This is a genomic window from Streptomyces durmitorensis, from assembly GCF_023498005.1.
Lineage (GTDB): Bacteria > Actinomycetota > Actinomycetes > Streptomycetales > Streptomycetaceae > Streptomyces > Streptomyces durmitorensis.
This window is the reverse complement of sequence record NZ_CP097289.1, coordinates 3,419,525-3,474,302: the sequence shown is the minus strand read 5'-3', so window position 1 is coordinate 3,474,302 and position 54,778 is coordinate 3,419,525. Positions and strand designations below refer to the sequence as shown.

53 protein-coding genes and 1 pseudogene (1 of these 54 only partly in view) are annotated in these 54,778 nt (G+C 70.3%); 30 read left to right on the top strand and 24 right to left on the bottom strand.

Features of this window, described 5'->3' with window-relative positions; all coding sequences use genetic code 11:
- Positions 1-91 precede the first annotated feature (91 nt).
- Together M4V62_RS15395 and M4V62_RS15390 are read left to right on the top strand one after the other, a co-directional pair.
- Positions 92-688: a TetR/AcrR family transcriptional regulator gene (locus M4V62_RS15395; protein ID WP_249587832.1), complete on the top strand. Its 597-nt coding sequence runs from the start codon at positions 92-94 to the stop codon at positions 686-688.
- A 346-nt stretch (positions 689-1,034) separates the two neighbouring features.
- Positions 1,035-2,501 (top strand): sensor histidine kinase, encoded by a 1,467-nt coding sequence (locus M4V62_RS15390; RefSeq protein WP_249592843.1) that lies wholly within the window; start codon positions 1,035-1,037, stop codon positions 2,499-2,501.
- Positions 2,502-2,692: 191 nt separating this feature from the next.
- Here the strand turns inward: M4V62_RS15390 and M4V62_RS15385 are convergent, their stop codons facing one another.
- Together M4V62_RS15385 and M4V62_RS15380 are read right to left on the bottom strand one after the other, a co-directional pair.
- Entirely contained in the window at positions 2,693-2,950 is a 258-nt protein-coding gene (locus tag M4V62_RS15385) for a WhiB family transcriptional regulator (protein ID WP_016639615.1), read from the bottom strand.
- A 318-nt stretch (positions 2,951-3,268) separates the two neighbouring features.
- Positions 3,269-4,237, bottom strand: a complete 969-nt coding sequence (locus tag M4V62_RS15380; protein ID WP_249587831.1) for a diacylglycerol/lipid kinase family protein — start codon at positions 4,235-4,237, stop codon at positions 3,269-3,271.
- 92 nt (positions 4,238-4,329) lie between these two features.
- Between M4V62_RS15380 and M4V62_RS15375 the strand changes: the two genes are divergently transcribed.
- Positions 4,330-4,782, top strand: coding sequence for a hypothetical protein (locus M4V62_RS15375; RefSeq protein ID WP_249587830.1), 453 nt, complete (start codon positions 4,330-4,332; stop codon positions 4,780-4,782).
- Between the two features lie 57 nt (positions 4,783-4,839).
- Here M4V62_RS15375 and M4V62_RS15370 read toward each other — a convergent pair whose 3' ends face one another.
- From M4V62_RS15370 to M4V62_RS15360, 3 genes are all read right to left on the bottom strand, one after another.
- Positions 4,840-5,904, bottom strand: coding sequence for an RNA polymerase sigma factor SigF (locus M4V62_RS15370; RefSeq protein WP_249587829.1), 1,065 nt, complete (start codon positions 5,902-5,904; stop codon positions 4,840-4,842).
- A complete protein-coding gene (locus M4V62_RS15365) occupies positions 5,901-6,314 on the bottom strand; it encodes an ATP-binding protein (protein WP_030780840.1) in 414 nt (137 codons plus the stop codon). The genes M4V62_RS15370 and M4V62_RS15365 overlap by 4 nt, the downstream gene beginning before the upstream one ends.
- Positions 6,315-6,561: 247 nt before the next feature.
- Entirely contained in the window at positions 6,562-6,822 is a 261-nt protein-coding gene (locus M4V62_RS15360) for a UBP-type zinc finger domain-containing protein (RefSeq protein WP_249587828.1), read from the bottom strand.
- A gap of 46 nt (positions 6,823-6,868) precedes the next feature.
- On the opposite strand from M4V62_RS15360, the gene M4V62_RS15355 reads away from it, so the two are divergent.
- Complete coding sequence (locus tag M4V62_RS15355) at positions 6,869-8,467, top strand: Na+/H+ antiporter (protein ID WP_249587827.1); 1,599 nt, start codon at positions 6,869-6,871, stop codon at positions 8,465-8,467.
- Here M4V62_RS15355 and M4V62_RS15350 read toward each other — a convergent pair.
- From M4V62_RS15350 to M4V62_RS15340, 3 genes are all read right to left on the bottom strand, one after another.
- Complete coding sequence (locus M4V62_RS15350) at positions 8,446-9,384, bottom strand: 1-aminocyclopropane-1-carboxylate deaminase/D-cysteine desulfhydrase (protein ID WP_249587826.1); 939 nt, start codon at positions 9,382-9,384, stop codon at positions 8,446-8,448. The genes M4V62_RS15355 and M4V62_RS15350 overlap by 22 nt on opposite strands.
- Positions 9,385-9,440: 56 nt before the next feature.
- A complete protein-coding gene (locus M4V62_RS15345; protein WP_249587825.1) occupies positions 9,441-10,031 on the bottom strand; it encodes an N-acetylmuramoyl-L-alanine amidase in 591 nt (196 codons plus the stop codon).
- Between the two features lie 138 nt (positions 10,032-10,169).
- Positions 10,170-10,418: a hypothetical protein gene (locus tag M4V62_RS15340; RefSeq protein WP_249587824.1), complete on the bottom strand. Its 249-nt coding sequence runs from the start codon at positions 10,416-10,418 to the stop codon at positions 10,170-10,172.
- A gap of 243 nt (positions 10,419-10,661) precedes the next feature.
- Here M4V62_RS15340 and M4V62_RS15335 point away from each other — a divergent pair, with 243 nt between their 5' ends.
- From M4V62_RS15335 to M4V62_RS43895, 8 genes and pseudogenes are all read left to right on the top strand, one after another.
- Positions 10,662-12,068, top strand: coding sequence for a family 2B encapsulin nanocompartment shell protein (locus tag M4V62_RS15335; protein WP_249587823.1), 1,407 nt, complete (start codon positions 10,662-10,664; stop codon positions 12,066-12,068).
- A 96-nt stretch (positions 12,069-12,164) separates the two neighbouring features.
- Complete coding sequence (locus M4V62_RS15330) at positions 12,165-13,283, top strand: family 2 encapsulin nanocompartment cargo protein polyprenyl transferase (RefSeq protein WP_249587822.1); 1,119 nt, start codon at positions 12,165-12,167, stop codon at positions 13,281-13,283.
- 258 nt (positions 13,284-13,541) lie between these two features.
- Positions 13,542-14,171 (top strand): GNAT family N-acetyltransferase, encoded by a 630-nt coding sequence (locus M4V62_RS15325; protein ID WP_249587821.1) that lies wholly within the window; start codon positions 13,542-13,544, stop codon positions 14,169-14,171.
- Positions 14,172-14,227: 56 nt separating this feature from the next.
- On the top strand, positions 14,228-14,992 hold the full coding sequence (locus tag M4V62_RS15320) for an ANTAR domain-containing protein (RefSeq protein WP_249587820.1): 765 nt from the start codon (positions 14,228-14,230) through the stop codon (positions 14,990-14,992).
- Positions 14,993-15,431: 439 nt separating this feature from the next.
- The gene (locus tag M4V62_RS15315) at positions 15,432-16,544 is read left to right on the top strand and encodes a DUF1648 domain-containing protein (RefSeq protein ID WP_249587819.1); all 1,113 of its coding nucleotides are present in this window, start codon (positions 15,432-15,434) and stop codon (positions 16,542-16,544) included.
- 4 nt (positions 16,545-16,548) lie between these two features.
- A complete protein-coding gene (locus tag M4V62_RS15310) occupies positions 16,549-16,908 on the top strand; it encodes a GntR family transcriptional regulator (RefSeq protein ID WP_249587818.1) in 360 nt (119 codons plus the stop codon).
- A 5-nt stretch (positions 16,909-16,913) separates the two neighbouring features.
- A pseudogene (locus tag M4V62_RS15305) lies at positions 16,914-17,324 on the top strand (nucleotidyltransferase domain-containing protein); the annotation flags it as partial.
- Between the two features lie 41 nt (positions 17,325-17,365).
- Positions 17,366-18,490, top strand: a complete 1,125-nt coding sequence (locus M4V62_RS43895) for an HAD-IA family hydrolase (protein ID WP_425575227.1) — start codon at positions 17,366-17,368, stop codon at positions 18,488-18,490.
- A gap of 50 nt (positions 18,491-18,540) precedes the next feature.
- Here M4V62_RS43895 and M4V62_RS15290 read toward each other — a convergent pair whose 3' ends face one another.
- Positions 18,541-19,008, bottom strand: a complete 468-nt coding sequence (locus M4V62_RS15290) for a pyridoxamine 5'-phosphate oxidase family protein (protein ID WP_249587817.1) — start codon at positions 19,006-19,008, stop codon at positions 18,541-18,543.
- A 130-nt stretch (positions 19,009-19,138) separates the two neighbouring features.
- On the opposite strand from M4V62_RS15290, the gene M4V62_RS15285 reads away from it, so the two are divergent.
- Positions 19,139-20,056, top strand: coding sequence for a sigma-70 family RNA polymerase sigma factor (locus tag M4V62_RS15285; RefSeq protein WP_249587816.1), 918 nt, complete (start codon positions 19,139-19,141; stop codon positions 20,054-20,056).
- A gap of 91 nt (positions 20,057-20,147) precedes the next feature.
- Here M4V62_RS15285 and M4V62_RS15280 read toward each other — a convergent pair whose 3' ends face one another.
- Complete coding sequence (locus M4V62_RS15280) at positions 20,148-22,175, bottom strand: elongation factor G (RefSeq protein ID WP_249587815.1); 2,028 nt, start codon at positions 22,173-22,175, stop codon at positions 20,148-20,150.
- Between the two features lie 174 nt (positions 22,176-22,349).
- Here M4V62_RS15280 and M4V62_RS15275 point away from each other — a divergent pair, with 174 nt between their 5' ends.
- Complete coding sequence (locus M4V62_RS15275; protein WP_249587814.1) at positions 22,350-23,015, top strand: LysE family translocator; 666 nt, start codon at positions 22,350-22,352, stop codon at positions 23,013-23,015.
- 71 nt (positions 23,016-23,086) lie between these two features.
- A complete protein-coding gene (locus M4V62_RS15270; protein ID WP_249587813.1) occupies positions 23,087-23,380 on the top strand; it encodes a DUF3303 family protein in 294 nt (97 codons plus the stop codon).
- Between the two features lie 84 nt (positions 23,381-23,464).
- Here the strand turns inward: M4V62_RS15270 and sodN are convergent, their stop codons facing one another.
- Positions 23,465-23,860 (bottom strand): superoxide dismutase, Ni, encoded by a 396-nt coding sequence (gene sodN, locus M4V62_RS15265; protein ID WP_160507177.1) that lies wholly within the window; start codon positions 23,858-23,860, stop codon positions 23,465-23,467.
- A gap of 144 nt (positions 23,861-24,004) precedes the next feature.
- On the opposite strand from sodN, the gene sodX reads away from it, so the two are divergent.
- Positions 24,005-24,445, top strand: coding sequence for a nickel-type superoxide dismutase maturation protease (gene sodX / locus M4V62_RS15260; protein ID WP_249587812.1), 441 nt, complete (start codon positions 24,005-24,007; stop codon positions 24,443-24,445).
- Here sodX and M4V62_RS15255 read toward each other — a convergent pair.
- A complete protein-coding gene (locus M4V62_RS15255; RefSeq protein WP_249587811.1) occupies positions 24,349-24,978 on the bottom strand; it encodes a CGNR zinc finger domain-containing protein in 630 nt (209 codons plus the stop codon). The two genes, sodX and M4V62_RS15255, sit on opposite strands and share 97 nt — an antisense overlap.
- Before the next feature lie 104 nt (positions 24,979-25,082).
- Between M4V62_RS15255 and M4V62_RS15250 the strand changes: the two genes are divergently transcribed.
- On the top strand, positions 25,083-25,844 hold the full coding sequence (locus M4V62_RS15250; RefSeq protein WP_249587810.1) for a class I SAM-dependent methyltransferase: 762 nt from the start codon (positions 25,083-25,085) through the stop codon (positions 25,842-25,844).
- 83 nt (positions 25,845-25,927) lie between these two features.
- Here the strand turns inward: M4V62_RS15250 and M4V62_RS15245 are convergent, their stop codons facing one another.
- Genes M4V62_RS15245 through M4V62_RS15235 form a run of 3 tightly spaced genes read right to left on the bottom strand, consistent with a single transcriptional unit; the run spans position 25,928 to position 28,628 of the window.
- Complete coding sequence (locus tag M4V62_RS15245; RefSeq protein ID WP_283779084.1) at positions 25,928-26,692, bottom strand: amino acid ABC transporter ATP-binding protein; 765 nt, start codon at positions 26,690-26,692, stop codon at positions 25,928-25,930.
- Positions 26,692-27,630 carry an amino acid ABC transporter permease gene (locus M4V62_RS15240; RefSeq protein WP_249587809.1) on the bottom strand — a complete coding sequence of 313 codons (939 nt, stop codon included), beginning with the start codon at positions 27,628-27,630 and terminating at the stop codon, positions 26,692-26,694. Before M4V62_RS15240 ends, M4V62_RS15245 begins: the two co-directional genes overlap by 1 nt.
- Before the next feature lie 35 nt (positions 27,631-27,665).
- A complete protein-coding gene (locus tag M4V62_RS15235; RefSeq protein ID WP_249587808.1) occupies positions 27,666-28,628 on the bottom strand; it encodes an ABC transporter substrate-binding protein in 963 nt (320 codons plus the stop codon).
- A 540-nt stretch (positions 28,629-29,168) separates the two neighbouring features.
- On the opposite strand from M4V62_RS15235, the gene M4V62_RS15230 reads away from it, so the two are divergent.
- From M4V62_RS15230 to M4V62_RS15215, 4 genes are all read left to right on the top strand, one after another.
- Positions 29,169-30,383 carry an NAD(P)-dependent malic enzyme gene (locus M4V62_RS15230; RefSeq protein WP_249587807.1) on the top strand — a complete coding sequence of 405 codons (1,215 nt, stop codon included), beginning with the start codon at positions 29,169-29,171 and terminating at the stop codon, positions 30,381-30,383.
- Between the two features lie 193 nt (positions 30,384-30,576).
- A complete protein-coding gene (locus M4V62_RS15225; RefSeq protein WP_249587806.1) occupies positions 30,577-31,539 on the top strand; it encodes a zinc-binding dehydrogenase in 963 nt (320 codons plus the stop codon).
- A gap of 81 nt (positions 31,540-31,620) precedes the next feature.
- On the top strand, positions 31,621-31,830 hold the full coding sequence (locus M4V62_RS15220) for a helix-turn-helix domain-containing protein (protein ID WP_249587805.1): 210 nt from the start codon (positions 31,621-31,623) through the stop codon (positions 31,828-31,830).
- A complete protein-coding gene (locus tag M4V62_RS15215) occupies positions 31,830-32,393 on the top strand; it encodes a Clp protease N-terminal domain-containing protein (RefSeq protein ID WP_249587804.1) in 564 nt (187 codons plus the stop codon). Before M4V62_RS15220 ends, M4V62_RS15215 begins: the two co-directional genes overlap by 1 nt.
- A gap of 82 nt (positions 32,394-32,475) precedes the next feature.
- Here M4V62_RS15215 and M4V62_RS15210 read toward each other — a convergent pair whose 3' ends face one another.
- Together M4V62_RS15210 and M4V62_RS15205 are read right to left on the bottom strand one after the other, a co-directional pair.
- On the bottom strand, positions 32,476-33,558 hold the full coding sequence (locus M4V62_RS15210) for a PadR family transcriptional regulator (protein WP_249587803.1): 1,083 nt from the start codon (positions 33,556-33,558) through the stop codon (positions 32,476-32,478).
- Position 33,559: 1 nt separating this feature from the next.
- Positions 33,560-34,540 (bottom strand): DUF4097 family beta strand repeat-containing protein, encoded by a 981-nt coding sequence (locus M4V62_RS15205; RefSeq protein WP_249587802.1) that lies wholly within the window; start codon positions 34,538-34,540, stop codon positions 33,560-33,562.
- A gap of 171 nt (positions 34,541-34,711) precedes the next feature.
- Between M4V62_RS15205 and M4V62_RS15200 the strand changes: the two genes are divergently transcribed.
- Positions 34,712-35,551: a hypothetical protein gene (locus tag M4V62_RS15200; RefSeq protein ID WP_249587801.1), complete on the top strand. Its 840-nt coding sequence runs from the start codon at positions 34,712-34,714 to the stop codon at positions 35,549-35,551.
- Between the two features lie 274 nt (positions 35,552-35,825).
- Here M4V62_RS15200 and M4V62_RS15195 read toward each other — a convergent pair whose 3' ends face one another.
- Complete coding sequence (locus M4V62_RS15195; protein ID WP_249592840.1) at positions 35,826-36,008, bottom strand: DUF6104 family protein; 183 nt, start codon at positions 36,006-36,008, stop codon at positions 35,826-35,828.
- Between the two features lie 206 nt (positions 36,009-36,214).
- Here M4V62_RS15195 and M4V62_RS15190 point away from each other — a divergent pair, with 206 nt between their 5' ends.
- From M4V62_RS15190 to M4V62_RS15180, 3 genes are read left to right on the top strand one after another with little or no spacing between them, the layout of a single operon-like run.
- Positions 36,215-36,646, top strand: coding sequence for a hypothetical protein (locus M4V62_RS15190; RefSeq protein WP_249587800.1), 432 nt, complete (start codon positions 36,215-36,217; stop codon positions 36,644-36,646).
- Positions 36,643-37,395, top strand: coding sequence for a hypothetical protein (locus tag M4V62_RS15185; RefSeq protein WP_249587799.1), 753 nt, complete (start codon positions 36,643-36,645; stop codon positions 37,393-37,395). The genes M4V62_RS15190 and M4V62_RS15185 overlap by 4 nt, the downstream gene beginning before the upstream one ends.
- A gap of 15 nt (positions 37,396-37,410) precedes the next feature.
- Entirely contained in the window at positions 37,411-38,289 is an 879-nt protein-coding gene (locus M4V62_RS15180; protein WP_249587798.1) for a transporter substrate-binding domain-containing protein, read from the top strand.
- Positions 38,290-38,381: 92 nt separating this feature from the next.
- On the opposite strand, the gene M4V62_RS15175 is transcribed toward M4V62_RS15180, so the two are convergent.
- From M4V62_RS15175 to M4V62_RS15160, 4 genes are all read right to left on the bottom strand, one after another.
- Positions 38,382-42,176, bottom strand: coding sequence for a multifunctional oxoglutarate decarboxylase/oxoglutarate dehydrogenase thiamine pyrophosphate-binding subunit/dihydrolipoyllysine-residue succinyltransferase subunit (locus M4V62_RS15175; RefSeq protein WP_249587797.1), 3,795 nt, complete (start codon positions 42,174-42,176; stop codon positions 38,382-38,384).
- Between the two features lie 259 nt (positions 42,177-42,435).
- Positions 42,436-43,521, bottom strand: a complete 1,086-nt coding sequence (locus tag M4V62_RS15170) for a HAMP domain-containing sensor histidine kinase (protein WP_249587796.1) — start codon at positions 43,519-43,521, stop codon at positions 42,436-42,438.
- Positions 43,522-43,534: 13 nt separating this feature from the next.
- Complete coding sequence (locus M4V62_RS15165; RefSeq protein WP_249587795.1) at positions 43,535-44,275, bottom strand: response regulator transcription factor; 741 nt, start codon at positions 44,273-44,275, stop codon at positions 43,535-43,537.
- A gap of 65 nt (positions 44,276-44,340) precedes the next feature.
- The gene (locus M4V62_RS15160) at positions 44,341-45,045 is read right to left on the bottom strand and encodes a spermidine synthase family protein (protein ID WP_249587794.1); all 705 of its coding nucleotides are present in this window, start codon (positions 45,043-45,045) and stop codon (positions 44,341-44,343) included.
- A 145-nt stretch (positions 45,046-45,190) separates the two neighbouring features.
- Between M4V62_RS15160 and M4V62_RS15155 the strand changes: the two genes are divergently transcribed.
- Complete coding sequence (locus M4V62_RS15155) at positions 45,191-46,018, top strand: rhomboid-like protein (protein WP_249587793.1); 828 nt, start codon at positions 45,191-45,193, stop codon at positions 46,016-46,018.
- Between the two features lie 89 nt (positions 46,019-46,107).
- Positions 46,108-48,522: an endopeptidase La gene (lon, locus tag M4V62_RS15150; protein WP_249587792.1), complete on the top strand. Its 2,415-nt coding sequence runs from the start codon at positions 46,108-46,110 to the stop codon at positions 48,520-48,522.
- A gap of 97 nt (positions 48,523-48,619) precedes the next feature.
- Here the strand turns inward: lon and M4V62_RS15145 are convergent, their stop codons facing one another.
- On the bottom strand, positions 48,620-49,462 hold the full coding sequence (locus tag M4V62_RS15145) for a lysozyme (RefSeq protein ID WP_249587791.1): 843 nt from the start codon (positions 49,460-49,462) through the stop codon (positions 48,620-48,622).
- Between the two features lie 279 nt (positions 49,463-49,741).
- Here M4V62_RS15145 and M4V62_RS15140 point away from each other — a divergent pair, with 279 nt between their 5' ends.
- Positions 49,742-50,266, top strand: a complete 525-nt coding sequence (locus M4V62_RS15140; RefSeq protein ID WP_249587790.1) for a MarR family winged helix-turn-helix transcriptional regulator — start codon at positions 49,742-49,744, stop codon at positions 50,264-50,266.
- Between the two features lie 71 nt (positions 50,267-50,337).
- Here M4V62_RS15140 and M4V62_RS15135 read toward each other — a convergent pair whose 3' ends face one another.
- Complete coding sequence (locus tag M4V62_RS15135; protein WP_249587789.1) at positions 50,338-51,183, bottom strand: protein phosphatase 2C domain-containing protein; 846 nt, start codon at positions 51,181-51,183, stop codon at positions 50,338-50,340.
- A gap of 355 nt (positions 51,184-51,538) precedes the next feature.
- Between M4V62_RS15135 and M4V62_RS15130 the strand changes: the two genes are divergently transcribed.
- Together M4V62_RS15130 and M4V62_RS15125 are read left to right on the top strand one after the other, a co-directional pair.
- Positions 51,539-54,424, top strand: a complete 2,886-nt coding sequence (locus M4V62_RS15130) for a sensor histidine kinase (protein WP_425575226.1) — start codon at positions 51,539-51,541, stop codon at positions 54,422-54,424.
- 8 nt (positions 54,425-54,432) lie between these two features.
- On the top strand, positions 54,433-54,778 hold the 5' portion of the coding sequence (locus M4V62_RS15125) for a roadblock/LC7 domain-containing protein (protein ID WP_249587788.1). It continues 161 nt past the right edge of the window; 346 of the gene's 507 nt are visible here — the first part of the coding sequence; its start codon is at positions 54,433-54,435; its stop codon lies beyond the right edge, outside the window.

Here is a 54,778-nt window from a genome sequence, read left to right as displayed (position 1 = left end):
GAGCCGCCCCCTATTTCTCTAGTGGTCGTTACAGAAAGAACCGTAGCCGACCCCGGGCCGTTTTTCTAGCGCCCGCTATACAATTCACTCCATGGCGACGAAACAGCGCGGGCGTCCCCGCTCCTTCGACCGGGAGACCGCACTGGAGCAGGCCCTGAGCACCTTCTGGGAGCACGGGTACGAGGCGACATCGGTCACGGACCTCACCCGGGCCATGGGCATCGGCGCCCCGAGCATGTACGCGGCCTTCGGTGACAAGCAGTCACTGTTCGAGGAGGTCGTGGTGCTGTACGGGCGGACGCACGGCTCCATCAGCGAGCGCGCCTTCGCGCAGGAGCCGACCGTCCGCGGCGGAGTCGCACGGATGCTGCGCGAGGCGGCGGACAAGTACACGGAAGCCGGGCACCCCCGCGGCTGCCTCGTCATCTACGCCGCGACGAACTGCGCGACGCCGGAGGTCGAATCGGCCCTGCGCGACCGGCGCAACGCCAACATCAGCTCCATCGAGAGCCGCATCAAGGCCGCCACCGCCACGGGCGAGCTCCCCCCGCACACGGACGCCCCCGCCCTGGCCCGCTACACCGGAGCCGTGCTCCAGGGCATGTCCCAGCAGTCCCGCGACGGCGCGAGCCGGCAGGAGCTGGAAGCGGTCGCCGAACTGGCCATGCGGGTCTGGCCCGGGGTATAAGTCCGCAGGGACGGCGGAAGTCCGCCGGGCGACAAGTGAGAGAAAGAGACAACAACAAACATCTGCCGACGCGTAGACACAGGAGAATGGTCTAGTCCACAATGCGTTGGTAAAGCATCCGTCCTTCCCGCACAGGAGGACGGACCGAGGAGCCGGCACTCTCTGCCCTGACCGTGTCGGATCCTCCGATCGACCGTCCGGTACCGCACATTCCGGTGGTCGGTGTTCCTGAAGGGCTGCGGTGCCGTGGGTGGGTTGAGGGTCCCGCCCTGGCGCCGCGGCTCGTCGGGAATCGCCCCGAGCGGACCCGCCGGACCTGCCAGGTACGCTCGCACACGTGCCCTCCATGAACGACCTCGTCCGCCAGCACACCGCTCTCGGTGACTCCGATCTCGAGTGGCTGCATCTGCTGGTCTCGGAGTGGCAGCTGCTCTCCGATCTCTCCTTCGCCGACCTCGTGCTGTGGGTCCCCACGCGCGACGGCACCCGCTATGTCTCCGTGGCGCAGATGCGGCCCAACACCGGCCCCACCTCCTACCAGGACGACATGGTCGGCCACCTCGTCCCGCGCGGACGCCGCCCACTGCTCGACGCCGCCCTGGACGAGGGCCGCATCGTGCGCGAGGGCGACCCCGAGTGGCGCGAAGAGGTGCCGGTGCGGGTCGAGTCCATTCCCGTACGCAGGGAAGGGCGCGTCCTGGGCGTCATCGCCCGCAACACGAACCTGCTCACGGTGCGCACCCCCTCGCGCCTTGAACTGACCTACCTTCAGTCGGCATCCGACCTGGCGCAGATGATCGCCGCCGGGTCCTTCCCCTTCCCCGGCCAGCAGGTCGACATGGACGCGTCCCCGCGCGTGGGCGACGGTCTGCTCCGCCTCGACGCCGACGGCATCGTCCAGTACGCGTCGCCGAACGCCCTCTCCGCGTACCACCGCCTCGGCCTCGCCGCCGACCTGGTCGGTCACCACCTCGGCACGGCGACCGCCGAACTCGCCCCGTCCCGCGGCCCGGTGGACGAGGCGCTCGCCAAGGTCGCCAGCGGCTGGGCGCCCCGTGAGTTCGAGATCGAGGGCGGCGACGGCGTGATCCAGCTCCGCGCGATCCCGCTCAAGCCCAAGGGCCCGCGCATCGGTTCGCTCGTACTGCTGCGCGACGTCACCGAACTGCGCCGTCGCGAGCGGGAGTTGATCACCAAGGACGCGACCATCCGGGAGATCCACCACCGGGTGAAGAACAACCTCCAGACGGTCGCCGCGCTCCTTCGCCTCCAGGCGCGCCGCATCGACTCCGCCACCGGACGCGAGGCGCTCGAAGAGGCCGTACGCCGCGTGGGCTCCATCGCCATCGTGCACGAGACGCTGTCCCAGAACCTTGACGAGCGCGTGGAGTTCGACGAGATCGCCGACCGTGTCCTCGCGATGGTGGCGGAGATCTCACCCGGCAAGGTCACAGGACGGCGCACCGGACGCTTCGGCATCCTGGACGCCGAGGTCGCGACCCCGCTGTCGATGGTCCTCACGGAGGTTCTGCAGAACGCCCTGGAGCACGGCTTCCAGGAAGGCGACACCGGAACGGTCGAGGTCTCCGCCGTTCGCGGCGGCACCAGCAAGGACGCCCGTCTGCTCATCACCGTCCAGGACGACGGCGTCGGCCTGCCCGACGGCTTCGATCCGCACCGCTCCGGAAACCTCGGCCTGCAGATCGTCCGCACCCTGGTCGAGGGCGAGATGGGCGGCACGTTCGACATGGTGCGGGCCCCGGAGCGCGGCACGCAGGTCGTCCTCGACATCCCGGTGCGCGGCGACAAGTAGCGCCGGGGGCAAGGAAGATCGCCTGCCCGAAGCCGCACATGCAAAGCAGTGAGCCCCGGACCGAAGTGGTCCGGGGCTCACTGCTCACGTTGCGTTGCGCATCGGGGGTACTGCGCGGCTGCGGCTCGGGGGCGGGAGATGCGTACTCGCTGTACGCGCCGCCGGGCTCAGGCTCGTAGGGGGCGTGAGCGTCAGGCGCTTGCCTGGCGTGCACGGTTGCGAGCGGCGCGACGCTTCATTGCGCGGCGCTCGTCCTCGCTGAGGCCACCCCAGACGCCGGAGTCCTGGCCGGACTCGAGCGCCCACTGCAGGCACTGCTCCATGACGGGGCAGCGGCGGCAGACGGCCTTGGCTTCCTCGATCTGCAGCAGCGCAGGACCGGTGTTGCCGATGGGGAAGAAGAGCTCGGGGTCTTCCTCGCGGCAAACGGCGTTGTGACGCCAGTCCATGGCTGCTACCTCTCCTTGGTATTACATGCAGGTTGCTTGTGAATGTGAACGCTTTCACGAATCCCTCGACAACGGAAGGGACTTTCGTCACATACGCGACGATGTCCTATGAGTTGAGGAGGGGGTTCTGGCTTTCTGTGGGGCCGATGTTGCGGGCCGTCCCGATCGCCATGTAGAGATTCGCAAACCTCGGCGGCGGATACAACCCCTTCCGGCAAGTTTTTTTTGATTCCTCAGTGTCGACTGGGTCACAGCCGTACTTCTAAGGGGTGGACCCTGGCCTAAACGTTCGAGTGAAAGGACTTTGGGCCCTTCTACTCACACAATCACACGCAGTGCACGGCGTACGCCTGTGAACGTCACGCTCGTGCGCAGCCCCAGGTGGTCACCGTCCATCTGAAGGGGGAGCGGCACCTTCGAATGCAAGGTGAAGTCGGTGAGGTCATGGAGCGTAACCGCGTGCTTGCCGTGGGGTCCGCGATCGGGCGTCGACGTCAGGAGCTGCGTCCCGTACCGGGCCACCGCGGTGGTGGAGAGCTTCTTCAGACCGAGCACGTCCAGGCCCGTGTCGAAGGAGGCCTGCGGGGACGCGTACATCGGGCGATTGCCCAGGTAGGTGTAGGGAGAGGTGTTGCAGACTATGGAGAGCACGAGGTCGGTCACCGGGTCCTCGCCGGCCCGTTCCAGCGTGATCATTCCGTGCCTGCGGTGCGGCTCGTCGAGGAACTGACGGAACACCTGGCGCAAATACAGCGCATGGGTGGACCGCTTCCCGCGCTCCCTCTGTTGTTCGACCCGGCCCACCACTCCGGCGTCGAAGCCGAATCCGGCGGCGAAAGTGAACCAGTGCCCGGGGACGGCTTCGTCCTCCGTGCCGGGGGTGCCCGACAGGTGGCCCAGGCTCACTGTCCGTTCGCTTCCCTCACGCAACGCGTCGAGCAGGGCGCCGGTCGCCTCCACGGCGTCGTTGGGCAGACCGAGCGCGCGCGCGAAGACATTGGTGGAGCCGCCGGGGACGACGGCGAGGCGGGGCAGACGGTCCGGGGCGGGGCCGTCGTGCAGCAGTCCGTTGACGACCTCGTTGACCGTGCCGTCCCCGCCGAGGGCGACGACCAGCTCGATGTCCTTGCTCTGAGCGGCCTGTCTGCCGAGGTCCCGGGCATGGCCGCGGTACTCGGTGGTGACCGCCTCGAGTTTCATCTCGCTCGCCAGCGCGTGGATCAGTACGTCACGCGTGCGCGCGCTGGTGGTGGTTGCCGCTGGGTTGACCACAAGGAGTGCACGCATGCGAAGCAGAGTACCTAGCGGTCTTTACCTGGCCTAGACCGAGGGTGCGGACCGGGGCCCGGAGCGCGGACACGCACAGCTACGCTGCAAGGGTGAGTACTGAGCGGAACCCCACCCCCGAAGCCCCGGAATCAGGCCCGCGTCCCGGACGTCTGACGGCCGCCGCGGCCCTCGCCGCACTGGAGGGCGTCGCACTCATCGCCGCCGGTGTCTACATGCTCGTGATGGGCCTCGCGGGTGACCCGGACAACCCGGAACAGGCCACGACGGGCGGCATCACGCTGCTCGTCCTCGCGCTCCTGCCCCTGCTCGCGGCCCGCGGTCTCCTGCTCCGCCGCAGCTGGAGCCGGGGGCCCGCCATCATCACGCAGATCATGGCGCTTCCGGTGGCCTGGCAGCTGCTGCAGGCCGACAGCATGGCCATCCCGGCAGGCATCGCGCTCGCCGCCGTCGCGGTGGCCGCCCTCGTCCTGCTGGTCAACCCCGCCACGACCGAGGCACTCGGCATCAAGGGCCCGGGGAACGTACAGGACGACGTGAAGTAGCCGTCCCGCACGAGACGTCCCGAAGGAGCAGGCCAGGAGGGGCGGCCTGCTCCTTCGTCACTCCTCGACGAGGAGCTTCTCGCGCAGCTGCGCGAGTGTGCGGGCGAGAAGCCGGGAGACGTGCATCTGGGAGATGCCGACTTCCTGTGCGATCTGCGACTGCGTCATGTTGCCGAAGAACCGCAGCAGCAGAATGCGCTTCTCGCGCGGTGGAAGGTCTTCCAGGAGCGGTTTGAGGGACTCCCTGTACTCGACGCCCTCCAGGGCCTCGTCCTCCGCGCCCAGGGTGTCCGCGACCGCCGGGGACTCGTCGTCCGTGTCCGGGACGTCCAGGGACAGCGTGGAGTACGCGTTGGCGGACTCCAGGCCCTCCAGGACCTCCTCCTCCGAGATGCCCAGCTTCTCGGCGAGCTCGTGCACCGTGGGGGAGCGGCCGTGCAGCTGGGACAGCTCGGCGGTCGCCGTGGTCAGGGCGAGCCGCAGCTCCTGGAGGCGCCGCGGGACCCGGACCGCCCAGCCCTTGTCGCGGAAGTGGCGCTTGATCTCGCCGACGACCGTGGGTGTCGCGTACGTGGAGAACTCCACGCCGCGCTCCGGGTCGAAGCGGTCGACGGACTTGATCAGGCCGATGGTGGCGACCTGCGTCAGGTCGTCAAGGGGCTCGCCGCGGTTGCGGAAACGGCGGGCCAGGTGCTCGACGAGCGGCAGGTGCATGCGGACCAGCCGGTTGCGCAGCTCCGCGTACTCGGGGCTGCCGTCCTTCAGCTCGCGCAGCTCGATGAACATCGCGCGTGCACCGCTGCGGTCCTGCGGATTATGCCGGGTGTGCTGCTGCTCACCGTGTTCGCTCATGTATCCCGCCCGTTGCGCGCCGCCCCGGGCGGAGGGCTTTGCGCGCTCCTCCTGGGCGGTCGGCTCTGCCTGCTCCGACGCGTCGGCCACAGTCGACGGACCCGGTTGCTCCGGGTCCTGAGGGTGCGGCCTGGCCTGCTGCTCGGGGATGCCCGTGAACGCCGGCTCCGACGGAGCCTCGCGCCCCCTCGTCGGTGTTCCTCCCCGACGACCGGACAGACCACGTGTGCCGCGCTCTTCGTCCCGCACCGGCCCCTCCCCGTCCCTCACGCCGGCCCGGGTCCCGCGCCGCGCTTCTTGTAGAGGCTGATCGAGACGGTGTTGTCCTCGGCCACGGTGGAGTCGACCTGACCCGCGAGGGCGGACAGCACTGTCCAGGCGAAGGTGTCCCGCTCCGGGGCCCGGCCGTCAGTGGTCGGCGCCGAGACGGTCACTTCCAGGGAGTCGTCGACGAGCCGGAAGACGCAGCTGAGCACCGAACCGGGCACGGCCTGTTGAAGCAGGATCGCGCAGGCCTCGTCGACCGCGATGCGGAGGTCCTCGATCTCGTCGAGAGTGAAGTCCAAACGCGCCGCGAGACCGGCCGTGGCCGTACGCAGCACCGACAGGTAGGCACCCGCAGCCGGAAGGCGGACCTCGACGAAGTCCTGATTCCCGGGCTCGCCTGCGATCTGGGACACCCTCACCTCCAAGGTGGTACAAGCACTTTCGGGGCTCCAGGTCCGCCGTCCAGCGGCGGTCCGGACTGCGTCACACGGGTAACGCACCACGTAGTTCTGCGGTGACGCTACCGCGCTCCCCAGTTCCGTGTCCCGGGGACCCCGCTCCGTTGCTGTCACTCATAGTAAGCCTAAGGGTACGGAGAGTGGCTAGGGGTCTCGCGGTCCCAATTGGAGAGTACGGGCGTCGGGTTGACGTACCCAGGCCTCAGACGATCGAACCGTCGACGAAGCACCAACGCCAGCTCTCACCCGGTTCGAAGGTCCTCATCACCGCGTGTCCGGTGTCCTTGAAGTGTGCCGTCGCGTGCTGGAAGGGCGAGGAGTCGCAGCAGCCCACATGCCCGCAGTCCAGACAGAGGCGCAGTTGCACCGGGTGACTGCCGACCGCCAGGCACTCGAGGCAGGTCTCGCTCAGCGGCGCGGGCTCGGGGTGCGGCAGCGCTGCGACATGCGGGCACTCGTTCATGATGGCCAGGTTACGACGGGAACGGGTATCGCGGAGGTCCTGACCGATGGACGTACTGCCCCTGGTGGCGCTGATCGCGGCGAGTGCCGCGGTGGCCGGAGCCGCGCGCTGGACGCCGGTGCCCGCACCGCTGCTGCTCGTCGCGGTCGGGCTCGTCGCCGCCTACGTGCCGGGGGTCCCGGACTACCACCTGGACCCGCACATCGTGCTGCCGCTGATCCTGCCGCCCCTGCTGCACACCGCGGCCCTGGAGAGCTCGTACCTGGATCTGCGCGCCAACATCAGACCCGTGGCGCTGCTCTCGGTCGGGTACACGCTGTTCGCGACCCTCGCCGTCGGCTGGCTCGCGTATCTGCTGATCCCCGACCTGCCGCTGACCGCCGCGCTGGTCCTCGGCGCGGTGATCGCGCCGCCGGACGCGGTGGCGGCCACGGCCATCGCGCGGAAGGTGGGCCTGCCGTCGCGGATCACCACGATCCTTCAGGGCGAGTCGCTGGTGAACGACGCGACCGCGATCACCGCCTACAAGGTCGCCCTGGCGGCGGCGGTCGGCGAGGGCGCCAGCTGGGCGGGCGGGATCAGGGAGTTCCTGGTGGCCGCGGTCGGCGGGGTCGGTGTCGGACTGATCCTCATGGTGCCGATCCACTGGCTGCGCCGGCACATGAAGGAGGCGATGCTCCAGAACACCCTCTCCTTGCTGATCCCCTTCGTCGCGTACGCCGCCGCCGAGCAGGTCGGCGCCTCCGGAGTCCTCGCCGTGGTCGTCGTCGCCCTGTTCCTGGGGCACCGCTCCTGGGAGGTCGACTTCGAGACGCGGCTCCAGGAGGCCGCCGTGTGGAAGGTGGTCGCGTTCATCCTGGAGTCGGCGGTCTTCGCGCTGATCGGCCTGCAACTGCCGCTCGTGATCGAAGGGCTCGGCGAGTACAGCGGCGTACAGGTGGCCTGGTACGCGCTGGGGGTCTTCTTCTTCGTCGTGCTCGCGCGCTTCGTGTGGTCGTATCCGGCGACCTATCTGCCGAGGATCCTGTCGACGCGCATCAGGGAGCGGGAGAGCGACATGGACTGGCGGCGGCCGCTGATCGTCAGCTGGGCCGGGATGCGCGGCGTGGTGTCGCTGGCGATCGCCTTCTCGATCCCGCTCGTCATGGACGACGGTGAGCCGTTCCCCGCGCGCAACCTCGTGCTGTTCCTGACCTTCACCACGGTGATCGGCACGTTGGTCGTGCAGGGCCTCTCGCTGCCCTGGCTGATCCGGGTCCTGAAGCTGCCGGGGCGGGACGCGCAGGCTCAGACGCTCGCGGAGGCGCAGGCGCAGAACGCCGCCTCGCAGGCCGCGGAGCGGCGGGTGGACGAACTCATGGAGGACGAGCGCAACTGCCTCCCACAGCCCCTCCAGGACCGTCTGCGGACCGTCCTGGAGCGACGGCGCAACTCCGTGTGGGAACGGCTCGGTCAACCCAACCCGGTGACGGGGGAGTCGGCGGACGACACCTACCGCCGGCTCGCCCGTGAGGCGATCGCCGCCGAGCGGGAGGTGTTCGTGAAGATGCGGGACGAGCGGCGCATCGACGACGAGATGATGCGGACGCTGCTGCGGAAGCTGGACCTGGAGGAGGCCGCGGCCTACCGGGAGGTCGAGGACTGAGCCGCGGGGGGCGCGGGCTCCGTGGCCGTGATCACCGCGGTGACCTGGGTGCCGGGGGCAAACGCGCCCTCTTCGGAGAGGGCTGTCAGCGCGTACAGGAGCTTGGCCACGTAGACGCGCTCCACGGGGAGGCCGTGCCGGTCCTCGAAGTCGTTTGCGAACGCGGTGAGTTCAGGGGGCGTACGGGCGTAGCCGCCGAAGTGGAAGCGTTCGTCCAGGTACCAGTTGGCGGTGGGTGCGCCGAAGGTCCGCTCTTGCAGCGCCCGTATCTCGGGGCCGAGGAAGCCGCCCTTGAGGACCGGTATGCCGAGGGCGCGCTGGTCCGGGGCGAGGCCCGCGGCCATTCCGGCCAGGGTGCCGCCGGTGCCGCAGGCCACGGCCGCCGTGTGGGCGTGGCCGCGCAGCTCCTCGCCCAGGGCCGTGCAGCCCTGCACGGCAAGGGAGTTGCTGCCCCCTTCGGGGATGACGTAGGGATGGCTGGCGCCGGTCGCGCGCAGGAGGGTGGCCAGGACCTCCGGGTCGGTCTTCCTGCGGTACGTCGCCCGGTCGATGAAGTGCAGGCGCATTCCGTCGGCGGCGCATTGCGTCAGTGACGGGTTCAGGGGGCGCTCGGCGAGTTCGTCGCCGCGGACCACGCCGATCGTTTCCATGCCGAGGAGGCGGCCCGCCGCGGCGGTCGCCCTGAGGTGGTTGGAGTAGGCGCCGCCGAAGGTCAGCAGGACCGTGTGTCCCGCTGCGACGGCGGCGTCCAGGTTCGGGGAGAGCTTGCGGTATTTGTTGCCGGGCAGATCCGGGTGGATCAGGTCGTCCCGCTTGAGTACGAGGGTGAGGCCGTGCCGCGTGAACCGGTCGTCCCGGAGCTCCTGGAGCGGGGACGGGAGCCTGGGGCGCGGGCTGGTCGGCGGGGTGGTGCTCACCCCGCCATTCTGCCCGGCACCGGGCCGGCGGGCACGGTCACGGTCTGCTACTTCTGCTACTTGAGACGTTCCCCGATGCGTTCCCGCATCGCGTCCATGGTGAAGCCCCGGGGGTCCACCTTGCCCGGCTGCCACTCCAGGTGGCCGATCACCGAGCGTTCGGTCCAGCCGTGGTGGCGGCAGATGGCTGCCGAGACCCTCTCGATCGCCTCCAGCTGCTCGTCGGGCCACGGATCCTCGCCGTCGCCGAGGTTCTCGCACTCGAAGCCGTAGAAGTGGCGGTTTCCGTCGGTGTTCGCCTCGTTGTCCGGCGGGAGCCTCTTCTCGGCGACGACGGCGCGCAGGACGTCGTCGTCGCCCAGGCCCGCGTGGTTGGCGCGGCCGTACCCGACGAGGTGGACGCGGCCGTCCTTGGTGATGACGCCGTGGCAGAGCGGGCCGGGCAGCGAGGGGTGCCCGTCGCGGCAGAGCTCCACCGTCCGCTGGCTGCCCGATGTGACCGTGTGGTGGATCATCACGCCGTGCACGGGGCCCCACGGCCCCTTGTGGTTGCGGTTGTGATGCTCCCAGTCGCCGACTTCGACGACTGTCGCACCTTCGTCTCTGAGGATGTCGAGGAACCTGCCCGCAGACATGGGTGGGGCCATGGCCGACTCCTTTGCGGAGCACGACGGCCGCCGACCGCGGACCGTCTTGTAAGCCCGCTTTTACCCGGAACCACGGTGCCCGGACCAGCCGTTCGGAACTATTCCGTTGCTGTTCGGGCACCGTGCGAGCCGATTTGGTCAGCCGCGGTGGTCGCCGCTGTGCAGGAACGCGTCGCCGTTCGTCGCGATGTGTGCCTCCAGCGCCTGCAGGGCCTGCTGGGTGGCCTGGGGGGTGCCCGTGCCGTGCTGCTGCGCGTAATACGCCGCGCCCAGCTTCTTCAGGAGATCGCCGCCCGTGCGCTGTGCCTGGACCTCGTCGATCTTCTGCTTGCCCTGGTTGAGTCCGCGCTGCGCCTGTTCCTTGGCGCGATCCAGGAAGCCTGCCATTGCCGTCTCCTACGGATTGGTGCGGATTGGTACATATCACTTCAGAGCGTATCCGTCGTTGTGTCCTGTTCAACGGCTGTACGGATCTTGGAGTTCCCCTCCGCCGGGACCCGGTTCCTGGTACGCGGGTGAGTGCCCCGTCTCGCGTGATCCATTCCCGCTCGTTTGTGTAATGGCGCCGACACGCACCGTGCTGGAAAGGTTGACGGCGCAGATCAGCGCTTGATCGGGAGGGCATTGCCAATGTCGGTAGGCGAAGAGATCCGTACGGACGAGTCCAAGCCGCAGCAGAGCTTGGGCACGTCGGCCGCACGGAACCTGGCCACCACCACCAAGTCCGCGCCGCAGATGCAGGAGATCAGCTCTCGCTGGCTCCTGCGGACGCTGCCGTGGGTGCAGGTGCAGGGCGGTACGTATCGAGTGAACCGGAGGTTGAGTTACTCGGTCGGGGACGGCCGGGTGACGTTCGTGAAGACCGGGGACCGGGTGCAGGTGATCCCCGCGGAGCTCGGCGAGCTGCCGGTCCTGCGGGATTACGACGACATCGAGGTCCTGGGGGAGCTGGCCCAGCGCTGCCAGCAGCGGGAGATCGCGGCGGGCGAGGTCATCACCTCCTTCGGCAGCCACGCCGACGAGGTGTTCCTGCTCGCGCACGGCAGGGTCGAGAAGATCGGCACCGGTCCCTACGGAGACGACACGGTCCTCGGGTCGCTCGCCGACGGCGCCTATTTCGGCGAGCAGGCCCTGCTCGACCCGGAGGCCATCTGGGAGCACACGACGCGCGCGGTGACCGCGTGCACCGTGCTCACACTGCCCCGCCAGGACCTGGAGCAGGTCGCGGAGCGCGCGGACTCGCTGCGCGAGCATCTGCAGCGGCTGCGGTCCATCCCGGCCCAGCGGACGAACAAGTTCGGCGAGGCGCCCATCGACCTCTCCGCCGGACACGTCGGCGAAGCCGTGCTGCCGGGCACCTATGTGGACTACGAGTCGGCACCGCGCGAGTACGAACTGAGCGTCGCCCAGACCGTTCTGCGCATCCACACGCGCGTGGCCGACCTCTACAACCAGCCGATGAACCAGACCGAGCAGCAGCTGCGGCTGACGGTCGAGGCGCTCAAGGAGCGCCAGGAGCACGAGCTGATCAACAACCGCGAGTTCGGGCTGCTCAACAACTGCGAGTACGAACAGCGGCTGCAGCCGCACGACGGCGTGCCGAGCCCGGACGACATGGACGAACTGCTCAGCCGCAGGCGCGGATCGAAGCTCTTCCTGGCCCACCCGCGCGCGATCTCCGCGTTCGGCCGCGAGCTCAACAAGCGCGGGCTCGTCCCGGAGACCATCGACATGGGGGGCCACCGCATCCCCACCTGGCGTGGCGTGCCGATCTTCCCGTGCAACAAGATCCCGGTCACCGAGGCCCGCACCACCTCGATCATCTGCATGCGTACGGGCGAGGAGGAGCAGGGCGTCGTGGGCCTGCACCAGACCGGCATCCCGGACGAGATCGAGCCGAGCCTGTCCGTGCGCTTCATGGGCATCAGCGAGCAGGCGATCATCTCGTACCTGGTGTCGACGTACTACTCGGCGGCGGTGCTCGTGCCAGATGCGCTGGGCGTCATGGAGAACGTCGAGATCGGCCGCTGGCGGTGAGGCCGTGTCTGTGGACGCGGCTCCGGGTACACCCCTTCCGTACGCGCCCACAGGCCCAGGAAACGCCACCGTCCGCATCCTCCCCGGGGTGAGTCCATGACGGACACGACGACGGACATGACGGAGACGGCACAGGGCCCCGCCGAACAGGGGCCCGTCGAAGAGGACGAGGGGCAGGAGGCGTACGAGACGTCCGAAGCGGCGGAGATCCTGACGTCGGCGCGGCTGAGCGTCGACCCGGAGCTGCGCAGGGCGATCGACTCGCTGCCCGGAACGATGCGCCGCATCGCGCTCTACCACTTCGGCTGGGAACACGCGGACGGCACACCGGCGGCCGGGCACGCGGGCAAGGCGATCAGGCCCGCGCTCGTGCTCGCCGCGGTGCGGGCCCTCGGCGGGGACCAGGCGGTGGCCGTCCGGGCCGCCGCGGCAGTGGAGTTGACCCACAACTTCACCCTGCTGCACGACGACGTCATCGACCGCGACACCACCCGCAGGCACCGGCCCACCGCATGGACCGTGTTCGGCGAACCCGACGCGATCCTGGCCGGTGACGCCCTCCAGGCGCTGGCGCAGCGGATGCTCGCCGAGGACCCGCACCCCGGGGCCTCGGCGGCCGCCGCCCGGCTCGCCTCCTGCGTGGTGGAGCTCTGCGAGGGGCAGCACGCGGACTGCGCCCTGGAACGGCGCAGCCCGGACGAGGTCACGCTCGACGAGTGCCTCGCCATGGCCGAGGCCAAGACGGGGGCGCTGCTCGGCTGCGCCTGTGCGATCGGGGCGCTGTACGCGGGAGCGGGGCACGGCGCGGTGGAGGCGCTCGACGGGTTCGGCCGTGAGGCGGGGCTCGCCTTCCAGCTCATCGACGACCTGATCGGCATCTGGGGCGACCCGGGGCACACGGGCAAGCCGGCCCGTGCCGACCTCGCGGCCCGCAAGAAGTCCCTGCCGGTGGTCGCGGCGCTGGCCTCCGGCACCCCGGCCGCCGCCGAACTGGCCGAGCTGTACGGACGCCCGTCGCCGGGCCCCGGCAAGGACGGCGACCTGGAGCGCATGGCGCACGCGGTCGAGGCCGCGGGCGGCAGGGACTGGGCGCTCATGCACGCGGCCGACCGGATGTCCCGCGCGATCAACCAGCTCGCCCGCGCGGTGCCGGCCCCGGAGTCGGCGGGCGGCCTCCTGGCGCTCGCGGAGTTCGTGACGCGGCGTACGCGCTGAACGCGCGCAGGCGTACGGAGACGTACGGGCATGTACGTACCGAGCACCGGCGGAATGAGCGTAGGCAAGGAGGACGTACCGACAAGACGGGCTGAACAGGGTGGTCGGACGAGACCGACGAGCCCCGCACTCCGCCGAGATCCGGCCGGGTGCGGGGCTCGCCTGTTTGCCGGGACCGGATCACCTAGGCTGCATCCGAGGCAACCGGTGGAGCGGTACTCGTAGTTGAGCGTGTTCGAGGGGCAAAGGGGCGGGGCTGTGGGCGTAGTGATCCGGAGGGCCGGGGAGAGCGACAGAGCGGACGTGGTCCGGTTGCTCGACGAGGCGTTCCGGGACGATCCGGTGAGCAGCTGGGTCTTCCCCGGCGATGAGCACCGCCGGCGCAGGCACGGCGCCCTGATGGAAGCTTTTCTCGATCTCTCGCTGAGCCAGGGCTTCGTCGACATCACGGAGGACGGCACGGCCGTCGCGCTGTGGTGGTCCGTCCCCGCGGGCGAGCAGGAGGGCGGCGAGGAGGGGCCCGCGCAGCTCCAGGCTGCCGTCGACCCGGACAACGCGCGCATCGAGGAGATCGGGCGGCTGACGGGCGAGGCGCACCCGACCGACCGGGCCCACCAGTATCTGCACATGATCGGCGTCAGCCCCGAGCGGCAGGGCGAGGGGCTCGGCTCGGCACTGATCGGCGCCGTGCTCGACCGGTGCGACCGCGAGGGTCTGCACGCCTATCTGGAGGCGAGCAGCACCCGCAGTCGTGCGCTGTACACACGGCTCGGATTCGAATGCACCGGAAATGCCATCGAACTCCCGGACGGCCCGCACCTCTGGCCGATGTGGCGGGAGCCGCGGTCTTCCGCGATGGACTGTGGCGACCCGGGCCGATTCGCTTAAAGTCGTTTCTGCACCGGTGTGTTGTCCTTGGACACAACGAAGGGGGGACGAGCCGCATGTCCCACGATCTGACCCGTCCGGTGTCCGGTGATACGTCCCGCGAACGACTTCTGGCGGAGGCGTTCGTGGAGGTGGCTGACTCCTTGACCGACGATTTCGACGTCGTCACATTCCTGCAGAGCCTGGCCGTGCGCTGCGTGGAACTGCTCGGCGTATCGGCAGCGGGCATCATGTTGGCGGAGCCCCAGGGCGGGTTGCGGCTCGAGGCCGCGTCCGGCGAGCAGACCTGGGTGCTCGATCTGTTCGCCCTTCAGCAGGAAGAGGGGCCGTGCCTGGACTGCTTCCGCTCCGGCACGGCGCACACGAACATCGCCCTCGGCGGCATGGAGGCGATCACCGCCTGGCCGCATTTCACGGCGCGTGCCCTGGAGACCGGCTACGAGATGGCGCAGGTGCTGCCCCTGCGCAGGGGCGACCAGGCCCTCGGCACGCTGAATCTGCTCCAGGCGAAGCCGATGGTCCTCGGCCCGGACGAGATCGCGCTCGCACAGGCCCTCGCGGATGTAGCGATGATCGCGATCCTTCAGCGGCGCTCCCTGGAGCAGAGCGAGGTCGAGCGCGGCCAGTTGCAGGATGCCCTCACCAGCCGGATCGCCATCGAGCAGGCGAAGGGCGTGCTCGCCGAGCGGTGGAAGTGCACGGTCGACGAGGCCTTCGTGGAGCTGCGGCGGTATGCGCGGGCGAACCGGCTGCGGATCGCGGAGTGCGCGCGGCGGGTGGTGGAGGGGGAGCTGGACACGGAGGGAATTCGCCGCGTGTGATGACGACTGCGCGGCGGTCGGGCGGCGGCTGGGCTTCCCGGTCCGCGCCGCCCGCCATACCCTGGACGTATGGGCAGCGATGGGAGCCGGTCCGGCCCCCGCCCGCGGAGCGAGCCGGTGTGCGCGAGCTGCGGACGGCCTGTCGGTACGGCCATCAAGCGGCGCAAGGTGCTCGGGGCGTTCGTCCCTGTGTGGGGTCCCGGCCCGTGCCACAACCCGCAGTGTGACGCGTGCGTCGACGAACGCGAAGTGCGCGAAGAACCCGGGGAGCCCGGGGAACCTGAACCGGTACCAGCCCAAGTCGAGGTCGAGGTCGAGCCCGCGCGCTCCGACGACGACTGAGGCACGGGGATCGGAACAGGGGCCGGTACGAGGGGCGAGTTGGCGCGCTTCCGTACGCCTTCATTGTTCTACTAGGATGCGAACAATGGAGGTTTTCATGACCCGCATGACCCGCATGACCCGCACATCCGGTGGCGCCCGCATCGTGCTGCTCGCCGCGCTCCCCTTCGTGCTCGGCCTGGTGGCCGACCTGGCGGTGTACGCGACCGTCCGTGATCAACTGCCCGACCGGCTGGCCCGGCACTTCGGCGCCGACGGGGAAGCGGACGGCTACGTCGGGCACGGCGGGTTCCTCGCGATGCTCGTCGCGGTGTTCGTCGTGCTCGGCGCGGTCAGCGTCTTCGTCGTGCTCCGGAGCGATTTCGCCACCTACCGGCGCGGGCTCCGGGGGCTCCTCGCCGTCGTGTACGCGACGGCCGCGTTCCTGGCCTGGCCGATGGGTGCGAGCCTCGTGGCCAACCGCGGCACCGCCGACGGCGCGGCGGCGGTGTTCCCCCTGTGGCACCTCGCTGTCGCGGTCGGCATCGCCGCGCTCGCGGCGGGCGCGGGGGCAGGGCTCGCGCGGTGCGTGCCGCTGTCCGACGCGCGCTCGCCCCTCGGCGCGGACGCTCAAGGGGGCGCGGACCGCATCGACTTGGGGCACAACGAGATCGCCGGATGGGTGCGGCGGACGGGCTCCTGGATGCTGAGCGGGTTGGGCGTCGCGCTGGCGACCGCGGGCATCGTCACCGTGTGGCTGACGGACGAAGGCTGGCTGACGCCGCTGTCCCTGTTCGTCCCGGGCCTCCTGATCGCCTCCTTCGCGCGGGCCTGCGTCGCCGTGGACCGGCGCGGGCTCACGGTGTCGCCGGGGCTTGTCCCGTGGCCGCGCATCCGGCTGCCCCTCGACCGCATCGAGAGCGCGGACACGGACACCCGCAGGGTCAACGCCCTCGCGGACTACGGGGGTTGGGGCTACCGCATCGTCCCCGGACGGTCCGGCGTCATCATGCGCTCGGGCGAGGCGCTGGTCGTCCGGCGGGCGAACGGCAAGGACTTCGCCGTCACGGTCGAGGACTCCGCGACGGCCGCCGCGCTCCTCAACACGCTGGTGGACCGGGTGGACCAGACAGGTCAGGCGGGCCGGGCGGGCCAGGCGGGCCAGGCGGGCCAGGCGGGTCAGGCGGATGGGGCAGACCGTGGCACCGCGCCCCAGGACGGGTGGCGCTGACAGCATGCTGTTCCGGATCGATACGACGTCGTCGGTGCCCCTCGCCGACCAGATCGCCGCATGCGCGCGCCGCGCGGTCGCCGACGGCTCGGTGCGGCCGGGCGAGCGGCTGCCCGCCGCGCGGATGCTCGCCGACTCCCTCGGGGTCAACGTCCATACGGTGCTGCGTGGTTACCAGCGGCTGCGCGAGGAGGGCCTGATCGAGCTCAGACGGGGGCGCGGCGCGACCGTCGTGGACGGCGCCGTGGCACAGGCGCGGGCCCAACTGGGGGAGCGGGTCAGGGCGTTCGTCGCCGACGCGCTGGAGCTCGGGCTCTCGGAGGACGAGGTGCGGTCCCTGGTGGACTCGGAACTGAGGGCGTGAACGCGATGCGTACTCAGACCCCGTGGGGGCCGTGGGAACCGGCCACGCCCGGCGAAGTCAGCGCCCTGTTCGCTCACTTGCGCGTCCCGTGGTGGATCGCCGGCGGCTACGCGGTGGAGCTGGCCGTCGGTCACGCCTTCCGGGAGCACGTGGACATCGACGTATCCCTGCTGCGCCGCGATCAGCTCACCGTGCAGGAGGTGCTGCCGTCGTGGGAGTGGTGGGCCGCCGATCCGCCGGGGACGCTGCGGCCGTGGCTGCCGGGGGAGGTGCTTCCGTCCGGCGTGCACGACATCTGGTGCAGGCCCGACGAGGGGGAGCCGTGGCGCATTCAGTTCATGCTGGAGGAGCCCGAAGGCCCTGTCTGGGTGTCCGGCCGCGATCGGCGGGTGCGGCGGCCCGTCGAGGAGATCGGCCCGGCATCACCCGCAGCACCGGCCATCTGCATCATGGGCCCATGGACATGACCGAGCTTGATGGATCGCGCGCGCAGCAGAGCGAAGCGCCCGGCGAAGCGCCCCGCGTCCGCCACGCCCGCCCCGCCGACCTCCCCCGCATCGTGGAGCTCATCGCCGAGCACGCCGCGTACGAGAAGGGCACGCCGCCCGCCCCCGGCCTGGAGCAGCGCCTGGACGCCCTCCTCTTCGGCGTGCCGGACCCGCGTCTGCGCTGCCTGGTGGCCGAGCTGCCCGGTGGCGATGTCGTCGGCTACGCGACGTGCGCGCCGGAGATCTCCACGTGGGACGGCTCCGAGTACCTCCACATGGACTGCCTCTTCCTGCGTGACGGGCACCGGGGGCTCGGCATCGGCGAGCTCCTGACGGACGCGGTGGCGGCCCAGGCCCGTGCGCTCGGTCTCACCGAGGTCCAGTGGCAGACCCCCGCGTGGAACGAGGGCGCGATCCGCTTCTACGGCCGGATCGGCGCCGACGCCAAGGAGAAGCTGCGCTTCGCCTGGCAGGTGCCGCCGCCGGCGTTCGACGCCGTGCTCTGCGACCTGGACGGCGTGATCCGCTTCTACGACATGTCGGGGATCGAGGAGATGGAGCGTGCCGCCGGGCTGCCCCACGGCAGCACCGCCGAGATCGCCTTCGCGCCCGAGACCGACCTGCCGCTGATGCTGGGGCGCACCGGCAAGGCGGAGTGGGTGGAGGCGATCGCGCGCGGCCTCGCGGACCGGGTGCCGTACGAGCGGGGGCACGCCCTGGGCACCGCGCTCGCCGAAGCCGGGTTCTCCGCCGACGCCACCGTGGTGGACCTGCTCAGGCGGGCCCGCGCGCACCTGCACGTGGCGCTGGTGACGAACGCGACCCCCTGGCTCGACGACGACCTGGCCGAGCTCGGCATCGCCGACCTCGCGCACACCGTGGTCAGCAGCGCCGGCGTCGGCATCGTCAAGCCCGACCGCCGGATCTACGAGATCGCCGTGGAGCGGGCGGGGGTCCCGGCCGAGCGCTGCCTGTTCGTGGACGACCGCAAGGAGAACGTGGACGCGGCGGTCGCGCTCGGCATGGTGGGGCTCCACTACACCGGACCCGACGACCTGCGGGAGGCGCTGGCACCGGTGCTCGGCCACAGCTGAGCCCCGGGCCACGCCCCCGCCCGGCTCACCTCACCTCGCCTCACCTCGCCTCACCTCACTGTCCACCGCCCGCCCAGCATCAGCTCCCGGCCCTCCAGCTCGTCGGCCTCGCGCCAGGCCTGGACGCGCTGCGGGGTGATGCGGAAGTAGGTGTAGGCGGTCTTGAGCCTGCTCGGGTCGAAGCCCGTCTTCGTGGCGAAGGCGTCACGGAGCTCGGCGGTCAACTCGGCCCCGTCGAGGGCGCGTACGGCCCCTTCGACGAGGACGAGGTCGCGGGTCGGCCCGATGCCGACCCGTGCCTTGCCGGTCGCCCGGAGGTTGCGGCCGGTGACGCTGGCTTCCGGAGTGGCCACAAGGAGGCTCTCGCCGTCCCAGAGGAAGGACAGCGGGATGAGATACGGGGTCCCGCTCTCCGCGTCCGCCGTCGCCACCCACGCGTCGACGTCGTGGTCGAGGCGGTGCAGGGCGTCCTGCTTGCGCTGCTCGGGCGCGCGGGGTGCTGTCGTCTCCGTGCTCATGCGCCCTGTCCCGACGGCCGGCGCGAGATGCGGGCGGCCGGTATGGCGTACGCGTTCATTACTGTTCTCCTCCAAGTGCCCGGGAACGGTGGTCACTTCCATGACGGATCGCGACGGGGGAATGTGACAGATGGACCATAACGAAGCAGCGGCGGACCAGGGCGAGGCGCTGGCGGCCCGCTTCGAGGAGCACAGGCCGCATCTGAAGGCGGTCGCCTATCGCATGCTCGGTTCGCTCAGCGAGTCCGAGGACGCGGTCCAGGAGTCCTGGATCCGGCTCAGCCGCGCCGACACCGGTCAGGTGGCGAACCTGGGCGGCTGGCTGACGACCGTCGTCGGCCGGATCTGCCTCGACATGCTGCGTACGCGGCAGTCGCGGCGCGAGGACTCCCTGTCGCTCTCGATGGACACGCATGTGCCCGACCCCGTGGTGAGCTGGGGGGATGTGGTCGACCCCGAGCAGGAGGTGCTGCTCGCCGACTCGGTCGGCCTCGCGCTGCTCGTCGTCCTTGAGACGCTCGCGCCCGCCGAGCGTCTCGCCTTCGTGCTGCACGACATGTTCGCCGTGCCCTTCGACGAGGTCGCCCCCATCGTGGAGCGCACCCCGGCCGCGACGCGGCAGCTCGCGAGCCGGGCCCGTCGCCGGGTGCAGGGTTCGGCGCCCAGGCCCGACAACGACCCCGCGCGGCAGCGCGAGGTCGTCGGCGCCTTCCTCGCCGCCGCGCGGGGCGGTGACTTCGACGCGCTGCTCGAACTGCTCGACCCGGACGTGGTGTTGCGGGCCGACACCGGCGAACTCGCCTCCGGGCTCTCGAAATTGGTGCGGGGCGCGACCGTGGTGGCCGGGCAGGCCGCGATGTTCTCGAAGGCGGCGCCGACCACCGAGCTGGCCTTCGTCAACGGCCGTGTCGGCGTGGTCGGGGTGCCGCGGGGCGAGGTCGTCTCGGTCATGGAGTTCACGATCACGAACGGCAGGATCGTGGAACTCAACCTCCTCGTCGACCCCGCCCGCGTACGGGGACTCGGCCTCCCTCGCTTCCGCGCCTGACCCGGTCCCGACACCGAACCCGGTCCCGACACCGAACCCGGTCCCGACACCGAACCCGGCACGGGACACAGTCCCGACACCGGACACGGACTCAGCGCCGGACACCGGCCACCTCCCGCAGATACTCCTTGCGGCAGAGCGGATTGCGGTCGGTGCGCGGCCGGTCCGGGGCCTCGCCCCGGACCGGCTGGTACCGCTCGAAGGCGGACTCCAGCTCGCCCTCGCCACGCGTCAGCGAGGGCAGCAGCTGCTCGAGCTCGTGCACGCGGGCGGCGGGGATCTCCCCCTCGACCACGTACGAGGCTCCGCGCGCCGTCTGGGTGTGCGGGACCGCACGCAGCCGGGAGAGCGCGGGCAGGAGCTGCCCGAACACGTCGTCCGGGACGCTGAGCCGGAAGCGGTGCAGCGGCTCGTGCACCGCGGTGCCGGCCCGCCGCAGCGCGCTCAGCAGGACCAGCGGGGTCAGCTGCCGGAAGTCCCCGGCCGTGCTCGACATGCTCTTGTCGAAGGTGCCGTGCGCGTGGCTCTGGCGGGGCCAGTAGCCGGAGTGCGTCATGGTGACGACGCAGTCGTCGACCTGCCATCCGTGGACCCCCTGGAGCAGCGTCTCGCGGACGGTCTCCTCGACGGCGCGGAAGAACGCGTACGGCATCGAACCGAGCTCGATCTCCAGGCGGAACTCCACGCCGGAATCCGGCGGACCGGGATCGACGCGCAGTCCGACCGTGGCCAGGAACGGGTTGGAGTCCGTGTCGATGACCTCGTACGCGGACCCGCTTCCGGTCACGCGCTCCACGCAGATGGTCGTGGTCTCGCGGAACGTGACGTCGATTCCGTACTCGTCGAGGAGGGTCGCCTCGATGACTTCCTTCTGGACCTCGCCGTACAGCGACACGTACACCTCCTGGCGCAGATCGTCCTGCCGGAGGTTGATCAGCGGGTCCTGCTCGGCGAGCTGGGCGAGCGCGAGATGCAGGGCGCCCCTGTCGCCGGGGCGGGCGGGGACGACGACGGTCTCCAGGGTGGGCGGCGAGAAGTGGTGCTGCCCGGCTCCGCGCGTCCTGTCGTCGGCACGCGGTACGCCGACGACATCGCCGATACGGATGTCGCCGAGCCCCCACAACTTCCCGATCTGCCCCGCGGAGACACCCTCGCGCGGGTCCGCGGACCCGCGGTCGAAGACGCTGACCGCGGTGACCTTGCCCTCGCGCCCGCCGCCGAACGGCAGCCGGTCGCGCGTGCGCACCGTCCCCGCGAACATCCGCACGTACGCGACCTTCTCCCCGGCGTCACCGCGCTCGACCTTGAAGACGGTGCCGGACACGGGCTCGTCGGCGCGCGGGCCGCCGTCCTCGGAGGGCAGCAACTCCCGGATGCCCGCGATGAGTTCGCCGACGCCCGCGCCGGTGGCGGCCGAGCCGAAGAACACCGGGTGCACAAGGGCACGCTCGGTCTGCGCGGCGAGTTCGGCGCGCAGCCGCCGGTAGGTGAGCCCCGCCTCGTCGTCGACGTACGCGGAGAGCAGGGCGTCGTCGTGCGCGGCGAGCACGTCGACGAGGCGACCGGTGAAGGCGGGGTCGCCCGCGTCGAAGGGAACGTACGAGGCGTCACGGCCGCCGAGACCGCGGACCGTACCCATGGGCACGATGTCCGGGACGAGCCGCTCCGCGATGCTGCGCAGCAGATCCTCCTCGCGCGCTCCGCGCCGGTCGATCTTGTTCACGAAGACGAGCGTGGGGATGCGCAGCCGCCGCAGCGTCCGCATGAGGACGCGGGTCTGCGCCTGGACGCCTTCGACGGCGGAGACGACGAGCACGGCACCGTCGAGCACGCTCAGGACCCGCTCCACCTCGGCGATGAAGTCCGGGTGGCCAGGGGTGTCGATGAGATTGACGGTGACGTCGTCGACGGCGAAGGAGACGACGGCCGACTTGATCGTGATGCCGCGCTGCCGCTCCAGAGCCAGTGAATCGGTCTGGGTGCTGCCCGCATCGACGCGACCGATCTCGTCGATGACACCGGCGGCGTGCAGCAGCCGCTCGGTCAGGCTGGTCTTCCCGGCGTCAACATGCGCCAGGATCCCCAAGTTCAGGGTGGTGGACGTGCTCGACGTATGCACGGAGTGTCATGTCCTCTGGGTCGATGGCGATTCCCTTCTGGCTGGACATGAACAAACGGCGCATTGCGTCTCCTTGACGGGTCGGGGCGTACGGCAAGTGCAGCAGGGGCGGTGCGGGGCGGCAACCGATTTATGGGGCGGCGCGACGGCGCGGCCGGCGGCTAGCCTCCCGTCATGCTCACCGCCGCACTCGCGTTCGCGGGCGTCGCCGCGATCATCAACATCACGCCGGGCCTCGACACGCTCCTGGTCCTGCGCACCTCCGTGGCCCACGGCAGGGACGGCGGCTTCGCCGCCGCGCTCGGCATCCTCACCGGCTGCCTGGCCTGGGGCGTGGCGACCGCGATCGGCCTGACGGCCCTGCTCACGGCCTCCCGTCTCGCGTACGACGCCCTGCGCATCGCGGGCGCCGCCTACCTGGCGTGGCTGGGCTGCACGGCGCTGTGGCGGGCGCGCGGGGGAGTGCGGAGGCAGGCGCGGGAAGGGGCGGCGGAGTCGGGGGAGCCTGCGGGGGAGGCCGTGCCCCCCTCGGCACGGGACCGCTGGGCGGCCTTCCGCGCGGGCCTTGCCACGAACCTCCTGAACCCCAAGGCCGGGCTCTTCTACATGAGCCTGATCCCGCAGTTCATCCCGGCGGGCGCCCCCGTGTTCCGTACGACTCTGCTGCTCACGGCGATCGACCTGGTCGAACTCGCGCTCTGGTACTGGATCGTCACCCACGCGGCATCCGCGCTGGGCGACCGCATCCGCCGCCCGTCGTTCCGGCGCCGTCTGGAGCAGCTCAGCGGGGTGGCGTTCCTCGGCTTCGCCGTGAATCTCGCGCTGCACGACCGGGCCTGAAGCCTTCTCGTCCGGGCAGCGGATGCGGATCCGGGTGGGGAGCGGGACCCTTGGAAGGAGGAGTGAGTGCCATGAGGGTCATGTTGAGAGCGCGTCTGGACACACAGATCTCGAACGAGGCGATCAAGAACGGCACGCTGCCGAAGCTGATGCAGGCGGTGTCGGAGCAGATCAAGCCGGAGGCCGCGTACTTCGGGCCCAGCGACGGCGGGCGGGCCGCCACCTTCGTCTTCGACATGCAGGACAGCTCGCAGATGCCGTCCATCGCCGAGCCGTTCTTCCTGGAGCTCGGTGCGGAGATCGAGATCTACCCGGTGATGAACGCGGAGGACCTGCAGAAGGGCCTGTCCGCGCTTCAGGGCTGACCGCCGCAGAACGCCGAAAGCACCCGGCTCCGCGCGGATGCCGGGTGCTTTCGTGTGACCAGGTGGCCTGGTGACCTTGTGGGGTCAGGCCTTCTTGGTCTCCCAGAAGATCTTGTCGATCTGGGCGATGTAGTCCAGCGCCTTCTGGCCCGTGGCCGGGTCCGACGAGCCCTTGGCGGCCGAGAGGGCCTTGAGGGTGTCGTTGACCAGCTGGTGCAGCTCCGGGTACTTCTCGAAGTGCGGGGGCTTGAAGTAGTCGCTCCAGAGCACCGACACGTGGTGCTTCGCGAGCTCCGCGCGCTGCTCCTTGATGCCGATGGCGCGCGTCTGGAACTGCGCGTCGTCGTTGGCGGCCATCTTCTCCTGGACGGCCTTGACCGACTCCGCCTCGATGCGGGCCTGGGCCGGGTCGTACACGCCGCAGGGGAGGTCGCAGTGGGCGCTGACCTTTACCTTGGGGGCAAACAGGCGGGAAAGCATGCAGCGGTCCTTCCTCGTGATCGTCTTCTCAGGTGGGACATTACTCCGTGAGAGACGGGTTTTCGCGAGTGCCCCCTTGGGCTTAGGACAAAAGTCCAGGGTGAGACTGGGACTCGTGGAGGATAGGACCGGGGAGGTGCGGTGATGCCGGAGCTGTCGCAGGAGAGCGAACGGAGAAGGGCCATCCTGCCGTTGGGTGCGGCCGAGGTGACGGGGCCTTCGATGGTGCCCACGCTCTACCACGGGGACCGCCTGGTGGTGCAGTGGGGCGCACGGGTCCGAGCGGGTGACGTGGTGGTGCTCCGCCACCCGTTCCAGCAGGACCTGTTGGTCGTCAAGCGTGCCGCCGAGCGGCGCGAGGGCGGCTGGTGGGTGCGCGGGGACAACGTGTACGCGGGAGGGGACAGCACGGACTACGGCACGGTGCCCGAGGAACTCGTCCTGGGGAAGGTGTGGTTCCGCTACCGCCCGCCCCAGTTCAGGTCCGGTCAGCGCTCGCCGTTCGCGATGGTGCGCTGGGCGGTTTCCGCAGCGCGCCCCGTGCTCGCCGACCGGTCCGTCTCCAGGCGCTTGCGGGCGCGGTAGGCGGCGACATTGGCGCGGGTCGCGCAGCGGTCCGAGCAGTAGCGTCGGGAACGGTTTGTCGACGTGTCGAGATAGGCGTTGCGGCAGGGCGCTGCCTCGCACAGGCCGAGGCGGTCCACGCCGTGCTCGGTGAGGTGGAAGGCGAGGCCCATCGCGGCGATCGCCGCGTACCCGGACGTGGCGTTCGACGGGTGGTCCGCCAGGTGCATGTGCCACAGCGGATTGCCCTCGTCGTCACGGTCGTCGTGGCCCGAGATCTGCGGGCTGACCGGGAACTCCATGAGCAGTGAGTTCAGCAGGTCGACCGCGAGGGTCTCGTCGCCGCCGTCCGCCGCCTCGAAGACCGCCCTGAGCCTGGCCCGCACGGAGCGGAAGCGGGTGACGTCGGAGTCCGTGGCACGGCGTGCCGCCTGCGAGCTGCCTCCGAACAGCTCGCGGATCGCCTCGACCGACGTCAGCGTGTCCTTGTTGCGACCCGGCTCCTCGCTGTTGACCAGACGTACGGCGTAGTCCGAGTAATAGGCCAGTTCCACTTGTAGTCCTTACCGGGGCGGGCTATCTTCATCACGTGCGTGAGTAACGGTTACGCGTGCTTCGAGGGTATTACGAGAGCGTATTACGTACGGGAGGACTTCCGATGACGGAAACGGCGTCCGGAACAGACTGGCGTGCCTGGCAGGACAGCTGGGACCGGCAGCAGGAGTGGTATCTGCCCGACCGCGAGGAGCGGTTCCGGGTCATGCTCGACATGGTCGAAGCCGTCGTCGGCACCGAGCCGCGCGTGCTCGACCTCGCGTGCGGTACGGGGAGTATTACGGACCGGCTGCTCAAGAGGTTCCCGAACGCGGTCAGCACGGGCGTCGACCTCGACCCCGCGCTCCTGGCCATCGCCGAGGGCACCTTCGCCGGGGACGACCGGGTCACCTTCGTGACCGCGGACCTCAAGGACCCCCGGTGGACGGCGCAGCTGCCGTACGACGCGTACGACGCCGTCCTCACCGCCACCGCCCTGCACTGGTTGCACAGCGAACCCCTCACCGCCCTCTACGGCCAGCTCGCGGGCCTCGTCCGGGACGGCGGCGTCTTCATGAACGCCGACCACATGCCCGACCCCGCGACGCCCCGCCTGAACGACGCCGACCGGGCCCAGCGGCACGCCCGCATGGAGCAGGCCAAGGCCGCGGGCGCCGTGGACTGGAGGGACTGGTGGCAGCTCGCAGCCCAGGACCCGGTCCTCGCCGAGCCCACGGCCAAGCGCTTCGAGATCTACGGCGAGCACGCGGACGGCGACACCCCCTCGCCCGAGTGGCACGCGCGGACGCTGCGCGAGGCGGGCTTCGGCGAGGCGCGGACGGTGTGGTCCTCGCCCTCCGACGCGATGGTGCTCGGCCTCAAGTAGCGCGTACGCGAAGGGCGGTACGGATCTGGGATCCGTACCGCCCTTTGTGCGTATGCGCCTTGCGGCGCCTTCGCCCTACAGCCTTACAACACCTTCGAGAGGAACGACTGCGTCCGCTCGTGCTGCGGGTTCGTCAGGACGTCGCGCGGGTGGCCGGACTCGACCACCACGCCCTCGTCCATGAAGACGAGGCTGTCGCCGACCTCGCGCGCGAAGCCCATCTCGTGCGTGACGACGATCATCGTCATGCCGGACTCGGCGAGATCGCGCATGACGTCAAGGACGTCACCCACCAGCTCCGGGTCGAGCGCCGACGTCGGCTCGTCGAAGAGCATCAGCTTCGGCTCCATCGCGAGCGCGCGGGCGATGGCCACACGCTGCTGCTGGCCGCCCGAGAGCTGCGAGGGGTAGCTCTTGGCCTTGTCGGCAAGGCCGACCCGCTCCAGGAGCTGCCCGGCGCGTGCCCTGGCCGCCGACTTCGTCTCGCCCTTGACCTGGACCGGCGCCTCCATGACGTTCTCGAGGGCCGTCATGTGCGGGAAGAGGTTGAAGCGCTGGAAGACCATGCCGATGTCCCGGCGCTTCAGGGCGACTTCGCTGTCCTTGAGCTCGTACAGCTTGTCCCCCTTCTGCCGGTAGCCCACCAGTTCGCCGTCGACGTAGAGGCGGCCGGCGTTGACCTTCTCGAGGTGGTTGATGCAGCGAAGGAACGTCGACTTGCCGGAGCCTGAGGGGCCGATGAGGCAGAAGACCTCGCCGGACTTGACCTCCAGGTCGATGCCCTTGAGGACCTCGACGTTGCCGAAGGACTTGTGGACGCCTTCGGACTTCACCATGGCGGTCGTCATCAGTGACCAACTCCCGAGCGGTTGCCAAGGGACAACATATTGGCCTTGATCTTCTGGAACGGGGTGTCCGGGAGCGAGCGCGACGAACCGCGCGCGTAGTAACGCTCCAGGTAGAACTGGCCGACGGAGAGGATCGAGGTCATGATCAGGTACCAGGCCGCGGCGAGCAGCAGGGCCTCGACGGTGGCGCCGGAGGAGGTGCCGATGTCCTGGGCGTACCGCAGCAGTTCGAAGTACTGGACCGCGGCCACCAGGGACGTCGTCTTGAGCATGTTGATGACTTCGTTGCCCGTCGGCGGCACGATCACGCGCATCGCCTGCGGCAGCACGACGCGGCGCAGCGTCTTGCCGTGGCTCATGCCCAGCGCCTGGGACGCCTCGGTCTGGCCCTCGTCGACCGAGAGCAGACCGGCGCGGCAGATCTCGGCCATGTACGCGGCCTCGTTGAGGCCCAGGCCGAGCAGCGCCGTCAGGAACGGCGTCATGAAGTCCGACCACTCGTCCTTGTAGACGGGGCCGAGGTTGACGTACTCGAAGACGAAGCCGAGGTTGAACCAGATGAAGAGCTGGACCAGGACCGGCGTACCGCGGAAGAACCAGATGTAGAACCAGGCGATCGACGAGGTCACCGGGTTCTTCGACAGGCGCATCACCGAGAGGAGGATGCCGCCGACCACGCCGATGAGCATCGACAGGAAGGTCAGGAGCAGGGTCTCGCGGACGCCCTTGAGGATGCGGTCGTCGAAGAAGTTGTCGGGGATCGCGTCCCAGTTGATGTCGCCCTGAGCGAAGGCGTAGACGATCGCGGCGAACGCGCCGATGGCGAGGAGCGCGGCGACGTACCGGCCGTAGTGCCGGACCGGGATGGCCTTGATGGCCTCAGGCCGGGAGGACGGGGGTGTGTCCTCCGGGCCCTTCTTGGAGATGTCGGTAGTCACGAAAGTGGCCTTTCAGCGGCGAGACGGTTGCGCGGTCACTTGCCGCCGTTGATCAAGGCTTCCTTGACCGCGCCGTCCTCGACGCCCCACTTCGAGATGATCTTGTCGTAGTCGCCGTTCTTGATGATCGCGTCGAGCGCCGCCTTGATCGCGTCGCGCAGCTCGGGGTTCTTCTTGGAGATCGCGATGCCGTACGGAGCGGCCTCGACCTGCTCGCCGACCAGCTCGAAGTCCTTGCCGCCGCCCGAGGTCTTCACCGCGTACGCGGCGACCGGGAAGTCGGACGAGCCCGCGTCCGCGCCGCCGGAGCGCAGTCGGGTCTGGGCCTGCTGGTCGTTGTCGAAGGACTCGATGGCGATCTTCTTGCCGCCCTTGCACTTCTTCGACTCGGCCTTGGCGAGGTCGTGCGAGACGGTGCCGCGCTGGACGACGATCTTCTTGCCGCAGAGGTCGCTCCAGGTCTTGATGCCCTGGTCGTCGCCCTTCTTGGTGTAGATCGAGACACCGGCCGTGAAGTAGTCGACGAAGTCGACGCCGTCGCCGATCTTCTTGCCGGTCTCCTCGTCGACGCCCTCCTGGCGGTTCTTGGTGTCGGTCATGGCCGACATCGCGAGGTCGTAGCGCTTGGAGCGCAGACCGCCGAGCAGGGTGTCGAAGGTGCCGTTGTCGAACTGGAACTCCACGCCGAGCTGCTTGCCGAGCGCGTCGCCGAGGTCGGGGTCGATGCCGACGGTCTTGCCGGACTTGTCCTTGAACTCGACGGGCGGGTACGCGATGTCCGAACCGACCTTGATGACGCCCGCGTCACGGATGTCCTTGGGGAGCTTGTCGGCGAGCGGTGCGTTGCTCACCTTCTCGCCGCCCTCGTCCTTGCTCTTGGTCTGGTCGCCGCAGCCGGACAGCAGCAGCGCGCCGGCGACCGCGATCGCGCCGACCGTGGCCATCCGTGACTTCGCGGACTTACCGGCGGTGGTACGACAGATGAAGCGTGCGGTCATGAGGGTCCTCCGGCGGATGAGGGAGTTGCCGAGCGGTCGTGCACACACCTTCGGGTGTCGCGACCTCGTGTGATGACGGCATCTTGCCATTCGGACCGTCCGATTCTGGGTGCCAGAGATGTCAAAATCGGATAACGGGTGATCGCGGTACCCAGACAGGCCGGGACAACCGGGCCGTACCGGCCTGGAACGAAGTACCGCCATTTGAGATCTTCGGTGGATCTCGGGTGAATCTCGCGATGTGGACCGGCGGCGGGCGTTCCTCGGAAAATCCGGGCATGGGCCCGTCGTCCGTTCTTGTTGGACCACTACAAGGACCAGGGGCACCTCAGGTAACCAATCCCACTCGCCCGTGCCCCGCGCCGTCAGGTAGAAAGGTGCGTTACACCCCTCATCCGGGGCCCAGAGCGCGTGTGCGGCGCGCTCGCGTGTCTGTACCTCCCTCCGTCGACAGGCGGAGAACAGACGCGGTGCCCGCCCACTTCTCAACCAGGAGTGGACACCCTCAACTGATGATTTAAGACTTAAGGGGTAAGACAAGTGGCAGCGGAGATCGTCAATCCTCGCAGCGACAGCAGTACGGGTCACGAAGGCGCTGAAGAGCCCTTCGATCCGGCGTTCGCGCTGCACCGTGGCGGCAAGATGGCCGTGCAGGCCACTGTGCCGGTGCGGGACAAGGACGACCTGTCCCTGGCGTACACGCCTGGCGTCGCGAAAGTGTGCACCGCGATCGCCGAGCAGCCGGAGCTGGTGAACGACTACACATGGAAGTCGAACGTCGTGGCCGTGGTCACCGACGGCACGGCCGTGCTCGGTCTCGGTGACATCGGTCCCGAGGCCTCCCTCCCCGTGATGGAGGGCAAGGCCATTCTGTTCAAGCAGTTCGGCGGCGTGGACGCGGTTCCGATCGCGCTCGCGACGACGGACGCGGACGAGATCGTCGAGACCGTGGTGCGCATGGCGCCGTCCTTCGGCGGCGTGAACCTCGAAGACATCTCGGCGCCGCGCTGCTTCGAGATCGAGCGCAAGCTCCAGGAGCGGCTCGACATTCCGGTCTTCCACGACGACCAGCACGGCACGGCGGTCGTGACGCTCGCCGCGCTGCGGAACGCGGCGCGGCTGACCGGGCGCACGCTCGGTGAGCTGCGTGCCGTGATCTCCGGCGCGGGTGCGGCCGGTGTCGCCATCGCCAAGTTCCTGCTCGAGGCGGGCCTGGGCGATGTGGCGGTCGCGGACCGCAAGGGCGTCGTGAGCCGGGACCGGGACGACCTCACCCCGGTCAAGCGTGAGCTCGCGGAGATCACCAACAAGGCCGGGCTCAGCGGCTCGCTGGAGAGCGCGCTCGCGGGTGCGGACGTGTTCATCGGCGTCTCGGGCGGCACCGTCCCCGAGCCCGCGGTCGCCTCCATGGCGCCGAACTCGTTCGTGTTCGCCATGGCCAACCCGAACCCCGAGGTGCACCCGGACATCGCCCACAAGTACGCGGCTGTTGTCGCGACGGGCCGTTCGGACTACCCGAACCAGATCAACAACGTGCTCGCGTTCCCCGGCATCTTCGCGGGCGCGCTGCAGGTGCGGGCCTCGCGGATCACCGAGACGATGAAGATCGCCGCGGCGGAGGCGCTGGCCGGCGTGGTGGGCGATGAGCTCTCCGCCGACTACGTGATCCCCTCGCCGTTCGACGAGAGGGTCGCCCCGGCCGTGACTGCCGCTGTTGCGGCGGCCGCTCGTGCCGAAGGCGTGGCTCGCCGCTGATCTCTGGGCCCCGTCACGTGGTGGCGGGGCCCATGCCTTTCCCGCCCGCCCACCCGTTTCCAGTCTCTTGAACGGGTGGGCGTCTCTCGTTCCGGTATGTCGCCGTCGGCGGGTGGCGGCTTGTGGTGGGTGCGGGGTGTGTCACAGGGGCTGCTGGTTACGTGCGGGTAGGCCCGCGGCCTATCGTCGCCTCATGTTCGCCGCCTACGCCGCCCGCATCGACCGTGACCAGCCGCTCAGTGGCCTTGAGTTGGGGGAGCGTCCCGCCCCCGAGGCCCGGACCGGCTGGTCGACCGTGAACGTCCGGGCCGCCTCCCTCAACCATCACGACCTGTGGTCCCTGCGCGGGGTCGGCCTCCCCGAGGGGAGGCTGCCGATGATCCTCGGCTGTGACGCCGCGGGCATCGACGAGCACGGCAACGAGGTCGTCCTGCACTCCGTCATCGGCCAGACCGGGCACGGGGTCGGCCCCGACGAGGGCCGCTCGATCCTCACCGAGAAGTACCAGGGGACGTTCGCCGAGCAGGTCTCCGTGCCCACGTGGAATCTGCTGCCGAAGCCGAAGGAGCTGTCGTTCGCCGAGGCGGCCTGTCTGCCGACCGCGTGGCTCACCGCGTACCGCATGCTCTTCACCAACGCCGGTGTGCGTCCCGGGGATTCGGTCCTCGTGCAGGGCGCCGGTGGCGGCGTCGCCACGGCCGCGATCGTCCTCGGCAAGGCGGCGGGCCTGAGGGTCTTCGCCACGAGCCGCGACGAGGCCAAGCGGAAGCGGGCCCTGGAGCTGGGCGCGGTGGAGGCGGTGGAGTCGGGCGCTCGCCTTCCGCAGCGGGTGGACGCCGTCATCGAGACGGTGGGGGCGGCGACGTGGTCGCACTCCATCAAGTCGCTCAAGCCGGGCGGCACTCTGGTGATCTCGGGCGCGACCAGCGGTGACAGGCCCTCGCACGCGGAGCTGACGCGGGTCTTCTTCCTGGAGCTGAAGATCGTCGGTTCGACGATGGGGTCCAAGGACGAACTGGAGGACCTGCTCTCCTTCTGCGCCGCCACGGGCGTGCGCCCCGTCATCGACGAGGTGCTGCCGCTGGACCGGGCGCGTGAGGGCTTCGAGCGCATGGAGTCGGGCGAGCAGTTCGGGAAGATCGTGCTGGAGGTCTGAGGCTGAAGCTGCCTCCGGGTATCACTTCATCCGTGTCAACTATGGTTGACACGGCCTTCCTGTCAACGTAAGTTGACATGCATGACCAAAGCTACGGATCTCGCCGAGCGTGCGGGTGACCGTGACCCACGAGTCGGACTGCGGGCCGTCTCCGCGCTGCGGAGGCTGGTGGAGCAGTTGGAGGCCGTGCAGGTGCGCAGTGCGCGCCTGCAGGGCTGGTCGTGGCAGGGGATCGCCGCGGAGCTCGGAGTGAGCAGGCAGGCCGTGCACAAGAAGTACGGGAGGCAGTGATGTTCGAGCGGTTCACGAAGGACGCCCGCGCCGTCGTCAAGGGCGCGGTCGAGCATGCCGAGGGCGAGGGTGCGGACTCCGTCGACGACGGGCACATGCTGCTCGCGCTGCTCGACCGCGAGGCGAGCCGGGCGTCCTTCGCCCTGGCCTCGCTCGGGGCCACGCGCCGCCGGGAGTCGATCGAGACCGCGCTGGCCGAGGCGCGGCGCCGCGGGGGCCTCTCGCAGGCCGACACACAGGCGCTGGCCGAGCTCGGCATCGACGTGTCCGAGATCGTCTCCCGGGTCGAGGAGGCTCATGGCGTGGGCGCGTTGGCGGGCGGACGCAAGGCCCGGCGGCCCGGCCTCGGCTGGACCGGGCACCGTCCCTTCACCCGTGAGGCCAAGGACGCCCTGGAGAAGTCCCTGCGCATCGCCACCGCCCGCCGGGACCGGCACATCGGCGACGAACACATCCTGTTCGCCCTGACGGTCCGCCCCGGCCCGGTCGGCGAGGTGCTCGCGGACCATGGCGTGACCCATGAGTCGGTGGAGAGGGTGCTGTACGGCGAGGGCGCCGCCTAAGCCGATGAGCCTGGGTCCGGCCTACGACCAGGGCGGGCCTGGGGTCAGGGCGGACCCGGCGGTCCCTGGGTGGCCGCCCAGGTCATGGCTTCGGCGTACGCAATGTCGCGGCGATGTGTGCCGCCGCCGATGACAAGTGGCGGCGGGCGTCGCGGAGTTGGTCCTCCGTCACGCCGTGGTCCCGGGCCGCGTCGCGGATGTCGTCGCGGAAGCGGTCCAGGAGGCGGTCCAGGTCACGTGCCGGATGGCCGGTGGTGTCCTCCTGGGCCCAGTCCGGGACGTACTCCGTGGGGACCTCGTCCTCGCGGGCGTCCGTGAACGTGGGCTCCTCGGCGGTGGACCGCGCGCCCTTGCGGCCGAAGTCCTTGCCTGCGCTGCCTGCGTTCTTGCCGAACTCGCCGAACTCCTTGGCCAGTTCCGTCAGGCCCTCGCGGACCCCCGTCGGCCAGTCGCCCCGCGTGAAGTGGTCCTGGACCTGGTCCTGGACGCGGCGTGCGATGCGCTGCACCTCCTCCTGCGCCTGGGCGCGGGCGGTCGCCTGTGCGTCCTGCGCCTGGCGGCGGGCGCGCTGGGCGTCCTCGCGGGCCCTGCGGGTCTCGTCCTTCGCCCGCCGTGCCTGCTCCTTCCACTCCTGCTTGGCGCGCTTGAAGTCCTCCTTGGCCTGGCGCCAGCCCTCCTTGTCGCCCCAGGAGCCGTCGAAGAAGTCCGAGGGGTCGGGGAAGACCTTGCCGGAGCCGGAGCTGGAGTCGTTCTTGCCCTCGGGCCTGCCGCCGGACGCGCGTGCCTCCTTGGCCGCCTCCCGCATCTCACGGCGGAGCTCACCGGCCGCGCCCCGCACGCCGTCCCGGATCTCGGCGGCGAGCTCGGCGACGGAGTCGCGGATCTCCAGCTCCAGATCGGCCAGCTCACCGCTGCGGTCGGCCAGTTCGGCGCGGCCCGCGTCCGTGATGGCGTACACCTTGCGGCCGCCCTCCGTGGTGTGCGTGACCAGGCCCTCGGCCTCCAGCTTCGCCAGGCGGGGGTAGACCGTCCCGGCCGAAGGTGCGTACAGCCCCTGGAAGCGCTCCTCCAGGAGGCGGATCACCTCATAGCCGTGGCGCGGGGCCTCGTCGAGGAGCTTCAGCAGATACAGGCGCAGTCGGCCGTGGGCGAACACGGGGGCCATCTCAGAGCACCTTCTTGTCGGTCGGGGCGGCGTCGTCGGTCGGGGGAGTGCCCGTCGGGGGAGTGTCCGTCGGGTCCGTGGGGTCCGTGGGTCCTGTCGGGTCCGTCGGGTCCGTCGGGTCCGTCGCGTCCGACGGGGACGCGGTCGGTGGGACCTCGTCGGACGGATCCTCCTCCGTCGGCGGCCTGCGCAGCAGCGCGATGGAGCCCGAGACCGTCGTCGCCCTGAGCTTTCCGCTGCCCGAGCCCAGGCGGCCGGTGATCTTCTTCGCGCCCCACTGGCCGCTGACCCGCAGGTCCTCGAACGCGTTGGACACCGACCCGCTCGCGGTGTTCGCCTCCACGTCCGCGTCCGTCGGGTGGGGCAGCCGGATCGCTATCTCACCGGAGACGCTCGTCAGACCGATGTCCGCCGGCGCGCCCGTCGGGTCGATGTCCACGATCATCGAGCCGCTCACCGAATCTGCCCGAACGGAGGAGCCCGCGCCCTCGAAGACGGTCAGGTCACCGGAGACCGAGTTGAACCGCAGGTCGCCCGTGATGCCCTGGGCCTCCACGCTGCCCGAGACCGTGTCGGCGCGGACCTGGCCCGAGAGGCCGACGAGGGTGGTGTCGCCGGTGACGCCCTTGACCTCCGTGCGCCCCTCGATCCCCGAGACCACGGCGCCGGCCCCCACGACGCCGACCTCGACGCGGGTGCCCGCCGGGACGGCCAGCGAGACCACGGCGCTGCGGCGCCAGCCCTTGCGGTCGAGCCACTTGAGGAAGCCCTTCCAGGGCAGGTCGTCATAGGCGACGGACAGCGTGCCGTCCGACTGCGTGACGGTCAGCGGCGGCCCCTCGATCTCGGAGACCTCGAGCCGGGCGGAAACTTCGTCGGTGCCCACGACGTTCACTGTTCCGTTGACGACGCGCACATGGAGTGTCCTCACGGGGGCGTCGAACGTGAGCTTCTGGGGCTCGGCGACGGACCACTCTGACATCGGGCTGACCTCCTCGGGCGTGCTGGACAACGGTGGACGGGAGGGCCCGGAAGCCCGGATCGCAACGCGCCATATCGCGTCTCTGAGATACACGATATATCGCGGTAACGGAAAGTCAAGACACCGTCGCTTCTCTGCGCCGAATATGGCGATTTGACCTAGCGTGGGGCCATGTCGTCCGAAGCTTTCGAGCACGCCGCCGCCGGTGCCCTGCTGCTCTGCCGGGCCGAACCCGACGTGGTCGAGCCCGCCGCCCGCCTGTTGCGCGAACGGATGCTGCTCGCCCACGCGGGCCACGAGTGGAGCGTGCTGGTGCCCGAGGGCAAGCCCTGGGTGCACGGCGACGAACCGGTGGACCGGGTCCTCACGGGGTGGGCCACCGCGCTCGCCGTCGGGTCTATCTGGCCGGTGCTCGCGCTGTGGTGGGACTCCGACCGGTCGGGCTGCACCCTCGCGGCGGGCTTCCGGCGCACCGTCGAATACGTATGGCTGGCGAACGGGACGCCCGTCGGAGAGGACGAGGCGCTGCGCACCTTCGCCGCGCGCCTCGGGCTCGACCCCGTCCTGGACATGCAGTCCCTGGAGGCCCTTGGGCGCCCGGACACGGAGGCCGACGCCCGTGCGCGGCTCCTGGGGCTGCTCGCCGTTCTCGCGCGGGCGGGAGTGGCGCTGCCGACCGGCCTCGGTCCGGGTGAGCCCGCGGACCGGCTGCGCGCGGTGGCACGGGTCGTGCCGGGTGTGCGGGAGGTCGAGTGGTCGGGGTGGCGGGACGCGGTGCGGGCGGAGCTCGACGTCGTCGAGCGGGGGCGTCTCGGGCCGTGGCTGCGGGGGCCGCGGGCTCGCGCGCTGGCCGTGGCGCAGATGGCCGCCGGGCTCCCGCTCGCCGCATGGGCCGTGCGGCGGCGCAGCGGGGGATGGGCCGTGGCGGGGGTGCTCCTGATGGTGCACGGCTCTTTGGGATTCGCGTACGACAGGGTGCGGGCGGCTGACGCGGGGCCCGGCCGGAGCTGACGGGCTCTGGCCGCGTGCGTGGAGTCGCGTGCGTGGATCAGTCGCGTGCGTGGATCAGCCCGCGCGCGTGGATCGCGTCGAGGGCGAGGGTGAGGGCGAGCAGGCGGGCCGGCTGGTCGGGGTCCGAAGTGCTGTGCGGGGTCGACAGGACGATCGAGCGAGCCGGGAGCGCTGCCGCTGCCTCAGTGGCCCGCGCCGGCCCCGGCGCTCGTCGGGTGACGTGGACCAGGTGACCCGGGCCGGCGGAGCGGACCAGGAGCGGACCAGGAGCGGACTACTCGTCCTCGTCCTCGTCGTCCAGACGGGCCAGCCAGGTGGCGAGACGCTCCACCGGGACCTCGAAGTCCGGGTTGAGGTCCACGAAGACCCGGAGCTGCTCGGCGAGCCACTCGAAAGTGACCTCCTCCTCGCCGCGCCGCTTCTCCAGCTCCTCGATGCCACGGTCGGTGAAGTACATGGGGCTCGTCTCCTGCGTGCGTACATGGTCGTGATGGTTCACCAAGCGTACGGAATGGCGGATCGGCCTCAGGACAACAGTTTCACAGGGCATGGTGTGCACCAGCCCCATCGCGGGTAACTCCCTTTCTCCGGAGGGGTGTTCGTATGCCGCGTGTCCATGCGCAGGGCCCGGTCGCCGCGCACGACGCGGGAAGGAGAACCGACTTGTCCGAACTGCTGACGTCTGCCGATGCCATCGCCGCGTTCCTCAGCTCGGCCGCGCTGTCCATGGGGGCCGCCGTCGCGACCACCGCCCGTGACGAGGTGGCCCAGAGCGTCGTGGCGCGGGGCCGGACGTTCCTCGACGTCGTGCTGCGCAGGCCGCGCGGGGACGACGAGGGCACCGCCACCGCCGCCGCTGGTGCGATAGCCGGTCTGCCCGAAGAGGCGCGGGGCGCCCTGGAGGCCGCGGTGGGGGAGTGGCTCGCCGGCGGTGAGCTCGGCGCCGACGCGCTGCGCGGGCACATCGAGCGGGCCGCGGCCGGGGTACGGCAGGGCGGCGGCGCACACGCGTACGGCAAGCACGCGGTCGCCGTGGAGACGGTGCGGGGCGATTTCACCATCAACTTCGACGGCGACCCGCAGAGCGGCAGATGAGCCCCCGCACGGCCCGGACCCAGCGGCCCAGCCGGTCCGAGACCCGCGCGGAGGGGAACAAGGCGGTCGCGGTCGGCCGCGTGCTCGGCGACTTCGTCATCAGTCTCGTCCTCGGCGACGGCCTGAAGAACGCCGTGGGCGACGCGTCGACCTGGCGGGTGTGGAACTGGCCGCCCTTCCTCATCGTCCTCGGCCTCGGCACGACGGCCCTGGTCATCGCGCCCGGGGGGCCACAGAGCCAGTACGCGGGCGTCTATGTGCTGCTGGGGCTCGCCCTCCTGCTCGCGGGCGCCCGCATCGTCGGGATCGTCGCCCCGTCCGCGACGAAGGCCCTCGTCTCGGCGCTCTCCGTCCTCCTCGCCGTCGGCGCCCTGCTCTGGGTGGACCGGCTGACGGAGCACGGCGAGGTGGACGTGACCGGCCGGGCCGAGATCAGCCGGGGGCCGGTGGAGAACGGGGACCTGCTGTCCGTCGTGGTGGCCGACGCCCCCTCGCGTACGCATCTGCGCCTGGCCCTGATGGTCCGCGACGCCGTGCCCGACGCCCAGTCCTGCACCCCGGAGACCCGCCTCACCGTCGCGCTGCGGGGCGCCGGCGCGAACAGCGCGCACACCGACGTGCGCGCGGGACAGGCCGTCGACCTGCCGCTCGGCGGGGCCCATGGAGCGCTGCGGGTCGACGTGACCGTCCACACGGACCCGGGCTGCCGGATGACCGTGTCCGTAGACGACGCCGTGCTGCACGGCTGAGGGGAGGTGATCCGGATGAGCGTGAGACCGCGCGGGACCACGGCCCTGCTGGCGTTCCTCCTCGCCTGCACGATGGCGGGCGCGAGTTCCTGCGGCGAGGAGTCGGAGCCGACCTTCCTCGGCAAGTCCCAGATCAGCGTGGAGATGCACGGGGACCTGCCCGGCGTTTCGTACGAGGACAACTACCGCCGCTCGGGCTTCGACCATCTGCTGCTCGGACAGCTGAAGGACGACCTGAAGATCAAGACGTCCAAGCCGGCGAACGTGTCCTCCGCGGACCGCGTCCCCGACCTGGTCAACGGCGACACCGACATGGTCATCGCCGCCTTCTCCATCACACCGCCCCGCATGGAGCAGATCGACTTCGTCGGCCCCTACGCCACCACCCGTCAGGGATTCCTCGTCGGCAAGGAGGGCAAGGACGCCACGAAGCGGGAGGACTTCAAGGGCAGGACGGTCTGCACGTGGGAGGGCACGACCTCCGTGGAGGCGCTCAAGGAGCTCAAGCGCGTGGGCGCCGACCTGATCACGCTCACCGACGCCTCCGACTGCGTCGACCAGCTCGTCGCCGGAGAGGCGTACGCGGTCTCCACCGACCAGATGATCCTGTACGGCTTCGCCCGGCAGCACGCCGCCGAGGGCCTGCGCGTGGTCCCCGGCCTGACCATCGGGGCGCCGCAGCACTACGGAATCGGCCTGGCCAAGGGGCACCGCGCGGACTGCGTCAGGCTGCGGGAGTTCGTGAAGGACTACGTCGACAGCAGCGCCTGGATCAAGGACTTCGAGGCGTCGGTCCCGAACCTCGCCGCCGAGGAACCCAACTGGATCAGCCACTACAAACCGAGCGCGGGCTCCATCGACGCCCGCTCCTGCCGCGACAAGCCGAGCACCTGACGTACGAATGACGTACGAAGAACCGGGCCCGCCCCGCGGTTCACACCGCGGGGCGGGCCCGGTCACGTACCGCTGACGTCAGCGAACGGCGCTCACGCCTCGAAGACCTCGGTGAGGAGCTGCTCCTGCTCCTGCTCGTGGCGCTTCTTCGAACCGACCGCGGGGGACGAGCCGTGCGGCCGCGAGATGCGGCGCAGGCGCTCGCCGTGCGGGATGTCCGCGCCGACCGCCAGGTCCAGGTGGTCGATGAGGTTGAGGGCGATGAAGGGCCACGCGCCCTGGTTCGCCGGCTCCTCCTGCGCCCACAGGTACTTCTCGGCGTTCGGGTACTTCGCGATCTCCGCCTGGAGCTCGGCACCCGGCAGCGGGTACAGACGCTCGATGCGGATGATCGCGGTGTCCGTGACCTCGCGCTTCTTCCGCTCGGCCTCCAGGTCGTAGTACAGCTTGCCGGAGCAGAAGACGACCTTGCGGACCGCCGACGCCTCGACCGAGTCGTCGCCGATGACCGGGCGGAAGCCACCCGTCGTGAACTCCTCCGTCTTCGAGGCCGCCGCCTTGAGGCGCAGCATCGACTTCGGCGTGAAGACCACCAGCGGCTTGTGGTGCGGGTTGTGCACCTGCCACCGCAGGAGGTGGAAGTAGTTCGACGGAAGGGTCGGCATCGCGACCGTCATGTTGTTCTGCGCGCACAGCTGGAGGAAGCGCTCGATGCGGGCGGACGAGTGGTCCGGGCCCTGGCCCTCGTAGCCGTGCGGCAGCAGCAGCGTGACGCCGGAGTGCTGGTTCCACTTCTGCTCGGCGGCCGAGATGTACTCGTCCACCACCGTCTGCGCGCCGTTGACGAAGTCACCGAACTGCGCTTCCCACATGACGAGGGACTCGGGACGGGCCAGCGAGTAGCCGTACTCGAAGCCCATCACCGCGTACTCGGAGAGCAGCGAGTCGTAGACGTTGTAGCGCGCCTGGTCCTCGGAGAGGTACAGGAGCGGCGTGAAGTCCTCGCCCGTCTCACGGTCGATGAGGACCGCGTGACGCTGACCGAACGTGCCACGGCGCGAGTCCTGGCCCGACAGACGGACCGGCGTGCCTTCGAGCAGCAGCGAACCGATGGCGAGGGTCTCGCCCATGCCCCAGTCGATCGTGCCTTCCTCGACCATCGACATGCGGCGCTGCAACTGCGGCAGCAGACGCGGGTGGACGGTGACCCGGTCGGGGATGTTGACCTGGGACTCGGCGATCCGCTTGACGACCTCCTGGGAGATCGACGTGTCGACGTTCACCGGGAACTCGGCCTCCGGGGCCGGGACCTCGGCCTCGGCGGGCTGCGAGATGGCCTCGCGGACCTCCGTGAAGACCTTCTCCAGCTGCCCCTGGAAGTCCTGGAGCGCCTGCTCGGCCTCTTCCAGGGTGATGTCGCCGCGACCGATGAGGGACTCGGTGTAGAGCTTGCGCACCGAGCGCTTCTTGTCGATCAGGTCGTACATCAGCGGCTGCGTGAACGCCGGGTTGTCCGACTCGTTGTGACCGCGGCGGCGGTAGCAGATGAGGTCGATCACGACGTCCTTGTTGAACGCCTGACGGAACTCGAAAGCGAGCCGCGCGATGCGCACGACGGCCTCGGGGTCGTCGCCGTTCACGTGGAAGATCGGCGCCTCGATCATGCGGGCCACGTCCGTGGCGTACATGGAGGAGCGCGACGACTCCGGGGCGGCGGTGAAGCCGACCTGGTTGTTGATGACGATGTGGACCGTGCCGCCCGTGCGGTAACCGCGCAGCTGCGACATGTTCAGCGTCTCGGCGACCACACCCTGGCCCGCGAAGGCCGCGTCACCGTGCAGGGCGACGGGCAGGACCGTGAAGTCCGTGCCGCCCTTGTTGATGATGTCCTGCTTGGCGCGGACGATGCCCTCGATGATCGGGTCGACCGTCTCCAGGTGGGACGGGTTCGCCGCGAGCGAGACCTTGATCTGCTCGCCGTCGAGGCCGGTGAAGGTGCCCTCGGCGCCCAGGTGGTACTTCACGTCGCCGGAGCCGTGCATGGACTTGGGGTCCATGTTGCCCTCGAACTCGCGGAAGATCTGGGCGTACGACTTGCCCACGATGTTCGCGAGGACGTTCAGGCGGCCGCGGTGGGCCATGCCGATGACGACCTCGTCCAGGCGGGACTCGGCGGCGCTGTCGATGACGGCGTCGAGCAGCGGGATGACGGACTCGCCGCCCTCCAGGGAGAAGCGCTTCTGGCCGACGTACTTCGTCTGCAGGAACGTCTCGAAGGCCTCGGCGGCGTTCAGCCGACGCAGGATGCGCAGCTGCTCCTCGCGCTCGGGCTTCGAGGCGTGCGTGCGCTCGATGCGGTCCTGGAGCCACTTGCGCTGCTTCGGGTCCTGGATGTGCATGAACTCGATGCCGGTGGTGCGGCAGTACGAGTCGCGCAGGACGCCGAGGACGTCGCGCAGCTTCATCATCGACTTGCCGGCGAAGCCGCCGACCGCGAACTCGCGCTCCAGGTCCCACAAGGTGAGGCCGTGCTCGGTGATGTCCAGGTCGGGGTGCTTGCGCTGCTTGTACTCCAGCGGGTCCGTGTCGGCCATGACGTGGCCGCGGACGCGGTAGGAGTGGATCAGCTCGAAGACGCGGGCGGCCTTCGTGACGTCGTCGTCGTGCGAGGCGTCGATGTCCTTGAGCCAGCGGACCGGCTCGTACGGGATGCGCAGCGCCTTGAAGATCTCGTCGTAGAAGTCGTTCTCGCCGAGCAGCAGGTTCGCGACGATCCGCAGGAACTCACCCGAAGCGGCGCCCTGGATCACCCGGTGGTCGTAGGTCGACGTGAGCGTCATGACCTTCGAGATGCCGAGCTTGTTCAGGGTGTCCTGGGACGTGCCCTGGAACTCCGCGGGGTAGTCCATCGAGCCGACGCCCATGATGACCGACTGTCCGGGCATCAGGCGGGGGACCGAGTGGACCGTGCCGAGGCCGCCGGGGTTGGTCAGCGAGACCGTGACGCCGGTGAAGTCGTCCATGCCGAGCTTGCCGTCGCGTGCACGGCGGACGATGTCCTCGTAGGCCTGCCAGAACTCGAAGAAGTTCAGGGTCTCGGCCTTCTTGATGCCCGCGACCACGAGCTGGCGGTCGCCGTTGGGCTTCACCAGGTCGATGGCGAGGCCGAAGTTGATGTGCTCCGGCTTGACCAGCGTCGGCTTGCCGTCCTTCTGCACGAAGGAGTAGTTCATCGACGGCATGGCCTTGATGGCCTGCACCATCGCGTACCCGATGAGGTGCGTGAAGGAGATCTTCCCGCCGCGGGCGCGCTTGAGGTGGTTGTTGATGACGATGCGGTTGTCGAAGAGCAGCTTCACCGGGACCGCGCGGACCGACGTCGCCGTCGGGACCTCCACGGAGGCGTTCATGTTCTTCGCGACCGCGGCGGCGGGGCCGCGCAGCGTCACGTACTCGGGTCCTGCCGGGGCCGTTTCAGCAGGGGTCGCGGGCTCCGCCTTGGCGGCGGGCTTCGCGGCTGCGGGCTTCGCGGCGGGGGCCGGGGCCGCGGCGGCTGCGGGCTTCGCCGCAGGAGCGGCGGGCGCGGCGGGTGCGGCCGGGGCGGCGGCGGGTGCGGCAGGAGCTGCGGGGGACGTGGTGGCCGCAGCCCCCGCGGCTGCGTCACCCGCCGGCTTGGCCGGGGCAGCGGCAGGTGACGCGCCCGCTCCCGGCTTGTAGTCGGCGAAGAAGTCCCACCAGGCTCGGTCGACCGAATTCGGGTCCTGGAGGTACTGCTGATAGATCTCGTCGACGAGCCACTCATTGGGACCGAAGGCAGCAGCAGGGCTCTTGCCTTGCCCGTCTTGGTCGGTCGAGATGCTCGAGCTACTGGGGGACTGTGACGACACGGCGGTAACCGCCCTCTTCCGCTTCACAAGGTGATGGACAGCGGAAATAAAGGCTACGCCTCCATCGCCGTCAGGTGCAGACCGGCCCCGTCATCCGTCGCGTAAGTCACACTGGACCGATGGTTTCGGGGCTGTAAATGGCGGGAAACAAGCGAGGTTCCGCAACGCCAGATGGCCGCGCGGGCCGTGCCCAGCGCGGCGGCGTCACCCGGGCGCGCTTCCGATGCGCCCGCGAATCGCTTCCGTTTCGAACCCTACGTCAACTTCGCACTTCGGGCAGGCCCGGAAGGGTGACCTGGATGCGGCAGCCGCGAGGGGATTCGGCCACTCCGATGTGCCCGCCGTGCATGTCGACCGCCCAGCGCGCGATGGCGAGGCCGAGACCGGTGCCGCCGTCGCTGCCGGGCCCCTGCATGGGGGCATTGACGTGGCTGCCGCGGTTGAAGCGCTCGAAGACGCGGTGCCACTCCGACTCCGGGATGCCGGGGCCCTCGTCGAGGACCTCCAGGTCCAGGGACTCGGGGTAGAGGCCGCGCCGGGCGCGCACGGTGACGCGGCCGTGCGGCGGGCTGTGCTTGACCGCGTTGTCGATGAGGTTGGCCACGACCTGGTGAAGGCGCTCGGCGTCCGCGTGCGCGGTCAGCTCGGGCGGCGTGACGTCCAGGTGCAGATGCACGTCCGTACGCGTGTGGCTGCCGGAGCCCGAGGCGATGCCCGCGCGCGCGGAGGCCACCATGTTGGCCTCCTTCAGGACGCCCGACAGGTAGGGCCACACCTCGAAGCGGCGGGCCCGCAGCGGTACGACGCCGTTGTCCAGGCGGGAGAGGTCGAGCAGGGTCTCCACGAGACGCCCGAGCCGCTCCGTCTGCTTCAGGGCCGTGCGCATGGTCTCCGGGTCGGCGGCGGAGACTCCGTCGACGACGTTCTCCAGGACCGCGCGCAGCGCCGCGATGGGGGTGCGCAGCTCGTGCGAGACGTTGGCGACGAGCTCCTTGCGCTGCTGGTCCTGGGCCTCCAGATCGTCCGCCATGCGGTTGATCGTGGTGGCCACGTCGCCCAGCTCGTCACGGCGGTCGGCGCCGCGCACCCGGCGCGTGTAGTCGCCGTGCGAGACGGCGCGCGCCACGGAGTTCATCTCGTCCAGGGGCGCGGTGAGGCTGTGCGCCACGAACTGCGTGATCAGCAGCGTGGCGATCACCGAGAAGACGGTGATGAAGCGCAGCTCCGTCTCCGTCTTCATCGCCACCATCAGGAGGCCTGTGGTGATGAAGACCGAGACGACCACCAGGGTGCCGAGCTTGGTCTTGATGGAGAACGGCCGCAGCCCGCCGAAGGGACCTGTCATCGGACGGCTCACCTCAGGGGGTCGGGGTCTCCAGGGCGTACCCGACGCCGTGCACCGTACGGATGCGCTCGGCGCCGATCTTCCGGCGCAGCGCCTTGATGTGGCTGTCGACGGTCCGGGTGCCCGACGCGTCGGCCCAGTCCCACACCTCGGCGAGCAGCTGCTCGCGCGAGAGCACCGCACGCGGGGTGTTGGCCAGGCAGACCAGCAGGTCGAACTCCGTCGGCGTCAGGTGTACGTCCTCGCTGCGGACCCTGACCCGCCGCTGGGCGTGGTCGATCTCCAGCTCGCCGAGCCGCAGGATCCCGCTGCGCGGCGTGGTCGCGGCGAGCGCGGCCCGCTCGACCCTGCGCAGCAGGACATGCACACGGGCCGCGAGCTCCCGCATGGAGAACGGCTTGGTCATGTAGTCGTCGGCGCCGACGCCGAGCCCGACCAGCATGTCCGTCTCGTCGTCGCGCGCCGTCAGCATGAGGACGGGAACCGGCCGCTGGGCCTGCACCCGGCGGCACACTTCGAGCCCGTCGAAGCCCGGCAGCATGATGTCCAGGATCAGCAGATCGGGCTGCCAGGCCTGCGCGGTGTCGACCGCCGAAGGACCGTCTCCCGCCGTTTGCACTACGAAACCCTCGGCGCGTAGCCGGGCGGCGATGGCGTCGACGATCGTCGGGTCGTCCTCGACCACCAGAACCCGGCGCTGGGCGCCCGGCATCGCCGCCGTCGCACCGTTCTGGGAGGTGTGTGTCTGCTCCATCGCCCGCCCCTGACACTGATCGCTTGTGTTCGACCAGCAGGGTACGGGTCGCGAAGGCACCTCGGCTACGCAGCGCTTACGCCGAGATGAACCACGTCGGGTACGCCTCGGGCAACGGTGACCTCTTCCGTCCGTACCGACTGGAACCCGGCATTCCGTAGAGCGTCGTCGAAAGCGGACGAGGGTTGGGCCGACCACACGGCGAGCACTCCGCCGGGGTTGAGACGCGCCCGGCAGGCCGCCAGACCGGCCGGAGAATAGAGGGAGTTGTTGTCCTCGGTCACCGTCCAGTCCGGGCCGTTGTCGATGTCCAGACAGAGCGCGTCGTACGTTCTCGGGGCGCCGTGAGAGGAGTCGGTGCCGTGCAGGTGTGCCACGAGGTCTGTGTGCAGGATCTCCGTGCGCGGATCGGCGAGCGCGGCCCCGGAGAGGCCCGCCAGCGGGGCGTCCGCTCCCGAGCGGTGCCAGTCGATGATGGCCCGCTCGCGCTCCACGACGGCGATGGGGCCCCAGCGCGGGTCCGCTGCCGCGTGGGCGAGGGAGAAGCCGACGCCCAGGCCGCCGATGAGGAGGCTGGGCCGCGGGCGGCCGTCCAGCGCGTCGTACGCCGCGTCGACGAGCAGCCGCTCCGAGCGGCCGTCCGAAGTGTCCATGAGGAAACAGCCATTGGCGATGATCTGCAGAAGCGCACCATGGCGCCGCAGTACGACTTCGCCGTACGGCCCCTCACGCCGGTCGATGACGACGGGGGTGGTGGTGTGGGTGTGCATGGCCGCCAGCGTATGGGGGCGCAACCGGGGCAGACTCGGGAAGCGCGGATCGGTGCGGACGCGCATTCGGCCCGCGAGGTTGTTGTGATTCCTGTCTCACGTGGCGCCGGTCATAGACAGCGCCCGAAATAACGGCAAAGGGTGGATGGAACGGAAGGAGCGCCTCACCGTGAACCGGAGTGCGTCGGCTGCCCCCACGGCACCCGAGGAGATCGCCCCGCCCGGCCTCGACGGCATCCCGCGGCAACGGGAGCACGGGCCCGAGGCGGCCGCCCCCGAAGCTCCGGAAATCCATGAGGCGCGTACGGCGTCTCCGGCCGAGGGCGCCGCATCCGGCCTGAACCGTCCGAGCCGCCTGCGCCCCTGGCGCCTGCTGCCCACTCCCACCGGTACGCCCTTCACGTTCGGCTATGCCGCGCTCCTCACCCTGACCTCGCTCCTGGCGCAGTACGCGGACCCGTCCCTGGTCTCGGCCCTGCACCGCCACTCCAGCACGGACGTGGCCCACCTGACCCAGGAGCCGTTCCTCGTCCTGGTGGCCAGCGCGCTGTGGATCGCGGGCGGCATCGCTTCGCCGTACGCGATCGGCTTCCTGCTGGTCCTGACCGCCCTGGAGCGCCGCATCGGCGCGCTGCGCACGGCGGGCGTCTTCCTGCTCGGCCATGTCGTGGCCACCCTCGCGACCGAGGTCCCGGTCGGCCTCTCGGTCCTCGCGGGCCATCTGCCCGACAGCTCCCTGCACCGCCTCGACTACGGCATCAGCTTCGGCGTCGCGGCGAGCGTCGGCGCCCTTGCCGGTCTGTTCAGGCCGTGGCTGCGGTGGCTGGTGCTCGCCGGGTTCGGCGGCATGCTCATCGACGACCTGATCGCTTTCACGGACCCGATGACGAACTGGGGCCACCTGCTCGCGCTGTCGATCGGCGTCGCCACGTGGCCGCTGGTACGACGGTGGCGCCACCCCGCATCGAACTGATCGCTCACAGCGAACATCCCTTGGGGAACATTCATGGACTCACGAGCATTGAGTCCACATAGCTCAACTTGAATGCCGAAGGGGAGATCATGACTACTGAGTCCAAGGCGCCCACACCGCTCACCCTGCCCGTGCTGCCGCTCGACGACGAGGTTGTCCTGCCCGGCATGGTGGTTCCGTTCGACCTGTCCGACACCGACGTACGCGCCGCGGTGGAGGCCGCCCAGGCGGCCGCACGCTCCGATGGGAGCAGCAAGCCGCAGGTCCTTCTTGTTCCGCGCATCGACGGGACGTACGCCGCGACCGGCGTCCTCGGCACCGTCGAGCAGGTCGGGCGCCTCTCTGACGGCGACCCCGGCGCCCTCATCCGCGGCCGTGGCCGCGTGCGGATCGGCGCCGGCACGACCGGGCCCGGTGCGGCGCTCTGGGTGGAGGGGCTCAAGGTCGACGAGACCGTGCCCGACCCGCTGCCGGGAGCCCTTGCCGAGCTGGTCAAGGAGTACAAGGCGCTCGCCACCAGCTGGCTGAAGAAGCGCGGCGCCTGGCAGGTCGTCGACCGTGTCCAGGCGATCGAGGACGTCTCCGCCCTCGCCGACAACTCCGGCTACTCACCCTTCCTCTCCACCCAGCAGAAGATCCAGCTCCTGGAGACCGAGGACCCGGCCGCCCGCCTGAAGCTCGCCACCGAGCAGCTGAGCGAGCACCTCGCCGAGCAGGATGTCGCCGAGTCGATCGCCAAGGACGTGCAGGAAGGCGTCGACAAGCAGCAGCGCGAGTTCCTGCTGCGGCGCCAGCTCGACGCCGTGCGCAAGGAACTGCGCGAGATCAACGGCGAGCAGGACGGTGAGGAGTCCGACGACTACCGCACCCGCGTCGAGGCCGCCGACCTCCCCGAGAATGTCCGCGAGGCCGCCCTCAAGGAAGTCGACAAGCTGGAGCGCTCCAGCGACCAGTCGCCCGAGGGCTCCTGGATCAGGACCTGGCTCGACACCGTCCTGGAACTGCCCTGGAACGAACGCACCGAGGACCAGTACGACATCAAGGGCGCCCAGAGCATCCTCGACGCCGAGCACGCGGGCCTGTCGGACGTGAAGGAGCGCATCACCGAGTACCTCGCGGTGCGCAAGCGGCGTGCCGACCGCGGCCTCGGGGTCGTCGGCGGCCGCCGTGGCGGCGCGGTGCTCGCCCTCGTCGGTCCGCCCGGCGTCGGCAAGACCTCGCTCGGCGAGTCCGTCGCGCATGCCATGGGGCGCAAGTTCGTGCGGGTCGCGCTCGGCGGCGTACGCGACGAGGCGGAGATCCGCGGACACCGTCGTACGTACGTGGGGGCGCTGCCCGGACGGATCGTGCGGGCCATCAAGGAGGCCGGATCCATGAACCCGGTCGTGCTCCTCGACGAGATCGACAAGGTGGGCTCCGACTTCCGGGGCGACCCGGCCGCCGCCCTCCTCGAAGTCCTCGACCCGGCGCAGAACCACACGTTCCGCGACCACTACCTGGAGGTCGAGCTCGACCTGAGCGACGTCGTGTTCCTCGCGACGGCGAACGTCATCGAGGCCATCCCCGAGGCGCTGCTCGACCGCATGGAGCTGGTCAGGCTCGACGGGTACACCGAGGACGAGAAGGTCGTCATCGCCCGCGACCACCTGGTCCCGCGCCAGCTGGAGCGGGCCGGTCTTCAGACGGACGAGGTGACCCTGGACGAGAGCGCGCTGCGCAAGCTCGCGGGGGAGTACACCCGGGAAGCGGGCGTACGGAACCTGGAGCGGTCCGTCGCGCGGCTGCTCCGCAAGGTCGCGGCGCAGCACGAACTGGGCGAGCAGGAGCTGCCGTTCACCGTCGGCGAGGACAATCTGCGCGCGCTCATCGGGCGCCCGCACCACGTGCCCGAGTCGGCGCAGGACCCGGCCGAGCGGCGCACGGCGGTGCCGGGTGTGGCGACCGGGCTCGCGGTCACCGGCGCGGGAGGCGACGTCCTGTTCGTCGAGGCGTCGCTCGCCGATCCGGAGACCGGCGCCGCGGGACTGACCCTGACCGGTCAGCTCGGCGACGTGATGAAGGAGTCCGCGCAGATCGCGCTCTCCTTCCTGCGCTCGCGCGGCGCCGAACTGGAGCTGCCCGTCGCGGACCTGAAGGAACGCGGCGTGCACATCCACTTCCCGGCGGGCGCGGTGCCCAAGGACGGGCCGAGCGCGGGCGTCACCATGACGACCGCCCTGGCCTCGCTGCTCAGCGGCCGTCTCGTCCGTACGGACGTGGCCATGACCGGTGAGGTCTCGCTGACCGGGCGCGTCCTGCCGATCGGCGGCGTCAAGCAGAAGCTGCTGGCCGCGCACCGCGCCGGGATCACCACGGTGATCATCCCGAAGCGGAACGAGGCCGATCTGGACGACGTCCCGGCGGAGATCCTTCAGAAGCTGGACGTGCACCCGGTGACGGACGTCCGCCAGGTGCTCGAACTGGCGCTGACCGAGGCCGAGGTGAGGATTCCGGCCGCCGCGTGACGGCTGTGTCCATCAGCGGGCTCCGCCCGCGGAGGCCGGTGAGTGAGGGCCCGGGACCCCGCAAGGGGTTCCGGGCCCTCGCGCGCGGGGCGCGCGCTCAGCCGTTGGCGAGCGCCTGGACCCTGTCCAGAGCGCCGTTGAACTTGTTGTGGTCCCCGACCGTCGGGCCCGTCGAGGTGTACTGCCACATCGTCTGCACGCCCCAGCCGGCCGGCAGCTCACCCGGCGAGGTGTTGTAGCGGGCGATCCAGAGCGGGTTGTTGACGGCGAAGCCGCCGTAGTTGCCGGTGCACTGCTTCCACCAGCTGGTGGCCGTGTAGATCACCGCGTGGCGCCCGGTGCGTGCCTTGTACTGGTTCAGGAAGTCACGGATCCAGGTGACCATCGCGGACTGCGACTTGCCGAAGCAGGCCGCCCCGTACGGATTCCACTCGATGTCGAGCGCGCCCGGCAGCGTCTTGCCGTCACGCGACCAGCCGCCGCCGTTGTCCACGAAGTAGTTGGCCTGGGTGGCGCCGCTCGTCGTGTCGGGCGTCGCGAAGTGGTAGGCGCCGCGGATCATGCCGACGTTGTACGAGCCGTTGTACTGCTGGGCGAAGTAGGGGTTCTTGTAGTACGTCCCCTCGGTGGCCTTCACGTAGGACCACTTCACGCCGCTGTTCCAGAGCGTGGCCCAGGCGACGTTGCCCTGGTGACTGCTGACGTCGACGCCTTCGGTCTGTACGGCGTCGCCGGAGGGCGGCAGACTGCCCTGCCCGTCGTGCTCGACGACGCCCTGGCCCATGCGGGCCGAACCGCGGGCCGGGGTGTCGTCGCCGCCGGCGGCCTGTGCGGCGCCCGGCAGGGTGAGGAGGAGGGAGAGGGCGGAGAGGACTGAGAGCAGGATTCCGGCCGCTGACCAGCGAGAGCGGCGGGGCGTTCCGGGTCTGTGCACGGGCATGTGCGTGCCTCCGAAGGCCTCGAATGAGCTCGATGGAGCTCGTGGGGGGACCTGTCGACATGGTCGTGGTGTGAACATGTCACTCACGACGCTACGCACGTAGACCCGTGACTGGGAAGGGGGTCCGGTGTCTGCCGTTGGTCTACTCCAGCGGCGGTGTCCACGGCGTGGCCTCGCGTGACGTTACGAAATACTGGTCCAGCTGCGGCGATGGGCCGACGCGGATGTCTGCCGCCGTGCGGGGCGGAAAACTGATCCGATCCGGAAAGAAAGCGTGCCATGGGTGCTGAAGTGCACGAGGGTGAGAACAACGGCGGCGTCGATGTGAACAGGGGGGTCGACGTGAACAGGGGGGTCGACGTGAGCAGGGGTGTCGACCGCGAGTTCCTCTCCCTGGAGCGGGAGTTGAGCCTGCTCCTGCGCCGGGCGCGTGCCTCGTCCGGGGAGATGGCGCGCCAGGTACACCCTGATCTGGAGCCCGCCGCGTACGGACTCCTGGCCTGCCTCGACGACTCGGGCCCGCAGCGGGCCACGGATCTCGCCGCGTACATCGGCGTCGGCAAGGCGACGATGAGCCGTCAGCTGCGCGCCCTGGAGGAGCTCGGGCTCGTCGGCCGCGAGCCCGACCCCGTCGACGGACGTGCCTGGCTGGTCCATCTCACGGAGGAGGGCGGCCGGCGCTTCCGCGAGGTTCGTACGGGGCGCAGGGAGCAGTACGTACGAAAGCTGTCCGGGTGGGACCGGGCGGAAGTGGCGGAACTGGCCCGCCTGCTGCACCAGCTGAACGAGTCGCCGGAGTCCTGAGGGCCGGAGTTCCGAGGACCGGAGTTCCGAGGGCCGGAGCCCTCAGGGCCCCTCAGGCCCCTTGGGGCCCGTCACAACTCCGCGTAAACGACAGCCGCGTCGTCATGCCGCTTCCCCCGCGGGAACGCCGTCCCCTCCGGGTCCGCCCGCTCCAGCTCCCGCACCCGGTCCACCAGACGCTGCGGACCGTCCTTCCGCAGCAGTGTGAAGCACTCCGTCCAGTCGCCCGCGCGGAACGTCTCGACCCAGCGCCCGACCCCGTCCGTCAGGGCCGCCACCGCCGTCACCTCGGCGCGCGGCCAGGTGCCGGTGACCGCCCGCGCGGCCGCCGACGGATCCGCGGCCGCCGTGAAGAAGCCGTCCTCCGCGTTCCGCAGGGCCTCGACCGCGGCGCCGTACGCGCGGCCCGCGACCTCGCGTTCGGCGGAGCCGCGCGGCAGCGCGCGGACCTCGTCGCGCATCGCGCGGATCCGCGGCGGCAGTTCCGTGAGGCGCTCGTCGAGTACCGGGGTGACGTGGCCGTCAGGGCCCGCCACCAGGAGCGCGGAGTCGGACAGGACGAGGTGCTCGACCCGTTCGTCGTCCCAACGCACCAGAACCACGGTGGCCTGAGGCGTGCGCGGGTGAGAAAGGTCACAAGTCTGACCATGGGCGTCCGCGGTGCGCACGATCGCCGCCGCGAGGATCTCGGCGAGCGTCATATCCCGCCGCGAAACGGACAGTTCTCCCAGTGCGCCCCCGAGTCGCGCCGTGAACCAAGGGACGGAATGCAGGCAGCCGTCATCTCCGGCAGGTGGAGTCACCCCGTCCAGAAGGACGAGCGATCCGCCTTGTCCGGCCGCGGGAAGCGTCACCGCGGCATAGTCCTCGTTGGGGCGGGCGGGGTCTCCGGGCTCGGTGGCGAGTTCGATACGCATTCGGCCAGTCTGCACGAGGCCTTCACAAGGTCATCCGGAGGCCGCAATCGAGCGGGGTTGGCCCGGACCAGCAGGTCAGACGCCGGATTTCAGTCGGAATGATCGCTTCCGTCGGCGTGTGGCGGCGCATCCTGCCAAAGCCTGCGGTCGACGTCCAACCGGCGCACCGTGGCCGAGACTTTCGGCTCCGGCGGGGACTTGCTCGCCAACTCCCCGCCGATGTTCACTCCTTCGGGTGGCCAGGCATGTGATGCACGACTGCCACCCATCGGCACTGGAAGGGTCAGGAGCCGTACCGGGGGGCGCGTGTGTTGACGGATCGTCACCCGGGCCCATGGGCAGACGAAAAACAAGAATGCGAGCACCGGTGCAGAAGATGCGGCCTGGGCGCAAGGGCAAGCAGACGGCTCCCGAAGGGGCCACGCCGGGCGCGACCACCCCTACAGAGCGCTCGTCCGAGACCACAGCGGGAGAGAACCCCGAGCACGCGGCGGGAGAGCAGACGCCCCCCGGTGCGACGGCCCCCGGCGTGACGGCTCCTGACGGCGCTTCGAAGCCGGTGAAGTCCGCCGACGGGCCCTCGAAGCCCGTGAAGTCCGTCAACTCCAAGCCCACCAAGCGCGTACGCAATCGGCTGATCGTCGCCGTCGCCGTCGTGGCCGCCGCGATCGCCGGGGCCGGAGCGCCCGCCATCGTCGCCGCCTCCGGTCAACTGAGCGACGCGCAGAGTCTGGTGACCCTCGCCGAGCGCACCCAGGACGCCGTCTCCCTCGGACACTCCCTGGCCGACGAGCGCGACGAGGTCACCTCCTTCATCGCGGCGGGCCGCCCGCAGGGCAAGGGGCTCTCCGAGAGCCGCAGCGCCCGCGTCGACCGCCAGATCGAGGAGCTGCGCACGGCCGACGCGCCGGCCGGTCTGCGGGCGGACCTCGCCGACATCGGCGCCGTCCGCAGAGCGGCGCTCACCGGCAAGAGCACCGCTCTGGAAGCCCACACGGCGTACTCGGACGTCATCACCGAACTGCACGGCCTCACCCGCGAACTCGCCGAGCAGACCCCGCCCCGCGCGGGCTCCGGCGCCTACGCCCTCGCCGACCTCGACCACGCCGTCGAACAGGCGGCGAGCGCCCGTGGCCTCCTCCTGGCCGCTCTCGCCGTCCCGAGCTCCACCGAGACGAGCACCACCGTCGACCCCGTCACCGGCCTGCCCACCACCGTGGTCGACGAGTCCTCCGCCGACAGCAGGCGCCGCGACGGCCTCAGCGCCGCGGGCCAGCAGGCCCACCTCCGCGGGCAGGCCGCCATCGCCGACTTCCGGGACGCGGCCACGGACGGCGCCCGCACGACGTACGACTCGACGGTCACCGGCCACGAGGTGACGACGGCGGAGAAGTACCTCACCCGTCTCACCGACCAGCCCACGCTCTCCACCGCCGAGCGCGGATACGACCGCAAGAAGCTCGACGCCGCGCTCTCCGCCCGCATCGAGATGATGCGCGGCGCCGAGTCCGCGCTCACCGTGCAGCGCACCAAGGACCTCGCCAAGCTGCGCGACGACGACGTGACGGCCCTTGAGATCCGCGTCGCGCTCATCGGCGTCACGCTGCTCGTCGCGGTCGGCGTCTCCATGGGCATGGCCCGCAGCCTGACCCGTCCGCTCGCCGTCCTGCGCATCGGCTCGGCCCGCCTGGCCACCGAGCCCGCGCCCCAGGAGCCGATCCGCTTCACGGGCCGCGACGACGAGTTCGCCCAGGTCGTACGGTCCGTCAACGCGCTGCACGAGCACGCGGCCGCCCTCACCGAGCGCCTGACCACGCTCGAAGCCGACCGCAAGCACCTCATCGGGCAGCGCCGGTCCATGGCCGACGAGCGCGAGACGCTGCGCGCCGAACTGGCCGAGGCCTCCGCCCACCTGGAGCGGGTGCGGCAGTCCATCCACGGCACGTTCGTCAATCTGGCCCTGCGCACTCTCGGCCTGGTCGAGCGGCAGCTCGCCGTCATCGAGAACCTCGAGGACCGCGAGCAGGACCCCGACCGCCTCGCCACGCTCTTCAAGCTCGACCACTTCGCCACGGTCATGCGCCGCCACAGCGAGAACCTCCTCGTCCTGGCGGGCGCCGAACACGGCCACCAGCACCCCGGCCCGGTCCCGCTGGTCGACGTCGTGCGGGCCGCAGTCTCCGAGATCGAGCGGTACGAGCGCGTGCGCATCGCCACGCTGCCGCCGCACGCGCACGTCGCGGGCTTCGCCGCGGACGACATCAGCCATCTGGTCGCCGAGCTCCTGGAGAACGCGACCTCGTTCTCGCCGCCGGACGCCTCCGTCGAGGTCTCCGGCTGGCTCCTGGAGAGCGGCGAGGTCATGCTCTCCGTGCAGGACGAGGGCATAGGGGTCACCGAGGACCGCATGGACGAGCTCAACTCCCGCCTCGCGGAGTTCCGTCCGGACGACGCGTACGACCAGGAGACCGGGGACGGGCTCGGGCTCGGCCTCTATGTCGTGGCCCGGCTCGCCGCGCGGCACGGGGCCCGGGTCCGCCTGCGCGAGCAGAAGCAGGGCGGGGTCGCGGCGGTCGTGGTCCTGCCGAAGTCGATCCTCGCCGCGGCGCCGGCGGTGGGTGCGCCGCCGGTCGGTGTGCCGGTTCCCGGCGGGGCGCCTGCCCTGCACCTTCCGGGCTCGGAGGCCGAGGCCAACTCCAATGTGCTGCCGGGGCGTGCGGCGTCGCCTGCTGCCGCGTCGTCCGCCGACGCGGGGGCCGCTGTCGAGGATCCGCTGATCGCGGCTGCGGAGCATGCCGTGCGGGAGGCTGGTGCGGAGCCCGAGGCTGAGCCCGAGCCCGATCCTGCGCCCGAGGCTTCGCCCGATCCCGCGCCCGAGGCTTCGCCCGAGACGACCATGGAGCTCGCCCTTCCGGCGGTTGACGCGGACCCGGAGGCCGAAGCCGAGCCCGCCCCCGCGCCAGAGCCCGAAGCCGCCCCCGCCCCCAAGTGGGACCGCGTCACCGACAAGGGGCTTCCGAAGCGCACGCCCAAGATCACCGCGCCCGAGCCCACCGTGCCCAAGGCGCGCAGCGGCTCCGTCGACGCCGAAGCGCTGCGCAAGCGTCTGGGGGGCTTCCACCAGGGAGCCATCAGCGGCCGTCGCGACGTGGAGGCCGAGCTGAACGAACGTACCGAAGAGACCGAAGAGACCGAACAGACCGAAAACATGGGGGACACAGTCGAGGAGGCAAGTAGTTGACTGCGCCCATGCGCTCGCCCAGTTCTTCCACCGGCAGTAAGGCCGGGGCCGCGTTCGGACTGAGCAGCGAAGCACGCAACCTGCACTGGCTGCTGACGAACCTCGTCGAGGAGGTGCCGGGTCTCCTGTCGGTGGCGGTGGTCTCCTCCGACGGACTGCTCCTGCTCTCCTCGGACCCCGCGCGGAACAACGCATCGGCGGTGGACAACAGTTCAGGCCCCAAGGGATCGAGCGCGGACCTCGCCACCATCGTCTCGGGCCTCGGCTCGCTGTGCATCGGCGCCTCCAAGCTGATGGACGCGGGACCGGTCAAGCAGACCGTCGTCGCCATGGAGGAGGGCAGCCTCTTCGTGA

What these genes read in the sequence shown, in the direction of transcription:
- M4V62_RS15200 (WP_249587801.1), top strand. Translation starts at nt 34,712, where the DNA reads ATGTCGTCCGAAGCTTTCGAGCACGCCGCCGCCGGTGCCCTGCTGCTC.
- M4V62_RS15310 (WP_249587818.1), top strand. Translation starts at nt 16,549, where the DNA reads ATGCTGTTCCGGATCGATACGACGTCGTCGGTGCCCCTCGCCGACCAG.
- M4V62_RS43895 (WP_425575227.1), top strand. Translation starts at nt 17,366, where the DNA reads ATGGACATGACCGAGCTTGATGGATCGCGCGCGCAGCAGAGCGAAGCG.
- M4V62_RS15315 (WP_249587819.1), top strand. Translation starts at nt 15,432, where the DNA reads ATGACCCGCATGACCCGCATGACCCGCACATCCGGTGGCGCCCGCATC.
- M4V62_RS15270 (WP_249587813.1), top strand. Translation starts at nt 23,087, where the DNA reads ATGAGGGTCATGTTGAGAGCGCGTCTGGACACACAGATCTCGAACGAG.
- M4V62_RS15335 (WP_249587823.1), top strand. Translation starts at nt 10,662, where the DNA reads ATGTCGGTAGGCGAAGAGATCCGTACGGACGAGTCCAAGCCGCAGCAG.
- M4V62_RS15290 (WP_249587817.1), bottom strand. Translation starts at nt 19,008, where the DNA reads ATGAGCACGGAGACGACAGCACCCCGCGCGCCCGAGCAGCGCAAGCAG.
- M4V62_RS15345 (WP_249587825.1), bottom strand. Translation starts at nt 10,031, where the DNA reads ATGGCCCCACCCATGTCTGCGGGCAGGTTCCTCGACATCCTCAGAGAC.
- M4V62_RS15195 (WP_249592840.1), bottom strand. Translation starts at nt 36,008, where the DNA reads ATGTACTTCACCGACCGTGGCATCGAGGAGCTGGAGAAGCGGCGCGGC.
- M4V62_RS15170 (WP_249587796.1), bottom strand. Translation starts at nt 43,521, where the DNA reads ATGACAGGTCCCTTCGGCGGGCTGCGGCCGTTCTCCATCAAGACCAAG.
- sodN (WP_160507177.1), bottom strand. Translation starts at nt 23,860, where the DNA reads ATGCTTTCCCGCCTGTTTGCCCCCAAGGTAAAGGTCAGCGCCCACTGC.
- sodX (WP_249587812.1), top strand. Translation starts at nt 24,005, where the DNA reads ATGCCGGAGCTGTCGCAGGAGAGCGAACGGAGAAGGGCCATCCTGCCG.
- M4V62_RS15235 (WP_249587808.1), bottom strand. Translation starts at nt 28,628, where the DNA reads ATGACCGCACGCTTCATCTGTCGTACCACCGCCGGTAAGTCCGCGAAG.
- M4V62_RS15165 (WP_249587795.1), bottom strand. Translation starts at nt 44,275, where the DNA reads ATGGAGCAGACACACACCTCCCAGAACGGTGCGACGGCGGCGATGCCG.
- M4V62_RS15385 (WP_016639615.1), bottom strand. Translation starts at nt 2,950, where the DNA reads ATGGACTGGCGTCACAACGCCGTTTGCCGCGAGGAAGACCCCGAGCTC.
- M4V62_RS15320 (WP_249587820.1), top strand. Translation starts at nt 14,228, where the DNA reads ATGTCCCACGATCTGACCCGTCCGGTGTCCGGTGATACGTCCCGCGAA.
- M4V62_RS15330 (WP_249587822.1), top strand. Translation starts at nt 12,165, where the DNA reads ATGACGGACACGACGACGGACATGACGGAGACGGCACAGGGCCCCGCC.
- M4V62_RS15215 (WP_249587804.1), top strand. Translation starts at nt 31,830, where the DNA reads ATGTTCGAGCGGTTCACGAAGGACGCCCGCGCCGTCGTCAAGGGCGCG.
- lon (WP_249587792.1), top strand. Translation starts at nt 46,108, where the DNA reads ATGACTACTGAGTCCAAGGCGCCCACACCGCTCACCCTGCCCGTGCTG.
- M4V62_RS15210 (WP_249587803.1), bottom strand. Translation starts at nt 33,558, where the DNA reads ATGGCCCCCGTGTTCGCCCACGGCCGACTGCGCCTGTATCTGCTGAAG.
- M4V62_RS15155 (WP_249587793.1), top strand. Translation starts at nt 45,191, where the DNA reads ATGGAACGGAAGGAGCGCCTCACCGTGAACCGGAGTGCGTCGGCTGCC.
- M4V62_RS15395 (WP_249587832.1), top strand. Translation starts at nt 92, where the DNA reads ATGGCGACGAAACAGCGCGGGCGTCCCCGCTCCTTCGACCGGGAGACC.
- M4V62_RS15160 (WP_249587794.1), bottom strand. Translation starts at nt 45,045, where the DNA reads ATGCACACCCACACCACCACCCCCGTCGTCATCGACCGGCGTGAGGGG.
- M4V62_RS15360 (WP_249587828.1), bottom strand. Translation starts at nt 6,822, where the DNA reads ATGAACGAGTGCCCGCATGTCGCAGCGCTGCCGCACCCCGAGCCCGCG.
- M4V62_RS15380 (WP_249587831.1), bottom strand. Translation starts at nt 4,237, where the DNA reads ATGCGTGCACTCCTTGTGGTCAACCCAGCGGCAACCACCACCAGCGCG.
- M4V62_RS15245 (WP_283779084.1), bottom strand. Translation starts at nt 26,692, where the DNA reads ATGACGACCGCCATGGTGAAGTCCGAAGGCGTCCACAAGTCCTTCGGC.
- M4V62_RS15340 (WP_249587824.1), bottom strand. Translation starts at nt 10,418, where the DNA reads ATGGCAGGCTTCCTGGATCGCGCCAAGGAACAGGCGCAGCGCGGACTC.
- M4V62_RS15355 (WP_249587827.1), top strand. Translation starts at nt 6,869, where the DNA reads ATGGACGTACTGCCCCTGGTGGCGCTGATCGCGGCGAGTGCCGCGGTG.
- M4V62_RS15185 (WP_249587799.1), top strand. Translation starts at nt 36,643, where the DNA reads ATGAGCCCCCGCACGGCCCGGACCCAGCGGCCCAGCCGGTCCGAGACC.
- M4V62_RS15180 (WP_249587798.1), top strand. Translation starts at nt 37,411, where the DNA reads ATGAGCGTGAGACCGCGCGGGACCACGGCCCTGCTGGCGTTCCTCCTC.
- M4V62_RS15390 (WP_249592843.1), top strand. Translation starts at nt 1,035, where the DNA reads ATGAACGACCTCGTCCGCCAGCACACCGCTCTCGGTGACTCCGATCTC.
- M4V62_RS15220 (WP_249587805.1), top strand. Translation starts at nt 31,621, where the DNA reads ATGACCAAAGCTACGGATCTCGCCGAGCGTGCGGGTGACCGTGACCCA.
- M4V62_RS15250 (WP_249587810.1), top strand. Translation starts at nt 25,083, where the DNA reads ATGACGGAAACGGCGTCCGGAACAGACTGGCGTGCCTGGCAGGACAGC.
- M4V62_RS15140 (WP_249587790.1), top strand. Translation starts at nt 49,742, where the DNA reads ATGGGTGCTGAAGTGCACGAGGGTGAGAACAACGGCGGCGTCGATGTG.
- M4V62_RS15285 (WP_249587816.1), top strand. Translation starts at nt 19,139, where the DNA reads ATGGACCATAACGAAGCAGCGGCGGACCAGGGCGAGGCGCTGGCGGCC.
- M4V62_RS15130 (WP_425575226.1), top strand. Translation starts at nt 51,539, where the DNA reads ATGCGAGCACCGGTGCAGAAGATGCGGCCTGGGCGCAAGGGCAAGCAG.
- M4V62_RS15135 (WP_249587789.1), bottom strand. Translation starts at nt 51,183, where the DNA reads ATGCGTATCGAACTCGCCACCGAGCCCGGAGACCCCGCCCGCCCCAAC.
- M4V62_RS15205 (WP_249587802.1), bottom strand. Translation starts at nt 34,540, where the DNA reads ATGTCAGAGTGGTCCGTCGCCGAGCCCCAGAAGCTCACGTTCGACGCC.
- M4V62_RS15275 (WP_249587814.1), top strand. Translation starts at nt 22,350, where the DNA reads ATGCTCACCGCCGCACTCGCGTTCGCGGGCGTCGCCGCGATCATCAAC.
- M4V62_RS15145 (WP_249587791.1), bottom strand. Translation starts at nt 49,462, where the DNA reads ATGCCCGTGCACAGACCCGGAACGCCCCGCCGCTCTCGCTGGTCAGCG.
- M4V62_RS15225 (WP_249587806.1), top strand. Translation starts at nt 30,577, where the DNA reads ATGTTCGCCGCCTACGCCGCCCGCATCGACCGTGACCAGCCGCTCAGT.